The sequence below is a fragment of the Enterobacter sp. 237C8 genome, assembly GCF_034106865.1.
Lineage (GTDB): Bacteria > Pseudomonadota > Gammaproteobacteria > Enterobacterales > Enterobacteriaceae > Enterobacter > Enterobacter asburiae_B.
Window position 1 is genome coordinate 115,344 of sequence record NZ_JAWNDF010000002.1, and the last position, 57,120, is coordinate 172,463.

Annotated in this window: 52 protein-coding genes (2 of these 52 running past the window's edge); 29 read left to right on the forward strand and 23 right to left on the reverse strand. The window is 57.4% G+C overall.

Going from position 1 to position 57,120, the window contains the following annotated elements; translation table 11 throughout:
- A protein-coding gene (gene purN / locus USF70_RS10480; RefSeq protein ID WP_023308771.1) for a phosphoribosylglycinamide formyltransferase crosses the window boundary here: on the reverse strand, window positions 1-599 show its 5' portion. Its footprint begins 43 nt before the window's first position; 599 of the gene's 642 nt are visible here — the first part of the coding sequence; its start codon is at window positions 597-599; the stop codon falls past the left edge of the window.
- Window positions 596-1,633 carry a phosphoribosylformylglycinamidine cyclo-ligase gene (gene purM, locus USF70_RS10485; protein ID WP_033146178.1) on the reverse strand — a complete coding sequence of 346 codons (1,038 nt, stop codon included), beginning with the start codon at window positions 1,631-1,633 and terminating at the stop codon, window positions 596-598. Before purM ends, purN begins: the two co-directional genes overlap by 4 nt.
- 266 nt (window positions 1,634-1,899) lie before the next feature.
- On the opposite strand from purM, the gene USF70_RS10490 reads away from it, so the two are divergent.
- From USF70_RS10490 to USF70_RS10505, 4 genes are all read left to right on the forward strand, one after another.
- Window positions 1,900-3,330: a 6-phospho-beta-glucosidase gene (locus USF70_RS10490; RefSeq protein WP_320735613.1), complete on the forward strand. Its 1,431-nt coding sequence runs from the start codon at window positions 1,900-1,902 to the stop codon at window positions 3,328-3,330.
- A gap of 227 nt (window positions 3,331-3,557) precedes the next feature.
- Window positions 3,558-4,184, forward strand: coding sequence for a uracil phosphoribosyltransferase (upp, locus tag USF70_RS10495; RefSeq protein ID WP_023308769.1), 627 nt, complete (start codon window positions 3,558-3,560; stop codon window positions 4,182-4,184).
- Between the two features lie 83 nt (window positions 4,185-4,267).
- The gene (gene uraA, locus USF70_RS10500; protein WP_320735614.1) at window positions 4,268-5,557 is read left to right on the forward strand and encodes a uracil permease; all 1,290 of its coding nucleotides are present in this window, start codon (window positions 4,268-4,270) and stop codon (window positions 5,555-5,557) included.
- A gap of 96 nt (window positions 5,558-5,653) precedes the next feature.
- Window positions 5,654-6,355, forward strand: a complete 702-nt coding sequence (locus tag USF70_RS10505; RefSeq protein ID WP_211438414.1) for a DnaA inactivator Hda — start codon at window positions 5,654-5,656, stop codon at window positions 6,353-6,355.
- 41 nt (window positions 6,356-6,396) lie between these two features.
- Here the strand turns inward: USF70_RS10505 and USF70_RS10510 are convergent, their stop codons facing one another.
- The 3 genes from USF70_RS10510 to celB are packed head-to-tail and all read right to left on the reverse strand — an operon-like array spanning window position 6,397 to window position 10,097.
- The gene (locus USF70_RS10510; protein ID WP_320735649.1) at window positions 6,397-7,818 is read right to left on the reverse strand and encodes a leucyl aminopeptidase family protein; all 1,422 of its coding nucleotides are present in this window, start codon (window positions 7,816-7,818) and stop codon (window positions 6,397-6,399) included.
- Window positions 7,818-8,774 (reverse strand): N(4)-(beta-N-acetylglucosaminyl)-L-asparaginase, encoded by a 957-nt coding sequence (locus tag USF70_RS10515; protein ID WP_320735615.1) that lies wholly within the window; start codon window positions 8,772-8,774, stop codon window positions 7,818-7,820. Before USF70_RS10515 ends, USF70_RS10510 begins: the two co-directional genes overlap by 1 nt.
- Before the next feature lie 3 nt (window positions 8,775-8,777).
- Window positions 8,778-10,097 carry a PTS cellobiose transporter subunit IIC gene (gene celB / locus USF70_RS10520; protein ID WP_024907562.1) on the reverse strand — a complete coding sequence of 440 codons (1,320 nt, stop codon included), beginning with the start codon at window positions 10,095-10,097 and terminating at the stop codon, window positions 8,778-8,780.
- 146 nt (window positions 10,098-10,243) lie between these two features.
- On the opposite strand from celB, the gene USF70_RS10525 reads away from it, so the two are divergent.
- Window positions 10,244-11,068 carry a helix-turn-helix domain-containing protein gene (locus USF70_RS10525; protein WP_232937463.1) on the forward strand — a complete coding sequence of 275 codons (825 nt, stop codon included), beginning with the start codon at window positions 10,244-10,246 and terminating at the stop codon, window positions 11,066-11,068.
- Here USF70_RS10525 and arsC read toward each other — a convergent pair.
- Both arsC and bepA read right to left on the reverse strand, forming a co-directional pair.
- Entirely contained in the window at window positions 11,065-11,421 is a 357-nt protein-coding gene (gene arsC / locus USF70_RS10530) for an arsenate reductase (glutaredoxin) (protein ID WP_023308762.1), read from the reverse strand. The genes USF70_RS10525 and arsC overlap by 4 nt on opposite strands.
- A gap of 18 nt (window positions 11,422-11,439) precedes the next feature.
- Entirely contained in the window at window positions 11,440-12,903 is a 1,464-nt protein-coding gene (gene bepA, locus USF70_RS10535; protein ID WP_033146173.1) for a beta-barrel assembly-enhancing protease, read from the reverse strand.
- Window positions 12,904-13,124: 221 nt separating this feature from the next.
- On the opposite strand from bepA, the gene USF70_RS10540 reads away from it, so the two are divergent.
- Window positions 13,125-14,189, forward strand: a complete 1,065-nt coding sequence (locus tag USF70_RS10540; protein WP_033146172.1) for an AI-2E family transporter — start codon at window positions 13,125-13,127, stop codon at window positions 14,187-14,189.
- A gap of 96 nt (window positions 14,190-14,285) precedes the next feature.
- Here USF70_RS10540 and bcp read toward each other — a convergent pair whose 3' ends face one another.
- Together bcp and USF70_RS10550 are read right to left on the reverse strand one after the other, a co-directional pair.
- On the reverse strand, window positions 14,286-14,756 hold the full coding sequence (gene bcp / locus USF70_RS10545) for a thioredoxin-dependent thiol peroxidase (RefSeq protein WP_032659360.1): 471 nt from the start codon (window positions 14,754-14,756) through the stop codon (window positions 14,286-14,288).
- The gene (locus tag USF70_RS10550) at window positions 14,756-15,325 is read right to left on the reverse strand and encodes a glycine cleavage system transcriptional repressor (RefSeq protein ID WP_320735616.1); all 570 of its coding nucleotides are present in this window, start codon (window positions 15,323-15,325) and stop codon (window positions 14,756-14,758) included. The genes bcp and USF70_RS10550 overlap by 1 nt, the downstream gene beginning before the upstream one ends.
- Window positions 15,326-15,470: 145 nt before the next feature.
- Between USF70_RS10550 and dapA the strand changes: the two genes are divergently transcribed.
- The 6 genes from dapA to ypfH all read left to right on the forward strand — a co-directional run bounded on the left by dapA (window position 15,471) and on the right by ypfH (window position 21,928).
- Window positions 15,471-16,349, forward strand: coding sequence for a 4-hydroxy-tetrahydrodipicolinate synthase (gene dapA / locus USF70_RS10555; RefSeq protein WP_033146170.1), 879 nt, complete (start codon window positions 15,471-15,473; stop codon window positions 16,347-16,349).
- Window positions 16,350-16,365: 16 nt separating this feature from the next.
- Window positions 16,366-17,400, forward strand: a complete 1,035-nt coding sequence (gene bamC / locus USF70_RS10560) for an outer membrane protein assembly factor BamC (RefSeq protein ID WP_033146169.1) — start codon at window positions 16,366-16,368, stop codon at window positions 17,398-17,400.
- Between the two features lie 109 nt (window positions 17,401-17,509).
- Window positions 17,510-18,223, forward strand: a complete 714-nt coding sequence (gene purC, locus USF70_RS10565) for a phosphoribosylaminoimidazolesuccinocarboxamide synthase (RefSeq protein WP_023332985.1) — start codon at window positions 17,510-17,512, stop codon at window positions 18,221-18,223.
- 120 nt (window positions 18,224-18,343) lie between these two features.
- Window positions 18,344-19,213, forward strand: a complete 870-nt coding sequence (locus USF70_RS10570; RefSeq protein WP_033146168.1) for a neutral zinc metallopeptidase — start codon at window positions 18,344-18,346, stop codon at window positions 19,211-19,213.
- Complete coding sequence (locus tag USF70_RS10575; RefSeq protein WP_033146167.1) at window positions 19,213-21,159, forward strand: tRNA(Met) cytidine acetyltransferase TmcA; 1,947 nt, start codon at window positions 19,213-19,215, stop codon at window positions 21,157-21,159. The genes USF70_RS10570 and USF70_RS10575 overlap by 1 nt, the downstream gene beginning before the upstream one ends.
- Before the next feature lie 73 nt (window positions 21,160-21,232).
- Window positions 21,233-21,928, forward strand: a complete 696-nt coding sequence (gene ypfH, locus USF70_RS10580) for an esterase (RefSeq protein ID WP_033146166.1) — start codon at window positions 21,233-21,235, stop codon at window positions 21,926-21,928.
- A 78-nt stretch (window positions 21,929-22,006) separates the two neighbouring features.
- Here the strand turns inward: ypfH and USF70_RS10585 are convergent, their stop codons facing one another.
- From USF70_RS10585 to USF70_RS10595, 3 genes are read right to left on the reverse strand one after another with little or no spacing between them, the layout of a single operon-like run.
- Complete coding sequence (locus USF70_RS10585; RefSeq protein ID WP_014171111.1) at window positions 22,007-22,204, reverse strand: YpfN family protein; 198 nt, start codon at window positions 22,202-22,204, stop codon at window positions 22,007-22,009.
- A gap of 24 nt (window positions 22,205-22,228) precedes the next feature.
- Window positions 22,229-23,356: a succinyl-diaminopimelate desuccinylase gene (gene dapE, locus USF70_RS10590; protein WP_033146165.1), complete on the reverse strand. Its 1,128-nt coding sequence runs from the start codon at window positions 23,354-23,356 to the stop codon at window positions 22,229-22,231.
- A 10-nt stretch (window positions 23,357-23,366) separates the two neighbouring features.
- Complete coding sequence (locus USF70_RS10595) at window positions 23,367-23,717, reverse strand: ArsC family reductase (protein ID WP_033146164.1); 351 nt, start codon at window positions 23,715-23,717, stop codon at window positions 23,367-23,369.
- Window positions 23,718-24,104: 387 nt separating this feature from the next.
- Here USF70_RS10595 and ypfM point away from each other — a divergent pair, with 387 nt between their 5' ends.
- A complete protein-coding gene (ypfM, locus tag USF70_RS10600) occupies window positions 24,105-24,164 on the forward strand; it encodes a protein YpfM (protein ID WP_015572204.1) in 60 nt (19 codons plus the stop codon).
- 109 nt (window positions 24,165-24,273) lie between these two features.
- Here the strand turns inward: ypfM and acrD are convergent, their stop codons facing one another.
- Complete coding sequence (gene acrD, locus USF70_RS10605; RefSeq protein WP_320735617.1) at window positions 24,274-27,387, reverse strand: multidrug efflux RND transporter permease AcrD; 3,114 nt, start codon at window positions 27,385-27,387, stop codon at window positions 24,274-24,276.
- A 142-nt stretch (window positions 27,388-27,529) separates the two neighbouring features.
- Complete coding sequence (gene narQ / locus USF70_RS10610) at window positions 27,530-29,224, reverse strand: nitrate/nitrite two-component system sensor histidine kinase NarQ (protein WP_320735618.1); 1,695 nt, start codon at window positions 29,222-29,224, stop codon at window positions 27,530-27,532.
- A gap of 152 nt (window positions 29,225-29,376) precedes the next feature.
- Here narQ and aegA point away from each other — a divergent pair, with 152 nt between their 5' ends.
- The 3 genes from aegA to USF70_RS10625 all read left to right on the forward strand — a co-directional run bounded on the left by aegA (window position 29,377) and on the right by USF70_RS10625 (window position 33,158).
- A complete protein-coding gene (gene aegA, locus USF70_RS10615) occupies window positions 29,377-31,353 on the forward strand; it encodes a formate-dependent uric acid utilization protein AegA (protein WP_320735619.1) in 1,977 nt (658 codons plus the stop codon).
- A 66-nt stretch (window positions 31,354-31,419) separates the two neighbouring features.
- The gene (gene nudK, locus USF70_RS10620; protein ID WP_033146160.1) at window positions 31,420-32,013 is read left to right on the forward strand and encodes a GDP-mannose pyrophosphatase NudK; all 594 of its coding nucleotides are present in this window, start codon (window positions 31,420-31,422) and stop codon (window positions 32,011-32,013) included.
- A 101-nt stretch (window positions 32,014-32,114) separates the two neighbouring features.
- Window positions 32,115-33,158, forward strand: a complete 1,044-nt coding sequence (locus USF70_RS10625; protein ID WP_182383857.1) for a DUF1176 domain-containing protein — start codon at window positions 32,115-32,117, stop codon at window positions 33,156-33,158.
- Between the two features lie 97 nt (window positions 33,159-33,255).
- Here USF70_RS10625 and tkt read toward each other — a convergent pair whose 3' ends face one another.
- Both tkt and tal read right to left on the reverse strand, forming a co-directional pair.
- A complete protein-coding gene (gene tkt, locus USF70_RS10630) occupies window positions 33,256-35,244 on the reverse strand; it encodes a transketolase (RefSeq protein WP_029739981.1) in 1,989 nt (662 codons plus the stop codon).
- A 19-nt stretch (window positions 35,245-35,263) separates the two neighbouring features.
- Window positions 35,264-36,214, reverse strand: coding sequence for a transaldolase (gene tal / locus USF70_RS10635; protein WP_033146157.1), 951 nt, complete (start codon window positions 36,212-36,214; stop codon window positions 35,264-35,266).
- A 289-nt stretch (window positions 36,215-36,503) separates the two neighbouring features.
- On the opposite strand from tal, the gene maeB reads away from it, so the two are divergent.
- Window positions 36,504-38,783 (forward strand): NADP-dependent oxaloacetate-decarboxylating malate dehydrogenase, encoded by a 2,280-nt coding sequence (maeB, locus tag USF70_RS10640; RefSeq protein WP_023308741.1) that lies wholly within the window; start codon window positions 36,504-36,506, stop codon window positions 38,781-38,783.
- A gap of 47 nt (window positions 38,784-38,830) precedes the next feature.
- Here maeB and hemF read toward each other — a convergent pair whose 3' ends face one another.
- Together hemF and amiA are read right to left on the reverse strand one after the other, a co-directional pair.
- The gene (hemF, locus tag USF70_RS10645; protein ID WP_320735620.1) at window positions 38,831-39,730 is read right to left on the reverse strand and encodes an oxygen-dependent coproporphyrinogen oxidase; all 900 of its coding nucleotides are present in this window, start codon (window positions 39,728-39,730) and stop codon (window positions 38,831-38,833) included.
- Complete coding sequence (gene amiA / locus USF70_RS10650) at window positions 39,730-40,605, reverse strand: N-acetylmuramoyl-L-alanine amidase AmiA (protein ID WP_023308739.1); 876 nt, start codon at window positions 40,603-40,605, stop codon at window positions 39,730-39,732. Before amiA ends, hemF begins: the two co-directional genes overlap by 1 nt.
- A gap of 212 nt (window positions 40,606-40,817) precedes the next feature.
- On the opposite strand from amiA, the gene USF70_RS10655 reads away from it, so the two are divergent.
- The 10 genes from USF70_RS10655 to pdxK all read left to right on the forward strand — a co-directional run bounded on the left by USF70_RS10655 (window position 40,818) and on the right by pdxK (window position 49,155).
- Complete coding sequence (locus USF70_RS10655) at window positions 40,818-41,243, forward strand: GNAT family acetyltransferase (protein WP_048974882.1); 426 nt, start codon at window positions 40,818-40,820, stop codon at window positions 41,241-41,243.
- A complete protein-coding gene (locus tag USF70_RS10660) occupies window positions 41,230-41,679 on the forward strand; it encodes a DUF2919 domain-containing protein (protein ID WP_232937470.1) in 450 nt (149 codons plus the stop codon). The genes USF70_RS10655 and USF70_RS10660 overlap by 14 nt, the downstream gene beginning before the upstream one ends.
- A 63-nt stretch (window positions 41,680-41,742) precedes the next feature.
- Window positions 41,743-42,318, forward strand: coding sequence for an RpoE-regulated lipoprotein (locus USF70_RS10665; protein ID WP_033146155.1), 576 nt, complete (start codon window positions 41,743-41,745; stop codon window positions 42,316-42,318).
- Window positions 42,319-42,410: 92 nt separating this feature from the next.
- The gene (locus USF70_RS10670; RefSeq protein WP_320735621.1) at window positions 42,411-43,310 is read left to right on the forward strand and encodes a Dyp-type peroxidase; all 900 of its coding nucleotides are present in this window, start codon (window positions 42,411-42,413) and stop codon (window positions 43,308-43,310) included.
- 172 nt (window positions 43,311-43,482) lie between these two features.
- Complete coding sequence (locus USF70_RS10675) at window positions 43,483-44,496, forward strand: sulfate ABC transporter substrate-binding protein (RefSeq protein WP_087823076.1); 1,014 nt, start codon at window positions 43,483-43,485, stop codon at window positions 44,494-44,496.
- A complete protein-coding gene (gene cysT, locus USF70_RS10680; protein ID WP_004123378.1) occupies window positions 44,496-45,329 on the forward strand; it encodes a sulfate/thiosulfate ABC transporter permease CysT in 834 nt (277 codons plus the stop codon). The genes USF70_RS10675 and cysT overlap by 1 nt, the downstream gene beginning before the upstream one ends.
- The gene (cysW, locus tag USF70_RS10685; protein ID WP_023308733.1) at window positions 45,329-46,204 is read left to right on the forward strand and encodes a sulfate/thiosulfate ABC transporter permease CysW; all 876 of its coding nucleotides are present in this window, start codon (window positions 45,329-45,331) and stop codon (window positions 46,202-46,204) included. The genes cysT and cysW overlap by 1 nt, the downstream gene beginning before the upstream one ends.
- A complete protein-coding gene (gene cysA, locus USF70_RS10690; RefSeq protein ID WP_008501607.1) occupies window positions 46,194-47,288 on the forward strand; it encodes a sulfate/thiosulfate ABC transporter ATP-binding protein CysA in 1,095 nt (364 codons plus the stop codon). Before cysW ends, cysA begins: the two co-directional genes overlap by 11 nt.
- 113 nt (window positions 47,289-47,401) lie before the next feature.
- A complete protein-coding gene (cysM, locus tag USF70_RS10695) occupies window positions 47,402-48,313 on the forward strand; it encodes a cysteine synthase CysM (protein WP_210867439.1) in 912 nt (303 codons plus the stop codon).
- A gap of 5 nt (window positions 48,314-48,318) precedes the next feature.
- The gene (gene pdxK / locus USF70_RS10700; protein WP_033146151.1) at window positions 48,319-49,155 is read left to right on the forward strand and encodes a pyridoxine/pyridoxal/pyridoxamine kinase; all 837 of its coding nucleotides are present in this window, start codon (window positions 48,319-48,321) and stop codon (window positions 49,153-49,155) included.
- A gap of 44 nt (window positions 49,156-49,199) precedes the next feature.
- Here the strand turns inward: pdxK and crr are convergent, their stop codons facing one another.
- The 5 genes from crr to cysZ form a co-directional block, all read right to left on the reverse strand.
- Window positions 49,200-49,709 (reverse strand): PTS glucose transporter subunit IIA, encoded by a 510-nt coding sequence (gene crr, locus USF70_RS10705; RefSeq protein WP_003861316.1) that lies wholly within the window; start codon window positions 49,707-49,709, stop codon window positions 49,200-49,202.
- A gap of 40 nt (window positions 49,710-49,749) precedes the next feature.
- Entirely contained in the window at window positions 49,750-51,477 is a 1,728-nt protein-coding gene (ptsI, locus tag USF70_RS10710) for a phosphoenolpyruvate-protein phosphotransferase PtsI (protein WP_023332954.1), read from the reverse strand.
- Between the two features lie 44 nt (window positions 51,478-51,521).
- A complete protein-coding gene (gene ptsH, locus USF70_RS10715) occupies window positions 51,522-51,779 on the reverse strand; it encodes a phosphocarrier protein Hpr (RefSeq protein ID WP_000487600.1) in 258 nt (85 codons plus the stop codon).
- 317 nt (window positions 51,780-52,096) lie between these two features.
- Complete coding sequence (gene cysK, locus USF70_RS10720; protein ID WP_014884739.1) at window positions 52,097-53,068, reverse strand: cysteine synthase A; 972 nt, start codon at window positions 53,066-53,068, stop codon at window positions 52,097-52,099.
- A gap of 163 nt (window positions 53,069-53,231) precedes the next feature.
- Window positions 53,232-53,993 (reverse strand): sulfate transporter CysZ, encoded by a 762-nt coding sequence (gene cysZ / locus USF70_RS10725; RefSeq protein WP_033146150.1) that lies wholly within the window; start codon window positions 53,991-53,993, stop codon window positions 53,232-53,234.
- Window positions 53,994-54,223: 230 nt separating this feature from the next.
- On the opposite strand from cysZ, the gene zipA reads away from it, so the two are divergent.
- Window positions 54,224-55,207 (forward strand): cell division protein ZipA, encoded by a 984-nt coding sequence (gene zipA / locus USF70_RS10730; RefSeq protein WP_167818372.1) that lies wholly within the window; start codon window positions 54,224-54,226, stop codon window positions 55,205-55,207.
- 69 nt (window positions 55,208-55,276) lie between these two features.
- On the forward strand, window positions 55,277-57,120 hold the 5' portion of the coding sequence (gene ligA, locus USF70_RS10735; RefSeq protein WP_320735622.1) for an NAD-dependent DNA ligase LigA. It continues 172 nt past the right edge of the window; 1,844 of the gene's 2,016 nt are visible here — the first part of the coding sequence; its start codon is at window positions 55,277-55,279; its stop codon lies beyond the right edge, outside the window.

A 57,120-nucleotide genomic window follows, 5' to 3' on the forward strand; every position in this document is an offset into this window, starting at 1 on the left:
TCCAGCCAGGCTGCGCCGTCGCGCATCTCGAGACGCCCGTCGACAAACCAGCTTACCACCAGCGGGTAAATGGCGTGTTCCTGGGTCTGCACGCGTTCGGTCACGTCTTCTTCGCTGTCGCCGTCAAAGACCGGAACTTTCGCCTGCAGGATCACCGGGCCGCCGTCCAGCTCGTCGGTAACGAAATGCACGGAGGTGCCGTGCTCCTCATCGCCGTTTTCCAGAACCTGACGATGGGTGTGCAGGCCGGGATATTTCGGCAGCAGGGAAGGGTGGATATTCAGCAGACGACCGGCGAAGTGTTCGACGAAGGCCGGGCTCAGAATACGCATATAGCCCGCCAGCACGACCACGTCCGGCGCGTAGGCATCAATCTCATGCACCAGCTCGCGGTCAAAGGCTTCACGCCCGGCGAACTGGCTGGCTTCCAGCGCGTGCGCGGGAATGTTCGCTTCCCGCGCGCGCTCAAGGCCGAACGCGTCGGCCTTGTTGCTGAAAACTGCCCGAATGGTGCCATTGATTTTCTTCTGTTTGCAGGCGTCTATGATGGCCTGCAAATTGCTTCCGTTGCCGGAAATGAGCACCACGATGTTTTTCATTCAATGACCACACGCTGTTCGGAATCGGAAGCTTTAATCGTACCGATTTTCCACGCGTTTTCACCTTTTTCAGTCAGCAGCTTAACCGCTTTATCCGCTTCGCTTGCCGGCAGGGCGATAACCATGCCCACGCCACAGTTAAAGGTGCGGTACATTTCGTGAGAGCTCACGTTACCCGCGGTCTGCAGCCAGTTAAACACGGCCGGCCACTGCCATGAGGATTCGTCGATCACCGCCTGGGTGTTATCCGGCAGGACGCGCGGGATGTTTTCCCAGAAGCCGCCGCCGGTCAGGTGAGCGATAGCGTGAACGTCGACCTTCTCGATAAGCTCAAGCACGTTTTTCACGTAGATGCGGGTCGGCGCCAGCAGATGGTCAGCCAGCGGTTTACCGTCCAGCTCGGTGGTCAGCGGATCACAGCCGCTCACTTCGAGGATTTTACGCACCAGGGAGTAGCCGTTGGAGTGCGGGCCGCTGGAGGCGAGCGCGATCAGCACATCGCCATCGGCCACTTTGCTGCCGTCGATAATTTCTGATTTTTCTACTACGCCGACGCAGAAGCCCGCGACGTCATAATCTTCGCCGTGATACATGCCCGGCATTTCTGCGGTTTCACCACCGACCAGCGCACAGCCGGACTGCAGGCAGCCTTCGGCGATACCGTTAATCACGCTGGCAGCGGTATCCACGTCCAGTTTGCCGGTTGCGTAGTAATCGAGGAAGAACAGCGGCTCTGCGCCCTGTACCACCAGGTCATTCACGCACATCGCGACCAGATCGATACCGATCGTGTCGTGACGTTTTAAATCCATCGCCAGGCGCAGTTTAGTGCCTACGCCGTCAGTACCCGAGACCAGAACAGGTTCACGATATTTTTGCGGCAGCGCGCACAGTGCGCCGAATCCACCCAGACCACCCATCACTTCCGGGCGGCGGGTTTTTTTCACCACACCTTTGATTCGGTCAACCAGCGCATTACCTGCGTCAATATCAACACCGGCATCTTTGTAGCTGAGAGAAGTTTTGTTGGTCACGGCTTAAATCCCCACGCGATTGCATAGCTAGTAAGAAAAATCGGCGCAATTCTAACAGTCCAGGCAAACGTTTGCGAGCCTATTCTGGACGTGGGGATCTTTTTTTCTGTGTACCTCGTGAATGCAGCCAAACTTGACTCTGTTCACGAAAATGAAACCGGTTTCTGAGAACTGCTTGCAACAGCTACGCCCTTTGCACATCATCGAAATGAAACCGGTTTCTGTAATTGTTTTTGCAGAAAATAACGCAGAATGAGGGAAAGCGAATGTCGGGATTTAAAGCAGATTTTCTGTGGGGCGGGGCCGTTGCGGCGCACCAGCTGGAAGGCGGCTGGAAAGAGGGCGGCAAGGGCGTGAGCGTCGCCGATGTGATGACCGCGGGGGCGCACGGCGTGCCGCGTGAAATCACCAACGGCGTGCTGGAGGGGAAAAATTATCCTAACCATGAAGCCATCGATTTCTACCACCGCTATAAAGAAGACATCAGACTCTTTGCCGGGATGGGGTTCAAATGCTTCCGCACCTCTATTGCCTGGACGCGGATCTTCCCGAAAGGTGACGAGCTTGAGCCTAACGAGGCTGGCCTGAAATTCTATGACGATCTGTTCGACGAATGCCTGAAGTACGGCATCGAACCGGTTATCACCCTGTCTCACTTCGAGATGCCTTTCCATCTGGTTACGGAATACGGCGGCTGGCGCAACCGTAAGCTGATCGACTTCTTCGTTCGTTTTGCAAAAGTGGTGTTCCAGCGCTACCAGCATAAGGTGAAGTACTGGATGACCTTCAACGAGATCAACAACCAGGCTAACTTCCACGAAGACTTTGCGCCGTTCACGAACTCCGGGCTGAAGTACGCGCCGGGTGAAGACCGTGAACCGGTGATGTTCCAGGCGGCGCACTACGAGCTCGTGGCCAGCGCCCTGGCGGTGAAGGCGGGGCGCGAGATTAACCCGTCGCTGCAGATCGGCTGCATGATTGCCATGTGTCCTATCTACCCGCTGACCTGTGCGCCGGACGATATGATGATGGCGATGAACGCCATGCACCGCCGCTACTGGTTCACCGACGTGCACGTTCGCGGGAAGTACCCGCAGCACCTGCTCAACTACTTCGAACGTCGCGGCTTCGCGCTGGATATCACCGAAGAGGATAAAGCCGCGCTGAAGCAGGGCTGCGTCGATTACATCGGCTTCAGCTACTACATGTCCTTCGCCACCAAGGCGACGGCGGACAACCCGCAGCTGGATTACGACGAAAGCAAGAGCCTGGTCTCTAACCCGTACGTGCAGAAATCCGACTGGGGCTGGCAGATTGACCCGGTCGGGCTGCGTTACTCCCTGAACTGGTTCTGGGATCACTACCAGCTGCCGCTGTTTATCGTTGAGAACGGCTTTGGCGCGATCGACGTGCAGGAGAGCGACGGCACGGTGAACGACCAGTACCGTATTGATTATCTGGCCGCCCATATCCGCGAGATGAAAAAAGCGGTGGTGGAAGATGGCGTGGAGCTGATGGGCTACACCCCGTGGGGCTGCATCGACCTGGTGTCTGCCGGTACGGGCGAAATGAAAAAACGCTACGGCTTTATCTTTGTGGATAAAGACAATGAAGGAAACGGCACGCTGAACCGCAGTAAGAAAAAATCGTTCGACTGGTATAAGCAGGTGATTGCGAGCAACGGCGAGAACCTGTAATTGTCGGGTGGCGCTAACGCTTACCCGACCTACACTACACGTAGGCCCGCGTAAGCGCAGCGCCACCGGGCAGAACCCCGCACCCAAGCCGGAGTCTCGCCTCCGGTTTTTTTGTCTCTAAATCACTTTGCTTGATATACGTCAAGCAACATGGGTATGGCCTAATCCGAAAAAAGCGGTATAATCCCGCGATTTTTTTGCGGACGCCACCTCAGAGGAGAAAGAGAATGAAGATTGTGGAAGTGAAACACCCACTCGTTAAACACAAGTTGGGCCTGATGCGTGAGCATGACATCAGCACGAAGCGTTTTCGCGAACTGGCATCTGAAGTCGGCAGCCTGCTGACTTACGAAGCGACCTCTGATCTGGAAACAGAAAAAGTCACCATCGAAGGCTGGAACGGCCCGGTGCAGGTTGAGCAGATCAAAGGTAAGAAAATTACCGTGGTGCCAATCCTGCGTGCCGGTCTCGGCATGATGGAAGGCGTGCTGGAGCACGTGCCAAGCGCGCGTATCAGCGTGGTGGGTATCTACCGTAACGAAGAAACCCTTGAGCCGGTTCCTTACTTCCAGAAGCTGGTCTCTAACATCGACGAGCGCATGGCGCTGGTGGTTGACCCAATGCTCGCGACCGGTGGCTCTATGATCGCCACCATCGACCTGCTGAAAAACGCGGGCTGTAACAGCATTAAGGTGCTGGTACTGGTTGCCGCTCCGGAAGGGATCGCGGCGCTGGAAAAAGCGCACCCGGACGTTGAGCTGTATACCGCCTCTATCGACCAGGGCCTGAACGAGCACGGGTACATCATCCCGGGGCTCGGCGATGCCGGCGATAAGATCTTTGGTACGAAATAATCGAATAACGATAAATAAGCCGACTTTGATAGTCGGCTTTTTTTTGAATAAAACACCAACAATACTACACAGAGGAAAACACTATGACGCGCCGTGCTATCGGGGTGAGTGAAAGACCGCCGCTTTTACAGACTATCCCGCTTAGTTTGCAGCACCTGTTCGCCATGTTTGGCGCAACCGTGCTGGTGCCAATCCTGTTCCACATTAACCCGGCCACCGTGCTGCTGTTCAACGGCATCGGTACGCTGCTGTACCTCTTTATCTGTAAAGGCAAAATCCCGGCGTATCTCGGGTCGAGCTTCGCCTTTATCTCGCCGGTGTTGCTGCTGCTGCCGCTGGGTTATGAAGTCGCGCTGGGCGGCTTTATCATGTGTGGCGTCCTGTTCTGCGTGGTGTCCTTCATTGTGAAGAAAGCCGGTACCGGCTGGCTGGACGTGATGTTCCCCACTGCGGCGATGGGCGCCATCGTTGCCGTCATCGGTCTTGAGCTGGCGGGCGTCGCGGCGAATATGGCCGGTCTGCTGCCTGCTGACGGCCAGTCACCGGATTCCAAAACCATTATCATCTCGCTGGTAACGCTGGGCGTGACGGTGTTTGGCTCCGTGCTGTTCCGCGGCTTCATGGCGATTATCCCGATCCTGATCGGCGTGCTGGCGGGCTATGCGCTCTCCTTCGCGATGGGCGTGGTGGACACCACCCCGATCGCTCAGGCCCACTGGTTTGCGCTGCCAACCTTCTATACGCCACGCTTTGAATGGTTTGCTATTTTCACCATTCTGCCTGCGGCGCTGGTGGTGATTGCGGAGCACGTCGGCCACCTGGTGGTGACGGCGAACATCGTTAAGCGCGATTTAATCCGCGACCCGGGTCTGCACCGCTCCATGTTTGCGAACGGTTTCTCCACCATCATCTCCGGTTTCTTCGGCTCGACGCCAAACACCACCTACGGTGAGAACATCGGCGTGATGGCGATTACCCGCGTCTACAGTACCTGGGTTATCGGCGGCGCGGCGATTATCGCCATTCTGCTCTCCTGCGTCGGTAAACTGGCGGCAGCGATTCAGATCATTCCGGTGCCGGTAATGGGCGGCGTTTCTCTGCTGCTGTACGGCGTGATCGGCGCCTCCGGTATTCGCGTGCTGATTGAATCCAAAGTGGATTACAGCAAGGCGCAAAACCTGATCCTGACCTCGGTTATCCTGATCATCGGCGTGAGCGGCGCGAAGGTGCACATCGGTGCGGCCGAGCTGAAGGGCATGGCGCTGGCGACCATCGTCGGCGTGGGCCTGAGCCTGATCTTCAAGCTGATCTCGGTCATCCGCCCGGAAGAAGAAATTCTGGACGCGGACGACAGCGAAAAAGCGTCACATTGATCGTATTACCGGGCGAGGGATCGCCCGGTTCTCTCCTTGCAGGTTCCGTGTTAAACTCCATTCCGATTTTACGTAGGATCTCTGGTTGAGGTATTTCTGAACGGACCGGCACAGCTCTCTCTGCCACTCTATCTCCCTGACGACGAAACTTTCGCGAGTTTCTGGCCGGGTGATAACCCCTCTTTACTGGCTGCACTGCAAAACGTGCTGCGCCAGGATCACAGCGGATACATCTATATCTGGTCACGTGAAGGCGCGGGGCGCAGCCATCTGCTGCATGCCGCCTGCGCGGAGCTTTCGGCGCGCGGTGATGCGGTAGGCTACGTGCCGCTGGATAAACGTACCTGGTTCGTACCTGAGGTGCTGGAGGGAATGGAACATCTCTCGCTGGTCTGCATCGATAATATCGAATGTGTGGCGGGGGACGAGCCGTGGGAAATGGCGATCTTTAACCTCTACAACCGCATTCTGGAGTCGGGCAAAACCCGGCTGCTGATCACCGGCGATCGTCCGCCGAGACAGCTCAATCTGGGGCTGCCGGATCTGGCATCTCGTCTGGACTGGGGGCAAATCTACAAGCTCCAGCCGCTGTCGGATGAAGATAAGCTTCAGGCGTTACAGCTGCGCGCAAAGCAGCGCGGGTTTGAGCTGCCGGAGGACGTGGGGCGTTTCCTGCTTAAACGACTGGATCGCGAAATGCGCACGCTGTTTGACACGCTCGATCAGCTCGATCGCGCCTCCATTACCGCCCAGCGCAAGCTGACCATTCCGTTTGTGAAAGATATTCTCAAGCTGTAGTTGTGCCGGGTGGCGGCTGCGCCTTACCCGGCCTACGAAAACTAGACATCCCCCAGCAGGTGTTCAACCAAAAGTGGAATTGGTCTTCCCGATGCCACGCTCCTTCCGCTCTCTCGCCACAGCGCCGTACCGCTAATATCCAGATGCGCCCACGGAATGGTCGGCGGGCAAAAGTGGTGCAGCAGCCACGCCGCCGACGCGCTGATTGCCGCATTGTTGGTCGGCGTGTTGCACAGATCGGCGATGGCGCTGTCGGTCTGTTTTTTCAGCCGCGCATCCAGCGGCAGGGACCACACTTCATCGCCACTCTGCTTACCCGCCAGCGTTAGCGCCGCACGCAGCGGTTCATCCTGCGTCATTAATCCGCTCAATTCATACCCAAGCGCTTTGACGACCGCACCGGTTAAGGTCGCCATATCAATAATATAGCGCGCCTGCGGATGGCGCTGGCTGGCCCAGGCGATGGCGTCCGCCAGCACCAGCCGGCCTTCGGCATCGGTGTTGTTGATTTCAACCGTGGTGCCGTTGCAGGCCGTCGCCACCGTTCCGGGCTGCATGGCGTCCGGGCCGATGGCGTTTTCCGCCAGCGCCAGCACGCCCATGATGCGCACGGGCAGCGCCAGCTCTGCCACGGTCAGCATCAGGCCCAGCACGTTAGCCGCACCGCACATGTCGTATTTCATGGTGTACATGCCCGCGCCTTCCTTCAGCCACAGGCCGCCGGTATCAAAGGTTATGCCTTTTCCCACATAGCAGCGCACCGGGCCGTCGTTGACGCCGTCATAATGGATCGCCAGCAGGCGCGGCGGACAGGTCGCCCCTTTGCCAACGGCGTGCAGCAGCCCCAGACCCTGCTCAGCAATAGCCTTTTCGTTCAGCACTTCGCAGCGCAGGGCGGGGAAGGCGGCACAGAGCCTTTGCGCCTCTTCCACTACAAACTGCGGCGTGCAGCGGTCGGACGGGGTATCCGCCAGACGTCGCGCCGCGACCATGCCGCGGGCGATGGCCTGCTGCTGGCGGAAGACACCCTCCAGTTTTGCCTGCTGTTCCGGCAGGCAGAGGGCGGTGATGTGCGTAAGGCGCACCGCCGATTCATCCGTTTTCTTCAGCTTCAGGTCGCTCAGCCTGTGCGCCTGATTAAAGAGAAAGCGCAGTACCTGCGCCAGCACCACATCGTCGATATCGGTAACGTCCAGTATCAGCTCGGGGCTGACGGGCGAGGCCAGCAGCGGGCGCAGCGCCGTCAGTAATCCTTCGGTCAGGCTGTCCTGCCAGAGGGCATCCGGCAGGAGGGTGATCCGGGCAAAAGGCGCGCAGCCAAAGCGGGTGTCAGCGATGCTGGCAGACTCGCGCATTTCCGCGACCAGCGCTGTTTCGGGCAAATGCGTACAGGAGGCGGAGGCAATTAAATGGCTTTGCGGAGCCGCGTCAGAAAGCGCGGTGATAAACTGATACGTAATCATCATGACTCCTCAATCGGCGCGCGGATCCGCGCGGCATAGGCCTGCATCCACTCATCGTCTACGGCGTGATAATGCGTTTTCTCCCGCAGGCGTTCAGTACGAAAAACGGTGAGGGGCTGGCGAGCCGTCGCCACCACAAACGAGAAGGTTTTTATGTTGGTGGCGGCCCCGAATTCGCCCCTGTTGTTCATGCACACCACGGAAAGATCGCCCGCGCGGCCAAAGCGCGACATCAGCTTGTCTTCCAGCTCGAACACCACCGAATCCGCCGCCTGCTGGGGCGTCATACCGTGCGCCATGCGGCGGACAATTTCGTAGCTGGTGCAGCCTTTCATCAGATCTTCACCGACGCCCGTGGCGGTGGCCGCGCCGGTTTCACTGTCGCAGTAAAAGCCGGAACCAATAATGGGCGAATCGCCGAGTCGACCGCGTTTTTTCATGAACAGGCCGCTGGTGGAGGTGGCGACGCTCATTGACCCCTGTTTATCAAGGCCAATAATGCCGACGGTGTCATGCCCGTCGTAAGGGCTTAAGCCCTTATCCAGCGTCTCGCGGCAGCGTTTGCGGTAGTGCTGCATGGCGCGGTCAGTGAGCATGGTTTTGTCGGCGAAGCCCTGGCTCAGCGCCCATTCCCGCGCGCCCTGGCCGACCAGCAGGCTGTTGTAGCGCTGGCGGCTTAAAGCATGCGCCACGCGCACCGGGTTGGCGATATCCACCAGGTTGCCCACGGCACCAAACGCCAGCGTATCGCCGTCCATGTAGGCGGCGTCCAGCTCCACTTCGCCATTTTCGGTGGGCAGCCCGCCGTAGCCGACGGATTTATAAAACGGAAAGTCTTCGACGGCGGCGACGGCATCCACCACCGCTGCAGAGACCGGTTTACCCGCAGCCAGCGCAGACGCAGACTCCGTAACGCCTTCAAGCGCCATTCTCCAGGTCGCGATAATTCCCCACATGCTTTACTCCTGTTTTGCAAGGGTGGTGTCGGTTTGCGTAACGGTGGCCATTTCCGCCGCGCGGTACTGTTTGTCCACGATACGCATAAAAGGCAGGTACAGCATGGCGCCAATCAGCAGGTTGATAAGCTGCATGACGCTGCCGCTCAGGTGTCCGGTAACGATAAAGCCGCTGATAACCGGCGGCAGCGTCCAGGGAATAAACACCCCGGTGGTGACGGCAACCGCGCCAATCTTCATCGCCGCATACTGCACGGTGACCAGCACCAGCGGCACCAGGTTGAACGGGATAAGCATTATCGGGTTCATGATCACCGGCAGGCCAAACAGGATCGGTTCGTTGATGTTAAACACCGATGCCCCGGCGCCGAGGCGCGCCACTTCACGCATGTTTTTGCTGCGGGCGAAAATCAGCATCGCAATCACCAGCGACAGCGTGGCCCCCGCGCCGCCCATCCAGATCATGTCAAAAAACTGTTCGGTGATAATGTGCGGCGGCGTCGTGCCTGCCTGAATCGCGGCGATGTTGTCGGTCTGGTTCTCCATCCACAGCGGGCGAATGATGCCGTTGATCATCGAGCCGGAGTTAATGCCCACTGACCACAGAATGGTGATGCTGAACACCGTCATCAGCGCGCCAAAGTAAGAGGTGCCGTAGTGGCGCACCGGCGTGGCAACCACTTCGTAAATAAACTGGTGGATGGTGTTGTAGTGGGTGTTTTCAAACACGATGCGGATACCCAGCACCAGAATCATCACCAGCAGGGCCGGGATCAGCGCGGCGAACGACTCCTGCACCGCCGGAGGCACGCCGTCCGGCATTTTGATCACCAGTTTTTTGCGCTTGAGCCAGCAGAACAGTTCCGTCCACAGCAGGGAACCGATCATCGCCACGAACAGCCCTTTGCTGCCAATCCACTCCACCGGAATGACGGTAATACCGCCGTTTTCCGCCACTTTGATAAAGGGCGTCAGGATGAGAAAGGCGACCAGCGCCAGGATACCGCAGGAGATGCGGTCTTCACCGTAGTGTTCCGCCAGGCGGAAGGCGACCAGGAAGCTGATGAACAGCGACATGGTGGAGAACACCGCGTTGAACGGGATTTCGATAATGGCGCTCCAGCTCTCACCAAAGGCCTGAGACATAAACTGCTGATAGGCTTGATTCGGGAACGACGAGATCACCAGCAGAATAGAGCCGACGATGATAAACGGCATGAAGGAGACGTAGGCGCCGCGAATGGCCCCGAGATGACGCTGCTGGGCCGTTTTGGCCGCCAGCGGCATCAGTTTTGCTTCGAGAAATCCCAGAACATTGTTCATTGTGAACTCCGTACAAGATTGAGGGGTGTTGTTTGTGTTATGTCTGGGGATTATCAGTGAAGCGCGGCGAGCGAAAGGTGAAATCGGTCACAAAACAATCGCTGGTGTAATATAAATCTCATAATATTGGTTCCGAGGATTCTGCGATGGAAATTAAACTGCATGCTAATGCCACCACGACGCCGCGCATCCGTCGCTATCTACAGCAGTCAGATAAAAGCGACAGGGAGCTGGCTACCGAGCTGGGTATTTCGGTCACTACCGTCAGGCGCTGGCGCAACCGCGAGCAGGTTTCGGATAATCACACGACGCCAAAAGTGATACACAAAGCATTGAGACAGGAGCAGGTTGCGCTGGTCAATGCCCTGCGGGATATCACTGGCGCCCCGCTGGACGAACTGCTGCAGATGGTCAATAGCGAACTCGGGATCGCCGTGTCCCGCGCGACCCTGAACCGCTATCTCAAACCGGCTTCGATAAAGCAGAAGGGCGCGACGTTGCAGGGAAAAAAGGCGCTGAAGGCAGGTATCGTGCCGCAAAAACTCCTGTTACATCATCAGCCTCTGTCGCTGCATATGGACGATGGCGGGGAACAGCATCTGCTGTGGGCGCGTGAACCCGTGAGCGGCTGGTGCTACGCCCGGCTGTACGCGGGCATTTCTCCGCAGCTGCTGGCCCACTGGGCGAACGACGCGCTGGCAGCCTGTCCGGCTGATATTCAATCTGTTGAGACTTTTGGTTTCGAGGTGAAGCTTGAGGAGCGTAATACCACCGTGACAGCGCATCCACAGCAATACCGCGCCGTTCAGGTTGATCTACCGCTATGTGAAATCATCCCACGTCTGAACAGTGAATCGGCAGGCGAGCTGTTGATCCAGCTGTGCGAATTTTACAACCGGGGAAAAGCGCAGAAAAAGCTGGGAGAGAGTACGCCGCAGGCCTTTCTGGAAGCGCTGCGGCATAAGGACTAGAGGATCTCGAGCACGTCTTCCGGCGGGCGTCCAATGCGCGCCTGGCCGTTCGCCACCACTATCGGGCGCTCAATCAGCTTTGGATTTTCAACCATCGCCTGGATCAGCTCAGCCTCGGTGAGACGGCTGTCATCCAGGTTAAGCGACTTATACAGATCTTCTTTCTGACGCATCAGCTCTCTTGCACTGCCCATTCCCAGCATGTGCAGCAGCTGGCGGAGGGTTTGCGCGTCAGGTGGGGTGTCGAGGTACAGCACGACTTCCGGCTCAACGCCGTTAGACTTCAGCAGGCTCAGGGTATCGCGGCTCTTGGAGCAGCGAGGGTTGTGATAAATTTTTACGGCGTCTGTCATGACGTGAATTCTCCTTTATTACATCTTCTCGTACGGCTTAAAGCGCTGCTGCAGGCCGCGCAGCTGATCGATACGCGCGTCGTAACGGGCCTGCTGGAGGCTGCCGAGTTTGACCTGCGCGCTGGCGCTGCTGAGCGTGGAAATCGCCTGATCGAGGCGGCCCACCAGGGCAAAACCTTCGGCACGCGCCGCCAGCTCCTGATCGCGGTTGCCGAGCTGGGCTTCCGCCTGAGCGAGCAGATCCCAGCCGTTTTGATCGTCTTTATTGTTAAAGGTGTAGCGGTTCAGAATGGTCGCCGCTTCGCCAGGCTGACCGCCCTGTAAGTAAGCGTTCGCCAGGTTAAGCTGCAGCACCGGGTTGGTACGGACGTCTTTCGCCCCCTTCAGACGGTTGATTGCATCGGCCGTTTTCTTCTGGCCCAGATCGATATCCGTCGACAGATCGAGGTACCACGGGTTGTTCGGGTCTGCAGCCAGAAGCGGTTGCAGCGCTTTGCGCGCCTCGTCGTATTTGCTGGCTTCCATCGCCTGGAGCGCCTGACCATACTGCGCGGCGTTTTTCTCACGCACGTTGCCTTTCGCCAGGGTATCCAGCAGATCGCTGGTGAGCTGGTTACGCCCGGAGTTGTACATCCCCAGCGTTCTCACCTTCGCCATGTAGAAATCCTGCGAAGACTGGACCACCACCGGACGCATCTGGTTGGCACGGTTACGCGCGTCCGACAGGCGACTTTCCGGCAGCGGGTGGGTCAGCAGAATTTCCGGCGGACGGGAAGAGTAACGCGCCTGATCGAGCAGTTTTTCGAGGAAGCTCGGCATGGCCTGCGGGTCAAAGCCCGAACGCTGCAGCACCTGAATCCCGATGCGGTCCGCTTCCTGTTCGTTTTGCTGGGTAAAGCTGATCATCCCCTGGCGCGTTCCCGCCAGCGTACCGGTCAGGGCCGCCATCCCGGCCTGCGGGCTGGCCATCGCCAGCAGAATAGAGCCCAGCGCGCCCACCCAGGTCAGCGGGGCGTTACGTTTCTGGTCTTCCATGGCGCGCGCCAGGTGGCGCTGGGTGACGTGCGAAATTTCGTGCGCCATCACCGAGGCCAGCTGGCTTTCGTTGTCAGAGTAACGGAATAACGCCGAGTGCAGCACCACGTTTCCGCCAAAGAAGGCGAAGGCGTTGATTTCGTCATTATTGATTAAATAGAAATGGAAGGGCGTTTTTACCGAGTCGGCGTGCGAAACCAGACGCATCCCCAGCCCGTTAATGTACTGTACCAGCAAAGGGTCGTTGATCAGCGGGGCGCTGCCGCGCAGCTGGCGAACATAGTAATCCCCCATTTGCATCTCTTGCCCAATAGAGAGCGTGCTTCCTGCTGTGGTGCCCATGTCCGGCAATGAATCGGACGAGTCAGCAAAAGCGGGCAACACCTGACCGACCGTCACCGCGGCAATCAGTGTTGCAACCAGTGTTTTTCTCAACTGCCTGAACATAACCACTGTCCTGTATGTTGGATGTGCTAATTTGACCGATGAACCGGCATATCGTTTATCTCTGCTGCTCTGCGAGTGTAGCCGTGTTGCAGCATGAAGAAAATCCCATTCATCAGGCTTTTGCGGATTGCGATCGGGATACAAAAAGCGAAAGTCTTTTTTGTGACAGTTAGATACAATTCACCGTCTCACTCCCGCCATTCGATTCAGGGAAGGGTTGTATGCTCGAAATGTTAATGCAGTGGTACCGGCGTCGGTTCAGCGACCCGGAAGCCATTGCTTTGTTGGTTATTCTGGTTGCCGGGTTCGGTATTCTGTTCTTCTTCAGCGGCCTGCTCGCGCCCCTGCTGGTGGCGATTGTGCTGGCGTACCTGCTGGAGTGGCCGACGGCGCGCCTGGAACACATCGGCTGTTCCCGCCGCTGGGCGACCAGCATCGTGCTGGTGCTGTTTGTCGGCATCCTGCTGCTAATGGCCTTTGTGGTAATGCCGGTCGCCTGGCAGCAGGGAATTAACCTGATCCGCGACATGCCCGGCATGTTGAACAAGCTGTCTGATTTTGCCGCCACGCTGCCGCGCCGTTACCCGGCCCTGATGGATGCCGGGATTATCGACGCGATGGCCGAAAATATGCGCGCACGCATCATGACGATGGGCGATTCGGTGGTGAAGTACTCTCTGGCCTCGCTGGTTGGACTGCTGACGCTGGCGGTTTACCTTGTGCTCGTGCCGCTGATGGTTTTCTTCCTGGTGAAAGATAAAGACCAGATGCTCAACGCCGTGCGCCGTATTCTGCCGCGCAACCGCGGGCTGGCAGGGCAGGTCTGGGAAGAGATGAACCAGCAGATCACAAACTACATTCGCGGCAAGGTGCTGGAGATGATTGTCGTGGGGGTCGCCACCTGGATTGGCTTCCTGATTTTCGGCCTGAACTACTCGCTGCTGCTGGCGGTGCTGGTGGGGCTGTCGGTCCTGATTCCGTATATCGGCGCGTTTGTGGTGACCATTCCGGTTGTTGGGGTCGCGCTGTTCCAGTTTGGGCTGGGGACAGAGTTCTGGAGCTGCTTTGCGGTGTACCTGATTATTCAGGGCCTGGACGGTAACCTGCTGGTACCGGTGCTGTTCTCCGAAGCGGTGAACCTGCATCCGCTGGTGATTATCTTATCCGTGGTGATTTTCGGCGGGCTGTGGGGATTCTGGGGCGTGTTCTTTGCGATTCCGCTGGCGACGCTGATTAAGGCCGTGGTCCACGCGTGGCCGGATGTGCCGGCGGTGGAAGAGAAGTAGTCTTTGTGCGGCCTGATGCCCTCACTCCGACCCTCTCCCACGGGGAGAGGGGGTAAACATTAAAAACGGCAACCTGGGTTGCCGTTTTGCTGTTTATCAGGCGCTTGCTTTCAGCCAGTTCAACACCACGTCGTGGTGGTTGCTGGTTTTGAAGTCGTCAAACACATGTTCAACTTTACCGTCAGCGTCAATCAGGAAGCTAATGCGGTGAATGCCGTCGTAGGTTTTACCCATAAACGTCTTCTCGCCCCAGACGCCGAACTGCTCGCACACCTGATGATCTTCATCAGAAAGCAGCGTGAAGTTCAGCAGCTCTTTTTCAGCAAATCGTGACAGCTTTTCTGGTTTATCCGTGCTGATACCCAGCACTTCCACACCGACTTTTTTCAACTCGTCCATGTTGTCGCGTAAGCCGCAGGCCTGTACGGTACAGCCGGGGGTCATGGCTTTCGGGTAGAAATAGACCAGAACACGCTGTCCCTGGAAGTCGGTCAAATTTACTTGCTCGCCGTCTTGATCCGGTAAGCTAAATTTCGGTGCGATGTCACCGGCTTTCAGTGGGTTCATTACTCAACTCCATCCTGTTCGTGCTGCGAATAATTGACGACGCTTATACTGCCCTGCGCGTTTAATTCTGTACAGAGGGCTTTGAACGCTTGCTCGATATTTGACGCATCCTGTGAGGCAGGGCTGTGCGCGGTAACTTGAATAAACAGCACCGGAAGACCCTGGTCATCGCTTGTCTGCGTACGGGAAACCAGTTCGGCAATATTCATCTGATGATTGTCAAAAAGCGCAGTGAAACGCTCAATCAGATGCGGTGAATCAGGCACTTCAACCTGTACCCAGACGGTAGAAGGCAGTGCCGGACGCGGACGCGCAGTGGTGCGCTTCATGACAATCAGCAAATCCAGTTCGGCCCCCTTCAGCGGCAGGGTCGATTCAATCAACGTAATGGCGTTCCATGTCCCGGAAAGCAACATAATAAATGTGAACTCTTCGCCAAGCATCGCCAGACGGCTGTCTTCGATATTACAGCCGCAGCTGCTTACGTGACGGGTGATGGTGTTCACGATACCCGGCCTGTCGGCACCCAGCGCAGTGATAACCAGGTAATGTTGTGATGAGGTTGTCAAACCTGTTCTTCCTTTGCATGGTTAAGTCTTCCTAAGGAAAGCATAAAAAAAACATGCATACAACCGCCTGCGAGCCTCAGGTCGCTTGCTTTTATTACAGTTCCAAACGTAACATTGAGGCTCTTGTTCGCACAGAGGATGGCTCATGTTCACGGGAAGTATTGTCGCGCTTGTTACACCGATGGATGAAAAAGGTAATGTCTGCCGGTCAAGCATGAAGAAGCTCATTGATTACCATGTCGCCAACGGAACCTCGGCGATCGTTTCGGTAGGGACTACCGGTGAATCCGCAACGCTGAGCCACGACGAGCACGGCGATGTGGTGATGCTGACCCTGGAACTGGCGGACGGACGTATTCCGGTCATCGCGGGGACAGGGGCTAATGCAACCGCAGAAGCTATCAGCCTGACCAAGCGTTTTAACGACAGCGGCATCGTGGGCTGTCTGACGGTGACCCCTTATTACAACCGTCCTACTCAGGAAGGTTTGTTCCAGCACTTCAAAGCCATCGCTGAACATACTGACTTGCCACAAATTCTGTATAATGTGCCGTCCCGTACCGGTTGCGATATGCTGCCGGAAACCGTTGGTCGTCTCTCGGAAGTAAAAAATATTATCGGTATTAAAGAGGCGACAGGGAACTTAAGCCGCGTTCATCAGATCAAAGAGCTGGTTTCAGACGACTTTATCCTGTTGAGTGGTGATGATGCGACCGCGCTGGACTTTATGCAGCTTGGTGGTCATGGCGTGATCTCCGTAACGTCAAACGTTGCGGCGCGCGATATGGCTGAAATGTGCAAACTGGCCGCAGCCGGTCACTTTGATGAAGCGCGCGTCATTAATCAGCGTCTGATGCCGCTGCACAATAAATTATTTGTCGAACCCAATCCGATCCCAGTGAAATGGGCATGTAAGGAGTTGGGGCTTGTAGCAACCGATACGCTGCGTCTGCCAATGACACCGATTACCGACCACGGTCGTGACATCGTCAGGGCGGCGCTGAAGCATGCCGGTTTGCTGTAGAGTTTAGGGAGATTTGATGGCTTATTCAGTACAGAAGTCGCGCCTGGCGAAGGTTGCGAGTGTTTCGCTTGTTATGCTGCTCGCTGCCTGTAGTTCAGATTCGCGCTACAAGCGCCAGGTGAGCGGTGATGAATCCTATCTGGATGCGACCCCGCTTGCTGAACTTCACGCACCGGCTGGTATGATCCTGCCGATTCAGAACGGCGATTATAATATTCCCGTGACCAACGGCAGCGGCCTGGTCGGTAAAGCGCTTGATATTCGTCCGCCAGCACAGCCTCTGGCGCTGGTCAGCGGGGCGCGTACCCAGTTCACCGGTGATACGGCGTCTCTGATGGTTGAGAGCGCGCGCGGTAGCACGCTGTGGCCGCAGGTTGTCAGCGTCATTCAGTCGAAGAACTACACCATCGATAAACGCGATGACGCCAGCCAGACGTTAACCACCGACTGGATCGAATGGAACCGCCTGGATGAAGACCAGCAGTACCGCGGTCGTTATCAAGTCTCCGTTAAACCACAGGGTTACCAGCAGGCGGTTAACGTTAAGCTGTTGAACCTGGAGCAGGCGGGTAAACCGGTTGCGGATGCCGCGTCCCTGCAGCGTTACAGTACCGAAATGCTGAACGTGATTGCCGCGGGTCTGGATAAGACCGCTACCGATGCCGCCAACGCCGCGCAGAGCCGCAACGGCGCGACCTTCGATGTGCAAAGCGGTGCGGATGATACCGGCCTGCCAATGCTGGTGGTGCGTGCACCGTTTAACCAGACCTGGCAGCGTCTGCCAGCGACGCTTGAAAAAGTGGGCATGAAAGTGACCGACAGCACGCGTTCAACCGGCAGCATGACGGCAACGTATAAGCCGCTCTCCGACAGCGCATGGCAGGAACTGGGCGCGAAAGATCCTCAGCTTGCCTCCGGTGACTACAAGATTCAGGTAGGCGACCTTGATAACCGCAGCAGTCTGCAGTTTATCGATCCAAAAGGTCATACGCTGACCCAGTCGCAGAACGATGCGCTGGTCGCTGTCTTCCAGGCAGCATTCAGCAAATAAATACGAGGGCTGGTGAATCCAGCCCTTTTTATTTTAGTGCTACGCAAACGTGTGCGTGGCATAATATCCCCAGTTTTGAACACAAATCATCACACCAGGAGTAATGAAGATGCAGAAGCAAGCTGAGTTGTATCGTGGCAAAGCGAAGACCGTATACAGCACGGAAAACCCGGATCTGTTGGTGCTCGAGTTCCGCAATGATACGTCAGCAGGGGATGGCGCACGCATTGAGCAGTTCGATCGTAAAGGCATGGTGAACAACAAGTTCAACCACTTCATTATGACCAAACTGGCCGAAGCGGGCATCCCGACCCAGATGGAAGCGTTGCTGTCCGATACGGAATGTCTGGTGAAAAAACTGGATATGGTTCCGGTTGAGTGCGTTATTCGTAACCGTGCGGCGGGCTCCCTGGTGAAGCGTCTGGGCATTGAAGAAGGTATCGAACTGAATCCACCGCTGTTCGACCTGTTCCTGAAAAACGATGCCATGCACGACCCGATGGTCAACGAATCCTACTGCGAAACCTTCGGCTGGGTGAGCAAAGAGAACCTGGCGCGTATGCAGGAGCTGACCTACAAAGCCAACGACGTGCTGAAAAAACTGTTTGATGACGCGGGCCTGATCCTCGTCGACTTCAAGCTGGAGTTTGGTCTGTTCAAAGGCGAAGTGGTGCTGGGCGATGAGTTCTCACCAGACGGTAGCCGCCTGTGGGATAAAGAAACCCTGGATAAAATGGACAAAGACCGTTTCCGTCAGAGCCTGGGTGGCCTGATTGAAGCGTACGAAGCGGTTGCTCACCGTTTAGGCGTTAAGCTCGACTAACTCCCTCACTTGCCAAAGGATGTTCCCATCCTTTGGCGTCTTACCCTTGTTTCCTATGGTAATCTTGCCGTTAACCGCCTACGATCATAGCTATTATAAATGGAATAGTTCGAGGTGGTTATGCGCTGGCAAGGGCGTCGTGAAAGTGACAATGTAGAAGACAGACGCAGTGATGGCGGCGGCGGTCCTTCAATGGGAGGGCCCGGCTTCCGGTTACCCAGCGGCAAGGGCGGTATCATCCTGCTGATTGTCGTGCTGGTTGCGGGGTATTACGGCGTTGACCTCACCGGGTTGATGACCGGTCAGCCGCTGCAGCAGCAGGAGCATTCTCAGCGCTCCATCAGCCCGAATGAAGATGAAGCGGCCAAATTTACCTCCGTTATTCTCGCCACAACAGAAGACACCTGGGGTCAGCTGTTCGAGAAGATGGGGCGTACCTACCAGCAGCCGAAGCTGGTGATGTACCGGGGGGCAACCCGCACCGGATGCGGTACCGGGCAATCTGTGATGGGGCCGTTCTACTGCCCGGCAGACGGCACCGTCTATATCGATCTCTCTTTTTACGATGACATGAAACGCAAGCTTGGCGCTGACGGTGATTTTGCCCAGGGCTACGTGATCGCGCATGAAGTCGGCCATCACGTTCAAAAATTGCTGGGAATTGAGCCCAAAGTGCGCCAGCTCCAGCAAAATGCGTCTCAGGCTGACGTGAACCGCCTTTCCGTTAAAATGGAGCTGCAGGCGGACTGCTTCGCGGGGGTCTGGGGCCACAGCATGCAGCAGCAGGGCGTGCTGGAATCCGGCGATCTTGAAGAGGCGTTAAATGCCGCTCAGGCTATCGGTGACGACCGCCTTCAGCAGCAGAGCCAGGGGCGCGTTGTGCCGGACAGCTTCACTCACGGTACTTCACAGCAGCGCTATAGCTGGTTCAAACGCGGCTTCGACAGCGGCGATCCGGCGCAGTGTAATACCTTCGGCAAAGCGATGTAATGCTGCAGTTTGAAGAGCTGATAAGCGAGCTTGAGCGCACCGGCCATCGTCGGCTGGTGGTGCTCAGCGGTGAGGCGCAGTGGACGTTAACCCAGGCGCTGACCCTGCGTGACGCCTTGCCCGGAGACTGGGTAAGGCTTGACGAACACCCTTCAAAAGCCATCGGCGGCCTGCTGGGACGCGAGTACCGGCACGCTGTTTTTGACGCCAGCGCCGGGTTTGATGTCGCCGCGTTTGCCGCCCTGAGCGGAACGCTGAGCGCCGGAAGCCTTCTGGTGCTGCGGGTTCCGCCGCTCGACGCGTGGCCCGGGTTGCCAGACAGCGATTCACTGCGCTGGAGCGACAGCGCCGAAGCGATAGCCACTCCGCATTTTGTACGCCATTTCTGCCGGACGATTGCCGCCGACCCCGACGCGATTGTCTGGCATCAGGGCCGTGCGTTATCTCTTCCACCTTTACCCGACGCGCCTGACTGGCAGCCTGCCAGCGGCGCCCCGCAGCGCGAGCAGGCTGAGATCCTGGATGTGCTGCAGGGGATGGCGGAGGGCATCGTGGCCGTCACCGCCGCGCGCGGGCGCGGAAAATCAGCCCTGGCGGGCATGTTGCTAAACCGCATTGCGGGCAGCGCCGTGGTTACCGCGCCGTCGAAGGGGGCGACGGATATCATCGCCCGCTTTGCCGGAGAGCGTTTTCATTTTATGGCCCCGGACGCGCTGCTTGCCTCTTCACACCGGGCTGACTGGCTAATTGTCGATGAAGCCGCTGCGATCCCCGGACCTCTGCTTGAAAAGCTAGTTGCCCGTTTCCCTCGCGTGCTGTTGACCACCACGGTGCAGGGATATGAGGGGACGGGCCGGGGATTCTTGCTTAAATTCTGCGGTCGGTTTGCCGGGCTGCAGCGCTACAGCTTATCTACACCGGTACGCTGGGCGGCGGGCTGCCCGCTTGAGCGGGTTGTTGCCAGCGCGCTGCTGTTTGACGATACGCTGATTGACCGACGCCCGGAAGGGGAGGTGCGTTTAACGTCTCTGACGCCGACGGCATGGGAAAGCCGCCCGGCGCTTGCAGCGAGCGTATACGAGCTTCTCTGCGCGGCGCATTATCGCACCTCGCCGCTCGATTTACGCCGCATGATGGACGCGCCCGGGCAGCAGTTTGCCGTTGCCGAAACGAATCCGGTTATCGCCGGGGCGCTCTGGCTGGTGGAGGAGGGCGGGCTCTCCCCTGAGCTTAGCCGCGCCGTGTGGGCAGGATACCGGCGTCCGCGCGGTAACCTGGTGGCGCAGTCTCTTGCGGCGCACGGCGGCTCTCCGCTGGCGGCGACGCTCAGAGGACGACGGGTGACCCGCATTGCCGTACATCCTCACCGTCAGCGGGAAGGGATTGGCCAGGCGCTTGTTCGCGGCGCCAGCGGCGAAGACTATCTGTCGGTGAGCTTTGGTTATACCGATGAGCTGTGGCGTTTCTGGCAGCAATGTGGGTTTGAGCTGGTGCGGATGGGCAGCCATCGTGAAGCCAGCAGCGGCTGCTTCACCGCGATGGCCTTGCTGCCGCAGAGCGAGGCCGGGCGTCAGCTGTGCGAGCAGGCGCAGCAGCGTCTGAAGCGCGATGCGCGGGTGCTATCGGCCTGGAACGGTGAAAAGATCCCCGTGGAAGACGGCTGGGAAGCTACCCTTAATAATGACGACTGGCTGGAGCTGGCGGGGTTTGCTTTTGCTCATCGGGCGTTTTCAACCTCGGTTGCCGCACTGACGCGGCTGTTGTTAACCGTGGATATGCCGCTTCCGGCCCTGCGCGGGAAAATGGACGGAAAAACGGAAGACGTCGGGCGAAAAGCGTTGCTGGCAACGTTGCGAAATGAAACCGCGCAAGCGATTGAAAGTCTTGATTATCTCCGTAGCCAGCAGTTGAAAGAAGACATTTTGCAATGGCAATTTTTTCAATGACTTCTTCAGTAAAGTGGCATGGTCATTCACGTCGGGAGGCGTAGAATCCAGGTCATCTATTAAGGAGACCACCATGAAACACGACCATTTTGTTGTTCAAAGCCCTGACAAACCGGCTAAACAGTTACTGCTTCTGTTTCATGGCGTTGGCGATAATGCCGTCAATATGGGTCAGATTGGCAGCTGGTTTGCGCCCGTGTTTCCGGAAGCATTGATTGTCAGCATCGGTGGCGTAGAGCCATGTGGTCCGAACGGACGCCAGTGGTTCTCTGTTCAGGGCGTGACGGAAGAGAATCGTCAGGCTCGCATCGACGCCATCATGCCCACCTTTATCGACGTCGTCCGCTACTGGCAGCAGCAGAGCGGCGTGGGTGCTGACGCGACCGCGCTGATTGGCTTCTCGCAGGGGTCAATCATGTCGCTGGAAAGCGTAAAAGCGCAGCCGGGTCTGGCGTCACGCGTCATTGCGTTTAACGGTCGTTTTGCGACGTTACCGACAAGCGCGACCACGCAGACCACGATCCACCTGATCCACGGTGGCGAAGACCGGGTGATTGAGCTCTCGCATGCGGTTGCCGCTCAGGAAGCGCTGATTCGCGAAGGTGGAGACGTGACGCTGGATATCGTTGACGATCTGGGCCACGCGATTGACGACCGTAGCATGCAGTTCGCGCTCGATCGTTTGCGCTATACCGTACCGAAGCACTACTTTGATGAAGCGCTCAGCGGCGGCAAGCCGGATAACGATGATATTGTAGAGTTTATGTGATTATTTCCCCTCACCTCTAAGGGGGAGGGAACATGGCTCCCCTCGCCCCTCTGGGGAGAGGGGCTGGGGGTGAGGGGATTACTTCTTCTGGTCCTTCTTCGGCCAGTCGTCGTCATCGTCCCACTTGTCGTTAAAATCACGGTGCGGGGGAAGATCCGGTTTATTGGCGAGAAATTTTTTATGGTCAACGCGCTTAAGATCTTTAATCACGTTCAGCAGTACGCCAACCAGAAAAACTAACACCAGAATCCACCAGTACTTTGAAAGCCAATCCATTCGCTATTCCTCTCAGAGCGTTCGTCAGGCGACGAGTTGCTCCATAATACGTTGATACATACGGGCCAGCAGTTGCAAATCTGCCGCATTGACACACTCATTGATTTTATGAATGGTTGCGTTCACTGGACCCAGTTCGACAACCTGGGCACCCATACGGGCGATAAAGCGTCCGTCTGAGGTGCCACCCGTTGTCAGCAGCTGTGGCTTAATTTCATTATAGTGCTCGATGGCGTTCACCACCGCATCCACCAGCTTACCGCGATGCGTCAGGAACGGCTGGCCGGAAAGCCACCACTCCACGGTGTAGCGCAGGTGATATTTTTCCAGCAGCGCGATAACGCGCGCCTTGATCATCTCATCGGTCAGTTCGGTGCTGAAGCGGAAGTTAAACTGGACGAAGTAATCACCCGGGATCACGTTGTTGCTGCCGGTCCCGGCCTTGACGTTCGCGATCTGCATGCTGGTTGGCGGGAAGAATTCGTTGCCTTTATCCCACTCGATGCCCACCAGCTCGCTCAGCATCGGCGCAGCGCGATGGACCGGGTTATCGGCCAGATGCGGGTAAGCAACGTGCCCCTGTACGCCGTGAATGGTCAGGTTACAGGTCAGCGAGCCGCGACGCCCGTTTTTGACGACATCGCCCACCACTTCGGTACTCGACGGCTCACCGACCAGACAGTAGTCGAGACGTTCGTTACGCGCCATCAGCGCTTCAACGACCTTCACGGTACCGTTATGGGCGCTGGCTTCTTCGTCGGAGGTGATTAAAAACGCGAGACGGTTTTTGTGGTTTGGATGCTGAGCCACAAAGCGCTCTGCCGCCACGACCATCGCCGCCAGCGAGCCTTTCATGTCTGCCGCGCCGCGACCAAACAGCATGCCGTCGCGGATGGTCGGCTCAAACGGCGGGTTGATCCAGCGATCCGCGTCACCGGCGGGAACGACGTCAGTATGCCCGGCAAAGGCCAGCGTTTCGCCCTGTCCGCGCCACGCCCAGAAGTTCTGGGTATCGCCAAAATCCATGCGTTCAACGGTAAAACCGATGGCACGCAGGCGCTCAATCATAAGTGCCTGACAACCTGCGTCGTCCGGGCTAAGGGAAGGACGGCGAATAAGCTGCTGAGTCAGCTCAATGACCGGGCATGACATAAACTACACCTCAACGAAAAAAGTCGGAATAAAGGGTTTCACTGAAACCCAGCAGCATAGGCTGCCCTGGCGCGCAGAGCAATGGGCGTTTGATAATTGCCGGCATGTCGAGCATCAGTTTTGCCGCGCTGTCGGCGTTGTTGATGCTGGCGCGCAGAGATTCGTCCAGCTTACGCCAGGTGGTGCCGCGGGTGTTCAGCAGGGCTTCCCACCCCAGCTCGCCGATCGCGCTATGCAGAAATTCTGCATCAAGCCCATCGGCTCGGTAATCGTGGAAACGGTACTCCACGCCGTTTGCTTCCAGCCAGCGACGGGCTTTTTTGATGGTGTCGCAATTTTTTATGCCGTACATCACAACCATGGTGAATCCTTTTGACCTAATGATGATTAAATGTTCAGTGAATTCGAAGATATATCCTTAAGTGGAATATAACACATTCAGGAATCGTCTGGATTTACGCTTCTTCTTAATTCAACTCACATCTGTACGCTGAATATTCTTTCACCCTTTAAGCATAGATGTCCATAAAGTTTAAATTTCGAATAAACTCAGCGGGTAAAATAAAACTCACCCGTTCGGAGGGTTATTTCAAAATATTGCTAGCCGTCACAAAAAATTGAGGCTTCTCCGTTCATATTTATCATAAATCCCCGCAGGACGTGGGGTACAATCACAGCAATTGGTTAAATAGTCTTCACAATGATGGTCCGTTTTTGTAGAATGCGCATAATAATAAGAGAGGGTGTTATGATTGAACGTGAACTGGGGAACTGGAAAGATTTTATCGAAGGCATGCTTCGTAAATGACATTCAGTAAGAATTGCAAGAGCACTAAAATAAGTAAAATAACCATAGTGTGAATTAATCACACAATAAAAAGGCGGCCGATAAAGCCGCCTTTTTTTATTTCAATCACTTACTCAGCGCGTTCCTTTAGCGGGAAGCGACGACGCACCAGCACAAAGAACAACGGCACGAAGTAAATGGCCAGAACGGTGGCCGAAATCATGCCGCCCATTACCCCCGTCCCGACGGCATGCTGGCTGCTGGAGCCTGCGCCCGTACTGGTCGCCATCGGCAGTACGCCAAAGACAAACGCCAGCGACGTCATCAGGATCGGGCGTAAGCGCTGACGGCAGGCGTGCAGCGTGGCGGCCATCAGCTCGTGGCCTTTGGCATTCATCTCGTTGGCAAATTCAACGATCAGAATGGCGTTTTTCGCCGATAGCCCAATCACGGTGAGCAGACCCACCTGGAAGTAAACATCGTTCTCGAGGCCGCGCATCCAGGTCGCCAGCAGCGCACCGATGACGCCAAGCGGCACGACCAGCATGACCGAGAACGGTACCGACCAGCTTTCATACAGTGCGGCTAGGCAGAGGAAGACCACCAGCAGAGAGAGCGCGTAAAGTGCGGGAGCCTGTGCCCCGGAGAGACGCTCCTGGTAGGACATGGCCGTCCACTCCAGACCAAAACCGGCGGGCAGCTGCTGGACCAGTTTTTCCATGGTATCCATAGCGGTACCGGTACTGACGCCCGGCGCAGCTTCCCCGACGATTTCAACCGCAGAGTAGCCGTTATAGCGCTCCAGACGCGGCGAACCGCTCTCCCAGCGCGAGGTGGCAAACGCGGAGAACGGCACCATGCCGCCAGCGTTATTCCTGACAAACCAGCGGTTTATATCATCCGGCAGCATGCGGAACGGCGCGGCGGACTGGACATACACTTTTTTCACGCGGCCGCGATCCATAAAGTCATTCACATAGCTCGAGCCCCACGCCGTCTGCAGGGTATCGTTGATATCGTTGATCGACACGCCAAGCGCCTGCGCCTTACGCTGATCGATATCCACCTGGAGCTGCGGGCTGTCGTCAAGACCGTTATGGCGAACGCGGGTCAGGCCAGGATCGTTGCCCGCCAGCGCTAACAGCTTATCGCGTGCCGCCATCAGCGCCGTGTGGCCCGCGCCGGCGTGATCCTGCAGCTCCATATCAAACCCGGCGGAACTGCCCAGACCGCTTATCGCCGGCGGGCTGCTGGCGAAGACGCGCGCCTCTTTAATATGCGCAAAGGCTTTGGTCGCACGTTCAATAATGGCAAATGACGTTCCCGTTCGGGTATCGCGCTCGTCCCAGTCCTTCAGGCGGACGAACATGCGGGCGACGTTCTGCCCGTTTCCGCCCGGGCCAGAGCCCACGGTGGAGAAGACCGACACAACGTTATCTTTCTCTTTGGTGAAGAAGTACTGCTCCACTTTCTGGACCACTTTCAGCGTCTGCTGCTGCGTTGCGCCGCTCGGGAGCTGCACCGAGGTGGTGAACATGCCCCGGTCTTCCATAGGCAGGAACGAGGTGGGGAGATGCATAAACAGCCAGACCATGCCGCCCAGCAGCACAACGTAAATCATCATCCAGCGCAGGCTGCGATGGAGCACGCCACCGACGGCAGATTCATACCGCGCGGCATTGCGGTTGAACATCCGGTTAAACCAGCCGAAGAACCCTTTTTGCCCGTGCTGCTCCCCTTTGTGCAGCGGTTTCAGAATAGTGGCGCACAGCGCAGGGGTAAGGATCAGCGCCACCAGCACGGAGAGAACCATCGCCGAGACGATGGTTATTGAGAACTGACGGTAAATCGCCCCGGTTGTGCCGCCAAAGAAGGCCATCGGGATAAAGACGGCCGACAGCACCATCGCAATACCGACCAGCGCCCCCTGAATTTGCCCCATGGATTTTCGCGTCGCCTGGCGCGGGGAGAGTCCTTCTTCGCTCATGATGCGCTCGACGTTTTCAACCACCACGATGGCATCATCCACCAGAAGGCCAATCGCCAGCACCATCGCAAACATCGTCAGGGTATTAATGCTGTACCCGAAGGCGTAAAGCACCGCAAAGGTCCCCAGCAGCACCACGGGAACGGCAATGGTAGGGATCAGCGTCGCGCGGAAGTTTTGCAGGAACAGGTACATCACCAGGAATACCAGTGCGATGGCTTCCAGCAGGGTCTTCACCACGTCCTCGATCGACGCTTTAACGAAGGAGGTGGTTTCGTAGGCGACTTTGTACTCCAGCCCGTGCGGGAAATACTGTGAAAGCTCGTCCAGACGGTCTAACACCAGTTTTGCCGTGGCCATTTCGTTTGCGCCGGAGGCAAGCTTTATCCCCAGACCGGAGGCCTGGTTGCCGTTAAAGCGGCTCAGGTAGTCATATTTTTCCGCCCCCATTTCCACCGTGGCGACATCGCCCAGACGCACTTCCGACCCATCCTGATTCACGCGCAGGGTGATGTTGCGGAACTGGTCCGGCGTCTGCAGCAGGGATTGAGAATTGATGGTGGCGTTCAGGGCCTGCTTATCGACGGACGGTGTTCCCCCCAGCTGCCCCACCGCAATCTGGGCGTTCTGGGCCTTGATGGCATTCGTCACGTCGGTTGCCGTCATCTGGACGCTGTTCAGCTTGTTGGGGTCGAGCCAGATGCGCATAGAGTACTGTGAGCCGTAGGCGTCGATATCCCCGACGCCGTTGATACGGCTGATGGGATCCTGAATATTACTGGCGACGTAGTCGGCAATGTCCTGTTTATCCATCGAGCCATCTGTCGAGACAAACGCGATGGTCAAAATGTTGGTATCACCGGTTTTACGCACGGTCACGCCCTGATTCTGCACCGCCTGGGGCAGCTTGCGCATGGCCGACTGCAGCTGGTTTTGCACCTGCTGCACCGCTTCGTCCGGGTCGGTGCCCGCCTTAAAGCTCAGGGTAACCGTCGCCTGGCCCGTGGCGCTACTTTGTGAGGACATGTACATCAGGTTATCCAGACCCGTCATGTTCTGCTCGATAACCTGCGTCACGGTGTTTTCCAGCGTTTGTGCGGAAGCGCCGGGGTAGTTTGCGGTGACGCGCACGTTAGGCGGTGCCAGATCGGGGTATTGCTCAACAGGAAGTGAAGTAATCGCCAGGACACCTGTCAGACACAACAGGATGGCAAGCACCCAGGCAAAAATGGGGCGATCGATGAAAAAATTCGCCATGAAAGTGTGACCTCGTTTTGCTGCACGTCATTATTGTTTATTGCCCGCATAACTTTAGCGGTAAGGCCCAGGTCAAACGTGGAGAAATAAAGGAGATAATGTAAATTATCATGCGCTTTTTCCTGCGCGTCCTCCTTTACCGTTATTTACCCGTTAACGGCGCGGGCGCCGGGAACGTCACGCTGACCAGCGTGCCGCCGTTTTGCGGCTGCGAGAAGTGCAGCATTCCGCCGAGCCGTTGCGCGCGTTCGCGCATAATGTTCAGGCCGTAGTGTCCCGGCGGCTCGCTGGCTTCGCCAATCCCGATGCCGTTATCGCGAATGCTGACGCTGTGCGTACCGTCCACGGCGGTCACGCAGCTGACGGTGATCTCGCTGGCCTGCGCGTGCTTAATGGCGTTCAGCACGGCCTCACGCACGATCTGCAGCAAATGCACCTGTTTTTGCGCGTCCAGCGCCAGCGAGGAGAGGCGGCAGTCGAGATGCAGCTTCGCCTGCGTCTGGCTCTGCAGGACGTCGAGGGACTCCTGCAGCGCCGCGGGTAAGTTCGCGTGGTTCAGCGTCAGGCGGAAGGTGGTGAGCAGCTCGCGCAGCTGCTGCCAGGCATTGTTCAGCTCGCGGGAGAAGTCGGTGATGATGGTCTGCGCCCGGGTATTTTCCTCGGGCACGGCGCGTTTGAGTAGCGCAAGCTGAATGCGCAGATACGACAGCACCTGCGCCAGCGAATCGTGCAGCTCGCGTGCAATGGTGGCGCGCTCTTCCATCAGCAGCAGCTGCTGGTAATGTTTTTGCGCCTGGTTAAAGTACAGCCCGCGCCCGAGCATGGTCGCCACGCTTCTCATCAGCGGAAGGGGAACGCTGTCCGTCTCGCTTTGCCAGCGCAGCTCGCCGTAAAGGGTGTCCTGCATCAGTACCGGCAGGTGCTGCAGAGGAATGCCATGTGACTCCGTCCCTTCAGACTGCCGCCAGTCGTCGCTGGTGCGCAGTTCGAGATAATTCATCTGCGTATAGTCATGGACAATCTGCAGGATATGCCGAAAGCAGTGGCTGTCTATCTGGCCGGTATTCAGCGCCTGCGAGCATTTGAACAGCATGTCGAGCTGCTGGTGGGCTTCATGCAGATGCCGAGTCTTTTCCGCGACCGAGGCTTCGAGCGAACGGTAGAGCGTAGCCAGCTCGGCGGACATGTGGTTGAAGGCGCGGGAGAGTTGGCCCAGCTCGTTCGGCAGGGCGGTATCGGGCGCCGGGGTTGCAAATTCCCCTCGCTCAACCCGTTCGCTGGCCGCCACCAGATTGTTAAGCGGCAACACCACCTGGCGACGGATGCCTCGCAGGGTAAATAGCGTCAGCAGCAGGATCCCGAGAGCGCCCGCCAGCGAGAGCAGGGTCACCGTCTGAATTTTATGTTCGGTGTAGTGCTGGAGGACGAGCACAAAGGCATCAATACGGCCGACAAAATCCTCAATGTGGGTTTGATACCACGCGCTGTCGCCGCGGGCGATGCGCGCATCCATCTCCAGCCAGGCCACGTGCAGCTGCTGGTAGCGCGCTTTAACATTGTCCGGGACGTACCAGCGGTTCAGCTTCTGCAGGGCAGGCGCGCTCAGCGTCCGTTGCCAGCTGTCGCGATGCGCGGCAAGGGCAGGGCTGTTGCGCTGCATCTCGTAGCCCAGACGATAGCTCTGCATGCGCAGCGAACCCGCGATATTAATGGCTTCGGCGTCACGCTGGCTGCTGGCTAGCGTCAGCAGCGCGACGGTGCTGGTCAGCACGGATAAGGCAATTATCGAAAAGAAAGCCCAGGCAAGGCTTCCGGAAACGGGTCGTTTAACGGTCACAGAACGGCTCTCTGAATAAAATTGATCTGCTACAGGTTCACTGTAAATAATTCGGCATTCCGGGCATTTGAACATTGCCCGATCGCGCCGTGATGCGTAAATACCATATTCATACAAAGAATAAGGTTATTGAACCAAAAACAGGTGTGGTTATGAATCGTTTTATTATGGCTAACAGCCAGCAGTGCATCGGGTGTCGCGCCTGCGAAGTGGCCTGCGTGATGGCGCACAACGATGAGCAGCACGTCCTGAGCGAGCGCCATTTTCATCCCCGCATTACGGTCCTGAGGTCCGGCGAGAAGAGTAGCCCCGTCACCTGCCATCACTGTGAAAATGCGCCCTGCGCGCAAAGCTGTCCGAACGGCGCCATCAGCAAATGCGATGACAGCGTACAGGTGAATCAACAAAAATGCATCGGCTGTAAGGCCTGCGTGGTGGCCTGCCCGTTTGGCACGATGGAGATTATCGTCACCCCGCTCGACAGCGGCGACGTGAAGGCCTCGGCGAATAAATGCGATCTCTGTCTGACGCGGCTACACGGCCCGGCCTGTATCGAAAATTGCCCGGCAGATGTCCTCTCACTGGCGACGCCTGCTGTCCTTGATAATCTGGCGAAATCGCGCCGCCAGCGCACGGCCTGCCTGGAAGCGCAGCCCTGGCATGCGGAAGCCGTCAGAGAGGACGCTTCGCGCACCAAACTGCATCAGATGCAAACAACCCCGCCATGCGGCGAGCCCGACAAGCTGGCTGCCGCAGAACGCGTGGGCCATTTTAACGAAATTTACCTGCCGTTCCGGGACGAGCAGGCCGCCCGCGAGGCGTCGCGCTGCCTGAAATGCGGCGAGCACAGCATTTGCGAATGGACCTGCCCGCTGCATAACCATATCCCGCAGTGGATCGAGCGTATCAACGCGGGCGATATCGCCGGCGCGGTCGAGCTTTCACATCAGACCAACTGTTTACCTGAAATTACCGGCCGAGTCTGTCCGCAGGACCGATTATGCGAAGGTGCCTGCACAATACGTGAAGAGGCGGGATCCGTGACCATCGGTAACATCGAGCGCTATATCTCCGATCGGGCGCTGGCGATGGGCTGGCGGCCGGATATGTCCGCCGTCACGCCGACAGGTAAACGTGTTGCGATCGTCGGCGCGGGCCCCGCCGGGCTGGCGTGCGCCGACGTGCTGGCGCGCAGCGGCGCGAGTGTGACGGTCTATGACCGGCATCCGGAAATTGGCGGATTGCTGACCTTTGGCATCCCGGCATTCAAGCTGGACAAATCGCTGCTCGCGCGGCGCAGAGAGATATTTACCGCGATGGGGATCCGCTTCGAGCTGAACTGCGAGGTGGGCCAGGACGTGTCGATGTCGCAGTTAAAGAACGAGTATGACGCCCTGTTTATTGGCGTGGGAACCTACCGCTCGATGAAGGCGAGTATCCCGCACGAGGACGCGCCTGGGGTCTATGACGCGCTGCCTTTCCTTGTAGGTAACACGCGGCACGTTATGGGGCTGGAGTCGACGGCCAGCGAACCGTTTATCGACACCCATGGCTTAAACGTGGTGGTGCTTGGCGGGGGCGATACCGCGATGGACTGCGTCCGCACCGCGTTACGCCACGGCGCGGCGAAGGTGACCTGCGCCTATCGTCGGGATGAGGCCAATATGCCGGGCTCGAAGAAAGAGGTGAAGAACGCCCGAGAAGAGGGCGCGGCGTTTGAATTTAACGTCCAGCCGGTTGAGCTGACGCTGGATCCGAACGGTAAGGTCAACGGTATCCGAATGCTGCGTACCGAGCTCGGTGAGCCGGACGCGCAGGGACGGCGTCGACCGGTTCCCGTGGCGGGCAGCGAGTTCGTGATGGCCGCTGATGCGGTCATCATGGCGTTTGGCTTTAACCCGCACGCGATGCCGTGGCTGCAGGCGCAGGGTGTCGAAACGGATGACCGGGGGCGGATCGTTGCTTCGGTCGAGAGCCGCTACCGTTACCAGACGACTAACCCACAGATCTTCGCCGGGGGCGATGCGGTACGCGGCGCGGATCTGGTGGTGACCGCAATGGCGGAAGGGCGACATGCGGCGCAGGGGATACTGGACTGGCTTGGGATTAACGCCCCAAAACATCATTAAACCGGCGGGCGACAAAGCGGGATTCACGGCGTAGTATAGGACGACTCATTGTGTTGTGGAGCCCGTATGACCCTGAAAATTGACGTTATCAAAGACAAAATTCTCTCTGAAAACTACTTTGTCCTGCGTAACATCACCTATGATCTTACGCGTAACAACGGTGAGGTGATCCGCCACAAGCGCGAGGTCTACGACCGCGGCAATGGGGCAACCATTCTGCTCTATAACCGTGAAAAGCAGAGCGTGGTGCTGATCCGTCAGTTCAGGGTGGCGACATGGGTTAATGGCAACCCTGACGGACGTCTGATTGAAACCTGCGCGGGCCTGCTCGATGATGATGAGCCGGAAGTTTGTATCCGCAAAGAGGCCGTGGAAGAGACCGGCTTCGAAGTGGGCGAGGTCAAAAAGGTCTTCGAGCTGTTTATGTCGCCGGGCGGCGTAACGGAAATTGTGCATTTCTTCATTGCGGAATACAGCGACGCGCAGCGCACTCACCGGGGCGGTGGCGTGGAGGATGAAGATATCGAAGTGCTGGAGCTTCCTTTTGCCCGGGCGGTGGAGATGGTGCGTTCAGGCGAAATCAGGGATGGTAAAGCGGTGATATTACTGCAGTATTTACAGACAACCGGGCTGATGAACACCACTTTCGAACGGATATAGCCTGTTTTTCGGGTATATCTGATAAATCCGATTGAGCAACCCCGGCGGGAACACGAAGATACTGCCCAGTTAAGCGTTTTCGTTCCGGGATTGTGTCATTCATGCGCTACAGCGTCTTTTTGTTTTACCTGTTTTGTGTGCTCCTCGCGCCGCAGGTGCGGGCTGCACCTGCCCAGCAAGCCTTCTCCGACTGGCAGGTAACCTGCAATAACCAGAATTTTTGCCTCGCACGCAACACGGGTGAACACCGTGGTCTGGTCATGACGCTCACCCGTAGCGCCGGGGCGAAAACGGACGCCACGCTGCGTATCGATCTCGGCGGCCTTGATACGCCCTCGGTAAAAGAGCCAGAGATTGCCCCCCGGCTGCTGCTGGATAACGTTCCCCTGAAGCTGGACAAACAGCGCTGGCAGCTCACGCCCTGGCATCTTAAAACGGACGATGCGGCCACCATCACCGCCTTTCTGAAAAACATCCAGGAAGGGAAGGCCCTGACCCTGCGCGACGGTAAGCAGGTTATTTCACTGAGCGGTCTGAAAGCCGCGCTGCTGTTCATTGATGCGCAGCAAAAGCGCGTCGGCAGCGAAACCGCGTGGATCAAGAAAGGTGACGATCCGCCGTTAAGCGTTCCGCCTGCTCCTGCCCTTAAAAAGGTGGCGGTCGTCAACCCGACCCCGACGCCGCTCTCTCACGCCGAACTGAACGACCTGCTGGACTATGGTACCGGGCGGATGAACGCAAGCCAGTGCTCGCTGGATCCTAACCGCCGGGAAGTGCGCGTCACCGCGTTAACCGATGACAAAGCGCTGCTGATCGTCAGCTGCGAGGCGGGGGCCTATAACACGGTCGATCTGGCGTGGCTGGTATCACGTAAAAAACCGTTCACCGCACGCAGCGTCAGGCTGCGGCTGCCGTTTACGCCGTCAGGCGACGGGAGCGAAATGGAGTTGATGAACGCCAGCTTCGATGAAAAGACGCGCGAGCTGACAACGCTCGCGCTGGGGCGCGGTTTGGGGGATTGCGGGATCCAGACGCGCTGGCGTTTTGACGGCCAGCGCTTCCGCCTGGTGCGCTACGCCGAGGAGCCCAGCTGCGACAGCTGGAACGGGCCAGATGCCTGGCCCACGCTGTGGATCACGCGGTAGTTTTATGCCGGGTGGCGCTGTTGCTTACCCGGCCTACGGTTTGGCGGTTTTAGTAGGCCGGGTAAGGCGTAGCCGCCACCCGGCAACGCAGACCCCACTAGATCACGCTCAGCGCCTTCTCCACCACGTTCTCAACGGTAAAGCCGAAGTACGGGAACAGCTTGTCGGCAGGGGCGGACTCGCCGTAGCCTCGCATGCCGACAATCGCCCCTTTGAGCCCGACATATTTGTACCAGTAGTCGGCAATACCGGCTTCCACCGCCACGCGAGCCGCGACGCTGGACGGCAGGACCGATTCCCGGTACGCCTCGTCCTGGGCGTCGAAAATGTCCGTTGAGGGCAGGGACACCACGCGCACCGCATGTCCTTCGGCAGTCAGTTTCTCCGCCGCTTTAACCGTGATTTCCACCTCGGAGCCGGTCGCAATCAGGATCACGTCCGGCTTGCCGCCGCTGTCCTTCAGGATGTAGCCGCCGCGGGCGATATTTTTCACCTGCTCCGGGGTTCGCTCAATCTGCGCCAGGTTCTGGCGTGACAGGATCAGTGCCGTTGGGCCGTTGTGGCGTTCCACCGCCAGCTTCCAGCCCACCGCCGCTTCGACCTGATCGCACGGACGCCAGGTGCTGAAGTTCGGCGTCAGGCGCAGGCTTGCCAGCTGTTCAACCGCCTGGTGAGTAGGCCCGTCTTCCCCGAGTCCGATGGAGTCATGGGTGTAGACCATAATCTGCCGCGCCTTCATTAAGGCCGCCATGCGCGCCGCGTTACGGGCATACTCGACGAACATCAGGAAGGTGGCGGTGTACGGCACAAACCCGCCGTGATGGGCGATGCCGTTGGCAATGGCGGTCATCCCAAACTCGCGCACGCCGTAGTGGATGTAGTTCCCGGCGATGTCCTCTTTCAGCGATTTTGAGCCCGACCAGATGGTCAGGTTGCTGGGCGCCAGATCCGCCGAGCCGCCGAGCAGTTCGGGCAGGAGAGGGCCGATTGCGTTCAGGGTATTTTGCGACGCCTTGCGGGTGGCGATTTTCGCCGGGTTGGACTGCAGGTTTTCAATCAGCGCCTGGGTTCTATCGTCCCAGTCCTCCGGCAGGCCACCGCTCATGCGGCGGGAAAACTCGGCGGCGAGATCCGGGTGCGCTTTTTTGTAGGCGGCGAACTTCTCGTTCCAGGACTGCTGGGCCTTTTCACCCGCCTCACGGGCATCCCAGGCTCTGTAGATCTCTTTCGGGATCTCAAACGGCGGATGTTTCCACCCCAGCTTTTGCCGGGTCAGCGCGACTTCCTCCTCGCCCAGCGCCGCGCCGTGCGCCTCCTCTTTGCCCGCCTTGTTCGGCGAGCCGAAGCCGATGACCGTACGGCAGATAATCAGGGACGGTTTATCCTTCACGCTCTGCGCTTCCTGAATCGCTTTTTTCACCGCCTCAGGATCGTGGCCGTCGATCTCGTGCACCACGTGCCAGTGGTAGGCTTCAAAGCGTTTTGCCGTGTCGTCGGTAAACCAGCCTTCGGTCTCCCCGTCGATGGAGATGCCGTTGTGATCGTAGAAGCCAATCAGCTTGCCGAGCCCCAGCGTGCCCGCCAGGGAGCAGACCTCATGTGAAATCCCCTCCATCAGGCAGCCGTCACCCATAAATACGTAGGTATAGTGGTCGACAATCTCGTGGTCCGGCTGGTTAAACTGTGCCGCCAGCGTGCGTTCGGCAATCGCCAGCCCAACCGCATTGGCCAGCCCCTGACCGAGTGGTCCGGTCGTTGTTTCCACCCCCGGCGTATAGCCAATCTCAGGGTGCCCCGGCGTTTTGGAGTGCAGCTGGCGGAAGTTTTTCAGCTCCTCAAGCGGCAGATCGTAGCCGGAAAGGTGCAGCAGGCTGTAGAGCAGCATTGAGGCGTGACCGTTGGAGAGAATAAAGCGATCGCGATCGTACCAGGTCGGGTCATTGGGGTTGTGCTTCAGAAAGTCGTTCCACAGCACTTCGGCAATATCAGCCATGCCCATCGGCGCGCCGGGGTGGCCGGAATTGGCTTTTTGCACGGCATCCATGCTGAGGGCGCGAATGGCATTGGCTAGCTCTTTACGGGACATAGTTCACTCCGTGGCAAGGTTAAAGTTTGGCGGCGAGAAGATCTTCAAGTTTGCGCTGGTCGACGGCGAACTGGCGGATGCCGTCCGCCAGTTTTTCCACGGCCATGGCGTCCTGATTGTGTTCCCAGCGGAATTCCGCTTCGGTCATGGCTTTCGGTTTTGGCAGAACGGTGGAGGTCGGCACCAGCTTGCGGATCACCGTTTCTTCTTTGTCCTGTAGCTCCTGGAGCAGGTTAGGGGAGATGGTCAGACGGTCGCAGCCTGCCAGGGCGAGGATCTGCTCGGTACGGCGGAAGCTGGCCCCCATCACGATAGTTTCGTAGCGGTGCTGTTTGTAGTAGTCGTAGATATTACGGACCGATTTCACGCCCGGATCCTCATCCACCACGTACGGATCCATCGGCTGTTTCGCCTGATACCAGTCGTAGATGCGCCCGACAAACGGCGAGACGAGGAACACGCCCGCTTCAGCGCAGGCGCGCGCCTGAGCAAACGAGAACAGCAGCGTCAGGTTGCAGTGGATGCCTTCTTTTTCCAGCACCTCTGCCGCGCGGATGCCTTCCCAGGTGGAGGCCAGCTTGATCAGAATGCGTGATTTATCGATCCCCTGCTCCTCGTACAGTTCCACCAGGCGACGCGCCTTATTAATGCTCTTTTCTTTATCGAACGAGAGGCGGGCGTCGACTTCGGTCGAGACGCGGCCCGGGATGCTTTTAAGAATTTCCGCACCAAAATTAACCGCCAGCTTATCGCTGGCTTCGGCAACCTGCTGCTCCTGCGTTTTCCCGCGCTGTTTACCGTAGGCAATGGCGTCATCAATCAGATGGCTAAAATGGGCAAGCCCTGCAGCTTTGAGCAGTAGCGAAGGGTTAGTGGTCGCGTCCTCCGGCTGATAGTGGCGAATCGACTCGATATCGCCGCTGTCTGCAACCACGGTGGTGAATTTTTTGATGCCGTCTAGCTGGTTCATAAATAATTACTCCTTGGAAATAAAAGAGTTAGATGAGTGCGTTAGTTCACACTTCTGGAAAAATCATGATGGACTTAACAAAAAAGCATAGCAGACGGGGGAGGCATTGCTTTTGAGACGGGTAACATGGCTGTTATAAATTGATAACAATTTTTAATGTGTGATGGTGAGAGTTTGGCTGCCTTCAAAGTTTAGGAGGCGGCCTGAGGCGATACTAGGCGGCACACCAGGGTGTGCATCAGGATCGCTTACGTCACCCTTTTGACCGATACGTGAAAGGAAAAATAAGATGGATGAGCAGTTGAAACAGAGTGCCCTCGATTTTCACGAGTTCCCTGTCCCGGGCAAAATCCAGGTCTCCCCAACCAAGCCGCTGGCAACCCAGCGCGATCTGGCGCTGGCCTATTCGCCGGGCGTCGCAGCCCCGTGTCTGGAAATCGAAAAAGACCCGCTGGCGGCCTACAAATATACCGCGCGCGGCAACCTTGTCGCCGTGATCTCTAACGGCACGGCGGTGCTGGGGCTGGGCAACATCGGCGCGCTGGCCGGTAAGCCGGTGATGGAAGGGAAGGGGGTGCTGTTCAAGAAATTCGCCGGTATCGACGTGTTCGATATCGAGGTGGATGAACTCGATCCTGACAAATTCATCAACGTGGTGGCCGCGCTGGAGCCGACCTTCGGCGGGATCAACCTGGAAGACATCAAAGCGCCGGAATGTTTCTATATCGAGCAGAAGCTGCGCGAGCGTATGAACATTCCCGTGTTCCATGATGACCAGCACGGAACCGCGATTATCAGCACCGCCGCGATTCTCAACGGCCTGCGCGTGGTAGAGAAAAATCTCTCCGACGTGCGCATGGTGGTCTCTGGCGCAGGCGCCGCGGCCATCGCCTGTATGAACCTGCTGGTGGCGCTGGGTATGCAGAAACACAACATTGTGGTCTGCGACTCCAAAGGCGTTATCTATAAAGACCGCGAGCCGAACATGGCGGAAACCAAAGCGGCGTACGCGGTCGACGACGACGGTAAACGCACCCTGGACGACGTGATTGACGGCGCGGATATCTTCCTCGGCTGCTCCGGTCCGAAAGTGTTGACCCAGGAGATGGTGAAGAAGATGGCGCGTGCGCCAATGATCCTGGCCCTGGCGAACCCGGAACCGGAAATCCTGCCGCCGCTGGCGAAAGCGGTGCGCGAAGACGCCATCATCTGTACCGGCCGTTCGGACTACCCGAACCAGGTCAACAACGTGCTCTGCTTCCCGTTCATCTTCCGCGGTGCGCTGGACGTCGGCGCAACGGCGATCAACGAAGAGATGAAGCTTGCCGCCGTTCACGCCATCGCGGAGCTGGCGCACGCCGAGCAGAGCGAAGTGGTTGCGTCCGCGTACGGCGATCAGGATCTGAGCTTCGGCCCGGACTACATCATTCCAAAACCGTTCGACCCGCGTCTGATTGTTAAGATTGCCCCAGCGGTGGCCAAAGCGGCGATGGACTCCGGCGTGGCGACGCGTCCGATTCATGATTTCGACGCGTACGTCGATAAGCTCACCGAGTTTGTTTATAAAACGAACCTGTTCATGAAGCCGATCTTCTCCCAGGCGCGCGCCGACGCGAAGCGCGTGGTGCTGGCGGAAGGGGAAGAGGCGCGCGTGCTGCACGCCACCCAGGAGCTGATCACCTTAGGCCTGGCGAAGCCGATCCTGATTGGTCGTCCGAGCGTGATTGAAATGCGTATCCAGAAGCTGGGCCTGCAGATTAAGCCGGGCGTCGACTTCGAGATCGTTAACAACGAATCCGATCCGCGCTTCAAAGAGTACTGGAGCGAATACTACGCGATCATGAAGCGCCGGGGGATCACCCAGGAGCAGGCTCAGAAAGCGGTCATCAGCAACACGACGGTGATCGGCGCGATCATGGTGCATCGCGGCGAGGCGGATGCGCTGATTTGCGGCACCATCGGCGATTACCACGAGCACTTTAGCGTGGTGCAGGAGATCTTCGGCTATCGCGACGGCGTCCATACCGCCGGGGCGATGAACGCGCTGCTGCTGCCAAGCGGCAACACCTTTATTGCGGACACCTACGTTAACGACGATCCAACCCCGGACGAGCTGGCGGAAATCACGGTGATGGCCGCCGAGACCGTGCGTCGCTTTGGTATCGAGCCGAAGGTGGCGCTGCTGTCGCACTCTAACTTTGGTTCGTCTAAATCCGCGGCGGCGTGCAAAATGCGTCAGACGCTGGAGCTGGTGCGCGAGCGTGCGCCGGAGCTGATGATTGACGGGGAAATGCACGGCGATGCCGCGCTGGTGGAAAGCATCCGTAACGAACGTATGCCGGACAGCCCGCTGAAGGGATCGGCCAACATACTGATTATGCCGAACGTGGAAGCGGCGCGTATCAGCTATAACCTGCTGCGCGTCTCCAGCTCTGAAGGGGTGACCGTAGGGCCTGTACTGATGGGCGTGGCGAAACCGGTGCACGTGTTAACGCCGATTGCCTCTGTGCGTCGTATCGTGAACATGGTGGCGCTGGCGGTGGTTGAGGCGCAGACGCAGCCGCTGTAATTTTTACCCTCACCCTAACCCTCTCCCAAAGGGAGAGGGGATAAGGGCTACACCCAGTCCCGAACCTGAATAAACTCACGCAAGGCAGCCTCCGGGCTGCCTTCTTTTGGTTCGTAGCAGTACTCCCAGCGCACCAGCGGCGGCATCGACATCAGAATCGACTCCGTGCGCCCGCCGGTCTGCAGGCCGAACAGCGTCCCGCGATCCCACACCAGGTTGAACTCCACGTAGCGCCCGCGGCGGTAAAGCTGGAACTCTCGCTCGCGCACGCCGTAGTCGGTATTTTTACGGCGCTCGACGATGGGCAGATAGGCGTCGGTATAGCCTTCGCCTACCGCGCGCATAAAGCTGAACGCGGTATCAAAATCAGGCGTGTTGAGATCGTCAAAGAACAGCCCGCCGATGCCGCGCTGCTCGTCGCGGTGCTTCAGGTAAAAGTAGTCATCGCACCACTTTTTAAATTTCGGGTAGACGTCTTCGCCAAACGGCAGGCAAAGATCCCGCGCGGTGGTGTGCCAGTGCACGGCATCTTTTTCGAAGCCGTAGTATGGCGTTAAATCGAAACCGCCGCCGAACCACCAGACCGGGTCGGCACCCGGTTTTTCCGCAATGAAAAAGCGCACGTTGGCGTGGCTGGTGGGCACGAACGGGTTGTGCGGGTGCACTACCAGCGAGACGCCCATCGCCTCGAAGCTGCGGCCCGCCAGTTCAGGACGATGCGCCGTCGCAGATGCGGGCATGGCGTCGCCGTGAACGTGGGAAAAATTCACGCCTGCCTGTTCGAAGATGCCGCCGTTTCGCAGCACGCGGCTGCGCCCGCCGCCTCCGGCCTCGCGCTGCCAGTTATCTTCCTGAAATTCACCGCCGTCTGCGGCAGCCAGTTTCTGGCAGATCTCATCCTGCAGCTGCAGCAGGAAGGTTTTGACCAGTTGAGCATCGGGTTTCATCAACGTTTCCTGGAGTGCGCTTTTTGGTTATCGAACCAGTTGAAGTAACTGATAATGCCGGAGGCGATAGCGTTGGCGATCTTCTGACGAAACGCCGTGGTGCCGAGGAGCCGCTCTTCTTCCGGGTTGGTAATAAAGGACGTTTCCACCAGCACGGACGGGATGGACGGCGACTTCAGCACCACGAATGCCGCCTGCTCGGTGCCTTTGCTGTGCAGACGATGCACCGGCTTAATTTTCTTCAGAATATGCGAGCCGAGCGTCAGGCTATTTTTAATCGTATCCGTCTGCACGAGGTCGAACAGCACCTGCTGTAGCAGATGATCTTTGTCGGTGGCTTTTTTCCCGGCGACTTCATCCGCCCGGTTTTCGCGGTCGGAGAGGTATTTTGCCATGGCGCTACTGGCGCCACGGTTAGAGAGTGCAAACACCGAGGCGCCGGCCGCAGAAGGGTTGGTAAAGCCGTCGGCGTGAATCGACATAAACAGATCCGCACCGTGCTGGTGGGCGATCTCAACGCGGTCATACAGTGGAATAAAGGTGTCGCCAGAGCGCGTCAGACGGGCGTCAATGCCGTTGCTGCGTAAAATTGCGCGCACATTTTTTGCAATTGCCAGCACGACGTGTTTTTCTTTTGACCCGTTTTTGCCGATGGCGCCGGTATCAATACCGCCGTGGCCCGGGTCGAGCATTACCAGACGCTTCGCGCCCGGCTTTTTGGTTTTCGGTTTGCTGTGTCCGTTACTGGTTTTGAGCGTGCTCTCGTCTTTTGCCTGAGCCTGCTTTGCGATGCCCGTTAACGTTAAGGCCGCCAGCCCCGCTTTGAGAACCTGACGACGCGATGTGAGTGCTTTTAATGGTTTGAATGTGCTCATGCGGCCTGAATACTAAAAAATGGGGTCCTGGTGTTATATCGTATCGTGTTTCCCGTTACGACAGTCCATGTTGAGAATTGTTTTACTTTTCATTTCAATACGTGACAAAGTGACATTATGCCAAATTTTGGCGAGATTTTCCCCGGTTATTGGCGAAAGGCGAGCTTCGCGCCATAATCACTGTTTTTAAACCCGAAAAGGCGGTTAATACCATGGAGATACGCGTTTTTCGCCAGGAAGATTTCGAAGAGGTGATCACCCTTTGGGAGCGCTGCGATCTGCTGCGTCCGTGGAACGATCCGGAAATGGATATCGAACGTAAGTTGAATCACGACGTCAGTCTGTTTCTGGTCGCGGAAGTCAATGGCGAGGTTGTGGGGACGGTCATGGGCGGTTACGACGGCCACCGCGGCTCGGCCTATTATCTGGGCGTCCACCCGGAATACCGTGGCCGCGGCATTGCCAATGCGCTGCTGAACCGGCTCGAGAAGAAGCTGATCGCCCGCGGCTGCCCGAAAATCCAGATCATGGTGCGGGAAGATAACGACGTGGTGCTGGGCATGTATGAGCGTCTGGGCTACGAGCATTCCGACGTGCTGAGTTTAGGAAAGCGTCTGATCGAAGATGAAGAGTACTGAGATCCACCCGGCAGACTATGACGCGCAGGGCCGCGTCAGGCTGCCCTTTTTATTCTGGTGCGTTTTGCTGCTCCAGGCCCGCACCTGGGTGCTGTTTGTAATGGCCGGAGCGTCGCGCGGGCAGGGCGATACGCTGCTGAATCTCTTCTATCCCGATCACGATGCATTCTGGATCGGATTACTGCCGGGCATTCCGGCCGTACTGGCTTTTTTGGTCAGCGGACGGCGGCATTTGATACCACGTTTTTGGCGCGCGCTTCGCTGGCTGCTGATCCTCGCCCAGGTTGCGCTGCTCTTCTGGCAGCCGGTACTCTGGTGGTACGGTGAACCGCTGACGGGCACCGGCGTTGCGCTGGTGGTTGCCGATATTGTGGCGCTGCTGTGGCTGCTGACCAACCCGCGTCTTCGCGCCTGTTTTGCCGATCAGGATGATTAATCCGGCACTTTTTGCCGATGTCGCACTCCAACAAGCGTTGATTTAACAAGAAAGGACGTTTCAATGAAATCGCTGCGTTTACTTTTATGCGCTCTCCCGCTGGCGTTGACCGGCTGTTCGACGCTCTCCTCCATTAACTGGTCAGCCGCGTATCCGTGGAACTGGTTTGGCTCATCAACGGAAGTGACCGAGCAGGGCGTGGGGAAAATTACCGCCGCGACGTCGCTGGATCATGACGCTATTCAGGATGCGCTCAGCGGCGATTACCGCCTGCGCAGCGGCATGAAAACGGAGAATGGCAATATTGTTCGCTATTACGAAGCGCTGAAGGGCGACAAGCTGGCGCTGGTGATTAACGGTGACAAAGGCACCGTAAACCGTATCGCTGTGATGGATGAGGATATTCCGACGGCGAGCGGTGTGAAGGTGGGGACGGCGTTCAGCGACCTTTATAAGCAGGCCTTTGGCAACTGCACCAGCCTGCCGTCTGACGACAAGGTCGCGGTGGAATGTAAGGCTGAGGGCAGCCAGCACATCAGCTATGTCTTCACCGGAACCTGGAGCGGCCCGGAAGGTCTGATGCCGTCTGACGACACGCTCAGGAGCTGGAAAGTGAGCAAAATACTCTGGAAGCAGTAATTTGCGCCTGAACAAACCGCCTCGCTGAAATCCGGGTATAATAGCCGCCATCAATGCCACGCTGACGTGGCATCTTTATTTCAGGAGGAGCGATGTCTCAGGTTCAGAGTGGCATTTTGCCAGAACATTGCCGCGCGGCGATTTGGATTGAAGCCAATGTTAAAGGGGACGTGGATGCCCTGCGTGCGGCCGGTAAAGCGTTTGTTGATAAGCTGGCCACCTTCCAGGCCAAATTCCCGGAAGCGCACCTCGGCGCCGTTGTTGCCTTTGGCAATAACGTCTGGCGTCAGCTGAGCGGTGGCGAAGGGGCGGAAGAGCTAAAAGACTTCATCCCTTACGGCAAAGGTCTGGCTCCGGCAACCCAGTACGACGTGCTGATCCACATTCTCTCCCTGCGTCACGACGTGAACTTTTCCGTTGCCCAGGCGGCAGTAGCGGTCTTTGGCGACAGCATTGAGGTGCAGGAAGAGGTTCACGGCTTCCGCTGGGTGGAAGAGCGCGATCTGAGCGGCTTCGTCGACGGCACCGAAAACCCGGCGGGTGAAGAGACGCGTCGTGAAGTCGCGGTAATCAAAGACGGCGTGGACGCGGGCGGCAGCTACGTGTTCGTGCAGCGCTGGGAGCACAACCTCAAGCAGCTTAACCGCATGAGCGTGCACGACCAGGAGATGATGATTGGCCGCACTAAAGAAGCCAACGAAGAGATCGACGGCGACAACCGTCCTGTGACCTCTCACCTGACCCGCGTTGACCTCAAAGAAGACGGCAAAGGGCTGAAGATTGTCCGCCAGAGCCTGCCTTACGGCACGGCAAGCGGCACGCACGGCCTCTACTTCTGCGCGTACTGCGCGCGCCTGTATAACATTGAGCAGCAGCTGCTGAGCATGTTCGGTGATACCGACGGCAAGCGCGACGCCATGTTGCGCTTCACCAAACCGGTGACCGGCGGCTACTACTTTGCGCCGTCCGTTGAGCGTCTGCTGGCGCTGTAATGTCCTTTCTCCCTCTCCCTGTGGGAGAGGGCCGGGGTGAGGGCATCAGGCCTCCCCCTTATTCCCTTTTCTGCTTCTAAATCACCAAACGGTATATAAAACCGTTACTCCTTTCATCCCCGTTATAAATATTATGACTATAAGATAGTCATCACATTTATAAGGGTTCGCAATGGCCGTTACTGTACTGAAAAAAGGAACTCTGGCGCTGGCAGGTTTACTGCTGGTGGCACAGGCGCAGGCGACTGAACTGTTGAACAGTTCGTATGACGTCTCCCGCGAGCTGTTTGCCGCCCTTAATCCACCGTTTGAACAGCAGTGGGCGAAAGATAATAACGGCGACAAGCTGACCATCAAGCAGTCCCACGCCGGGTCGTCCAAGCAGGCGCTGGCGATTTTGCAGGGCCTGAAAGCGGATGTGGTGACCTACAACCAGGTGACTGACGTGCAGATCCTGCACGACAAAGGCAAGCTGATCCCGGCAGACTGGCAGAGCCGACTGCCGAACAATAGCTCCCCGTTCTATTCCACCATGGGCTTCCTGGTGCGTAAGGGCAACCCGAAGAATATCCACGACTGGAGCGACCTGGTCCGTTCCGACGTGAAGCTGATTTTCCCGAACCCAAAAACCTCCGGTAACGCGCGTTATACCTATTTAGCCGCGTGGGGCGCGGCGGACAAGGCTGACGGTAACGATAAAGCCAAAACCGAGCAGTTCATGACCCAGTTCCTGAAAAACGTCGAAGTGTTTGATACCGGCGGCCGCGGGGCGACTACGACCTTCGCGGAGCGCGGTCTCGGCGACGTGCTGATCAGCTTTGAATCGGAAGTGAATAACATCCGCAAACAGTACGAAGCGCAGGGCTTCGAGGTCGTTATCCCGAAAACCAACATCCTGGCCGAGTTCCCGGTGGCGTGGGTGGATAAAAACGTGCAGGCAAACGGTACCGAGAAAGCGGCAAAAGCCTATCTCAACTACCTGTACAGCCCGCAGGCGCAGACCATCATTACCGATTACTACTACCGCGTGAACAACCCGGACGTGATGAACAAGCTGAAAGATAAGTTCCCGCAGACCGATTTGTTCCGCGTGGAAGATCGTTTCGGCTCCTGGCCTGATGTGATGAAAACGCATTTTGCCAGCGGCGGTGAGTTAGACAAACTGCTGGCGGCGGGGCATAAGTAATGTTTGCAGTTTCGACAAAACGCGTGCTGCCGGGCTTTACCTTAAGCCTCGGGACCAGCCTGCTGTTCGTCTGCCTGATCCTGCTGTTGCCGCTCAGCGCGCTGGTGATGCAGCTTGCTCAGATGAGCTGGGCGCAGTACTGGGACGTGGTCACCAACCCGCAGGTGGTGGCGGCCTATAAGGTGACGCTGCTGTCGGCGTTTGTCGCCTCCATTTTTAACGGCGTGTTTGGCCTGCTGATGGCGTGGATCTTAACCCGCTATCGCTTCCCGGGCCGCACGCTGCTTGACGCCCTGATGGATCTGCCGTTTGCGCTGCCGACGGCGGTGGCAGGCTTAACCCTCGCGTCGCTCTTCTCCGTGAACGGGCTGTACGGCGAGTGGCTGGCGAAATTCGACATCAAAGTAACCTACACCTGGCTCGGTATCGCGGTGGCGATGGCTTTTACCAGCATCCCGTTTGTGGTCCGTACCGTGCAGCCAGTGCTGGAAGAGTTGGGGCCGGAATACGAAGAAGCGGCGGAAACGCTGGGCGCCACGCGCTGGCAGAGCTTCCGCAAGGTGGTTCTGCCGGAGCTCTCTCCGGCGCTGATGGCGGGCGTCGCGCTGTCGTTTACCCGCAGCCTCGGTGAGTTCGGCGCGGTGATTTTTATCGCCGGGAACATCGCCTGGAAAACAGAAGTCACCTCGCTGATGATTTTCATCCGTTTGCAGGAGTTTGATTATCCGGCGGCGAGCGCGATTGCCTCGGTGATCCTGGCGGCGTCGCTGCTGCTGCTGTACTCAATTAACACTCTGCAAAGTCGCTTTGGTCGACGTGTGGTAGGTCACTGATGGCGGAAGTTACGCAATTGAAGCGATACGATGCACCCCGCATCAACTGGGGTAAATGGTTTCTGATTGGGGCGGGCGTGCTGGTTTCCGCCCTCATTCTCGTCGTGCCGACGGTTTATATCTTCGTTCAGGCGTTCAGCAAGGGCCTGATGCCCGCGCTGGAAAACCTGGCGAACCCGGATATGCTGCATGCCATCTGGCTGACGGTGCTGATTGCGCTGATCACCGTGCCGGTGAACCTCGTGTTCGGGACCCTGCTGGCCTGGCTGGTAACCCGCTTTAACTTCCCGGGACGTCAGCTGCTGCTGACCCTGCTGGACATTCCTTTCGCCGTATCGCCGGTGGTGGCGGGTCTGGTGTACCTGCTCTTTTACGGCTCCAACGGTCCGTTGGGCGGCTGGCTGGACGAGCATAACCTGCAGATCATGTTCGCCTGGCCGGGCATGGTGCTGGTCACCATCTTCGTGACCTGTCCGTTTGTGGTGCGTGAGCTGGTGCCGGTGATGTTAAGCCAGGGGAGCAACGAAGACGAAGCGGCGGTGCTGCTGGGCGCTTCCGGCTGGCAGATGTTCCGTCGCGTGACGCTGCCGAATATCCGCTGGGCGCTGCTTTACGGCGTGGTGCTGACCAACGCCCGCGCGATTGGTGAGTTCGGTGCCGTTTCCGTCGTCTCCGGCTCCATCCGGGGTGAAACCCTGTCGCTGCCGCTCCAGATTGAGCTGCTGCAGCAGGACTACAACACCATCGGCTCGTTTACTGCCGCAGCGTTGCTGACGCTGATGGCCATCTTGACCCTGTTTTTGAAGAGTGTGGTGCAGTGGCGTTTAGAAAATCAGGAAAAACGTCAGCATCAGGAGGGAAATCATGAGCATTGAGATTGCCAATATTAAGAAGTCTTTTGGTCGCACCCAGGTGCTGAATGATATCTCGCTGGATATCCCTTCCGGACAAATGGTGGCGCTGCTGGGGCCGTCCGGCTCGGGCAAAACCACGCTGCTGCGTATTATCGCCGGGCTTGAGCATCAGACCAGCGGGCACATCCGCTTCCACGGCACCGACGTGAGCCGTCTGCACGCCCGCGATCGTAAAGTAGGCTTTGTGTTCCAGCACTACGCGCTGTTCCGCCACATGACCGTGTTCGACAACATCGCGTTTGGCCTGACCGTGCTGCCGCGTCGCGAACGTCCGGATGCGGCAACCATTAAGGCGAAAGTGACCAAACTGCTGGAGATGGTGCAGCTGGCTCACCTGGCGGATCGTTTCCCGGCCCAGCTGTCCGGCGGGCAGAAACAGCGCGTGGCGCTGGCGCGCGCGCTGGCCGTTGAGCCGCAAATTCTGCTGCTGGATGAACCCTTCGGCGCGCTGGATGCGCAGGTGCGTAAAGAGCTGCGCCGCTGGCTGCGCCAGCTGCATGAAGAGCTGAAGTTCACCAGCGTCTTCGTGACCCACGATCAGGAAGAGGCGATGGAAGTTGCGGATCGCGTGGTGGTCATGAGCCAGGGCAACATTGAGCAGGTTGACGAGCCGGAGCAGCTCTGGCGTGAGCCGGCGACCCGCTTCGTGCTGGAGTTTATGGGCGAGGTAAACCGTCTGCAGGGCACTATTCGCGGCGGACAGTTCCACGTTGGCGCGCACCGCTGGCCGCTGGGCTATACCTCCGCGCATCAGGGGCCGGTCGATCTGTTCCTGCGTCCGTGGGAAGTGGACGTGAGCCGCCGAACCAGCCTGGATTCACCGCTGCCGGTGCAGGTGCTGGAAGCTAGCCCTAAAGGTCACTACACCCAATTGGTGGTACAGCCGCTGGGCTGGTATACCGAGCCGCTGACCGTGGTCATGCGCGACGACGTGCCGCCGCACCGGGGTGAGCGCCTGTTTGTTGGGTTGCAGCACGCCCGTATTTATCACGGGAAGGAGCGCATCGAGACGCGCGAGGATATTGCTCTGGCGGAGTCAGCCTGATAGGTTAGGATTACGTAGTTTTGCCGGGTGGCGCTGCGCTTACCCGGCCTACAATATGACGTCTGTAGGCCCGGTAAGCGAAGCGCCACCGGGCTTTTTATTGGACAGCGATCATGAATACATTAGAACACACCATCGGCAACACTCCTTTGGTCAAGCTTCAGCGCATGGGTCCGGACAACGGCAGCGAAATCTGGGTCAAACTCGAAGGCAATAACCCGGCGGGCTCGGTGAAAGACCGCGCGGCGCTGTCGATGATTGTCCAGGCCGAAAGGCGCGGTGAAATCAAGCCAGGCGACGTGCTGATTGAGGCCACCAGCGGCAACACCGGTATCGCCCTGGCGATGATCGCCGCGCTGAAAGGCTACCGCATGAAGCTGCTGATGCCGGACAACATGAGCCAGGAGCGCCGCGCCGCGATGCGTGCCTACGGGGCCGAGCTGATTCTGGTGACCAAAGAGCAGGGAATGGAAGGCGCGCGCGACTTAGCGCTGGAGATGGCCGGGCGCGGTGAAGGTAAACTGCTGGATCAGTTCAACAATCCGGACAACCCGTACGCGCACTACACCACCACCGGCCCGGAAATCTGGCAGCAAACCGACGGGCGTATCACCCATTTTGTCTCCAGCATGGGCACCACCGGCACCATTACCGGGGTATCGCGTTTTCTGCGCGAGCAGGAAAAAGCCGTCACCATCGTTGGCCTCCAGCCGGAAGAGGGGAGCAGCATTCCGGGGATTCGCCGCTGGCCGGCGGAGTATATGCCCGGCATTTTTAATGCGCAGCTGGTGGACCAGGTGCTGGATCTTCACCAGCGCGAGGCGGAAAATACCATGCGTGAGCTGGCCGTGCGCGAAGGTATCTTCTGCGGCGTCAGCTCGGGCGGCGCGGTAGCGGGGGCGATTCGGGTGGCGCAGGCAAACCCGGGGGCGGTAGTAGTGGCGATTATTTGCGATCGCGGCGATCGCTATCTGTCTACCGGCGTCTTTGGTGAAGAGAGTTATTCGCAGGGGGCGGGGATTTAAGCGTCATGGAGATGATTCTATTCCGGGATAACACCCGGGCGCAGCAAACCGACATTGTCGCAGTGCAGTCGCAGGTGGTTTACGGCAGCGTGGGGAACAGCATTGCGGTACCGAATATTCGTACCCACAGGCTGAACGTCACCGCCGTGCCGACGGTTCTGTTTAGCAACACGCCGCATTACGACACGTTTTATGGTGGGGTGATCCCCGACGAGTGGTTCAGCGGCTATCTTAAGGCACTGGAAGAACGCGAGATCCTGCGCGAGCTTAAAGCGGTCACCACCGGCTATATGGGCAGCGCAAGCCAGATCGTCCTGCTGGCTCAATGGCTGAAGGCGGTCAAAGCGCAGCATCCTGACCTGCTGGTGCTGGTCGACCCGGTTATCGGAGATATCGACAGCGGTATGTACGTCAAGCCCGAGATCCCGCAGGCGTATCGGGAGCACCTGCTGCCGCTGGCGCAGGGGATTACGCCAAACGTCTATGAGCTGGAAGTGTTAAGCGGCAAACCGTGCCGTACGCCGGAAAGCGCCATCGCGGCGGCGCAGGGACTGCTCTCTGATAGCCTGAAATGGGTGGCGATCACCAGCGCGCCGGTGACCGATGACCCGGAAAACATCCACGTGGTGCTGGTGACGAATGAAGGCGTGACCGTCAGCGCGCATCCGCGCGTAGAAACCGATCTGAAAGGGACGGGCGACCTGTTCTGTTCAGAGCTGGTGAGCGGAATTGTTGAGGGGAAAACCGTTGCCGACGCCATTCGCATGGCCGGCGATCGGGTGACTGACGTGATGCTCTATACCCAGTCGAAGGGCTACGACGAGCTTATCCTACCGGCATAAACAAAAATGGCGCCCGAAGGCGCCATTTTTCTGTGCGGCAAGAATTACTTCTTGATGCGGATAACCGGAGTTTCACCTACGGTGACGCTGCCAGACAGTTTGATCAGTTCTTTGATTTCGTCCATGTTGGAGATAACAACCGGCGTCAGGGTAGACTTGGCTTTTTCTTCCAGCAGTGGCAGATCGAATTCAATTACCGGGTCGCCAACTTTAACACGCTGGCCTTCTTCCGCGATACGTTTGAAGCCTTCGCCTTTCAGTTCAACGGTGTCGATACCGAAGTGAACGAACAGTTCGATACCGCTATCAGATTCGATAGAGAACGCATGGTTGGTTTCAAAAATTTTACCGATGGTGCCGTCAACTGGAGCAACCATTTTGTTGCCAGTTGGTTTGATAGCAATGCCATCACCAACGATTTTCTCAGCAAACACTACATCCGGCACGTCTTCGATGTTGACGATCTCGCCGGAGAGCGGAGCAACAATCTCAATAGTTCCGGAGTCTTTCTTATCATCAGAAACCAGAGATTTCAGTTTATCGAACAAACCCATGATCTTCTCCTAAGCAGTAATTTGGGCCGCATCTCGTGGATTAGCAGATTGTTTTTTCTTCAATGAACTTGTTAACCAGCGTCATTAACTCGTCCGTTGTCGGTTGAGCAAGAGCCTGCTCTGCTAACACCTTCGCATCTTCGAAGTTCGTGTTACGGATAATCTTCTTAATGCGCGGGATGGAAATGGCGCTCATAGAGAATTCGTCCAGACCCATACCCAGCAACAGAAGTGTAGCACGTTCGTCGCCTGCAAGCTCACCACACATGCCAGTCCATTTACCTTCTGCATGAGAAGCATCAATAACTTGCTTGATCAAGTTCAGTACGGACGGTGACATTGGCTGGTAGAGATGTGAAATCATATCATTACCACGGTCAACTGCCAGGGTGTACTGCGTTAAATCATTGGTGCCGATACTAAAGAAATCAACTTCTTTGGCTAAATGACGCGCAATGGTCGCCGCCGCAGGTGTTTCCACCATCACGCCGATCTCGATTGACTCGTCAAACGCTTTACCTTCGTCGCGCAGTTCCTGTTTGTAGATTTCGATCTCTTTCTTCAGTGCACGCACTTCTTCAACAGAGATGATCATCGGGAACATGATGCGCAGTTTACCGAAAGCAGAGGCACGCAGGATCGCGCGAACCTGGTCACGCAGGATCTCTTTACGATCCATCGCGATACGGATTGCACGCCAGCCCAGGAACGGGTTCTCTTCTTTCGGGAAGTTCATGTACGGCAGCTCTTTGTCGCCGCCGATGTCCATGGTACGGACGATAACCGCCTGAGAACCACACGCTTCAGCCACGGCTTTATAGGCAGCAAACTGCTCTTCTTCCGTTGGCAGCGCGTCGCGGTCCATGAACAGGAATTCTGTACGATAGAGACCTACGCCTTCCGCACCGTTGCGCTCAGCGCCATCAACGTCGCGGACGGTACCGATGTTTGCGCACACTTCTACCTGATGGCCGTCCAGGGTGATGGCTGGCAGGTCTTTCAGCTTAGCGAGTTCCGCTTTTTCAGTCGCAACTTGCTCCTGAACCGCGCGCAGTTTATCGATCTCTTCATTGGTTGGGTTGACGTAAACCAGATTGTTTACGGCATCCAGAATCAGATAGTCGCCGTTTTTCACCTGAGAGGTGACGCTACCGGTACCCACGATGGCAGGCAGTTCCAGAGAGCGCGCCATGATAGAGGTGTGCGAGGTACGGCCACCCGCGTCGGTGATGAAACCGAGGACCTTTTTCAGGTTTAGCTGTGCGGTTTCAGACGGGGTGAGGTCAGCGGCAACCAGGATAACTTCATCCTGAATCGCGCTCAGATCGATGATGGCCAGACCCAGGATGTTGCGCAGCAGGCGCTTACCGATGTCACGTACGTCAGCCGCACGCTCTTTCAGGTATTCATCATCCAGTTCTTCCAGGGCAGTTGCCTGACCTTCGATAACTTCATGCGCAGCCGCGTCGGCCGTCATGCCTTTATCTTTAATCAGGGCTATGATTTCCTGCTCCAGCTCCTCATCTTCGAGCAGCATGATGTGCCCTTCGAAGATGGCTTCTTTTTCTTCACCGAAAGTTTCGCCAGCTTTAGTTTTGATTGCTTCCAGTTGCGCAGATGCCTTGGCACGACCGCTCAGAAAACGTTCAACTTCCTGATCAACCTTGTCGGCAGAAATTTTTTTCCGGTCGATGACGATCTCGTCTTCTTTCAGCAGCAGTGCTTTGCCGAAAGCGATACCCGGGGATGCTAAAATGCCTGAAATCATAACCCTACCTTACTTGTGACTGATATTTAAAAGAACCCGGAAACTTACTCGAGCTCAGCCATCAGTTTTACCAGATGCTCAACTGCTTTCTGCTCGTCTTCACCTTCTGCAGAGATGGTGACAACGGTGCCCTGAGTCAGGCCCAGAGTCTGCAGTTTGAACAGGCTTTTTGCGCTCGCGCTTTTGCCGTTGGAAGTCACAGTGATTTCAGAAGTGAAGCCTTTTGCTTCTTTAACAAACTGAGCAGCAGGGCGGGTGTGCAGACCGTTCGGAGCGGTAATGGTAACTTCTTGCTGGAACATTGTATTTCCCCAACTTATAGGTTTAGTGTTGTGGAACTAAAGTCTAGCCTGGCGACTGAACTTTAGCCTGTATTGTTAGCGCTGACGTTTCGATCGTCATTAAACATTATGCAGCGAAAGCAAGACTTGAACCAAATCATAAAATCGATTCAGCAAGGCTATTTCATTCACCGATTAATTTCACGCATCAAAATAATTGCTGGTTTAAATACCAGACCCAACGGGGTGAAGCAATGCCAGGAGGGGCAAAAGTTTGAAGCAGGCCACAAAAAAGCACCTGAAAAGGTGCTTTTTTACGCGTTATTAACATGCTGGCACTACTGTTGCAGTTCTTTTTCGGTAAACAGATCGGCAAACAGTGCGGTGCTCAAGTAACGCTCGCCCGAAGAAGGAAGGATAACCACAATATTCTTGTTGGTAAAGGCTTCATCTTCCTGAAGCTTGAGCGCTGCCGCAACGGCTGCACCGGAAGAGATACCCGCCAGAATGCCTTCTTCATCCATCAGGCGACGCGCGGTAGAAATGGCTTCTTCGTTAGTGATAGTCACCACTTTATCGATCAGCTTCAGATCCAGGTTGCCCGGAATGAAGCCTGCGCCAATACCCTGAATTTTATGCGGGCCTGGCTTAAGCTCTTCACCCGCCAGTGCCTGGGTGATAACCGGTGAGTCAGTTGGCTCAACGGCAACGGTGATCAGGTCTTTTTTACCCTTTGTGCCTTTAATATAGCGTGACACGCCGGTCAGCGTACCGCCGGTACCTACGCCGGAGATAAAGACGTCAACCTGGCCGTCGGTATCTTCCCAGATTTCCGGACCTGTGGTCTTCTCGTGAATTTCCGGGTTAGCCGGGTTGCTGAACTGCTGAAGCAGCAGATATTTCGCCGGATCGCTGGCCACAATCTCTTCAGCTTTCTGAATGGCGCCCTTCATGCCCTTCGCGCCTTCGGTCAGCACCAGGTTCGCGCCCAGCGCTTTGAGCAGCTTACGACGCTCAATGCTCATGGTTTCTGGCATGGTCAGCGTCAGCTTGTAGCCACGCGCGGCGGCAACATAGGCCAGAGCGATACCGGTATTGCCGCTGGTCGGTTCCACCAGCTCAACGCCAGGCTTCAGTACGCCACGTTTTTCAGCATCCCAAATCATGTTTGCACCGATACGGCATTTTACGCTGAAGCTCGGGTTACGTGATTCGACCTTCGCCAGAATGCGTCCATTACCGATACGGTTCAGTCGAACCAGGGGCGTATGACCGATAGTCAGCGAGTTGTCTTCATAAATCTTACTCATGGCCTGTCCTTAACTGTATGAAATTGGGATACCGACCCAGCATACCTGTTGAGCAAGTAGGGGGAAGTAAGGAATTCGCATATCTATATACTGCAAGGAAATAATGGGGATCAGTATGGAATAAGGGGCGGCATAAGCCACCCCTGCTTTACACATTTTTGCATTATTTCCATAACGCGTGCTTAGCACGGTAGCAGTCGACCCACATCGCCGTCGCGCCGCAGACGGCGACGGGCATGATGAACAGATTCAGGAAGGGAATCATGGTGAACAGGCTGGTTAGCGCGCCAAACTGCATATTGGCGACCTTCTGGCTGCGCAGGGCGGTGCGCATCTCTTTAAACGGCACCTTGTGGTTATCGAACGGATAGTCGCAGTACTGGATGGCCAGCATCCAGGCGCTGAACAGGAACCACAGCACCGGCGCCACCGTCTGGCCAATGCCTGGCACAAAATAGAGGATAAGCAGCACGACCGCGCGGGGCAGGTACCAGGCAAACTTCTGCCACTCGCGCTTCATGATGCGTGGCAGGTCTTTCATGATCCCCAGCACGCCCGTGTCCGGTGGCGTCGCACCAGTAAGCCGCGCTTCCAGCTGTTCCGCCAGCAGACCGTTGAACGGTGCGGCTATCCAGTTGGCAATCGTCGAAAAGAAGTACCCAAACACCAGCAGCACGGAGATCACCGCCACCGGCCAGAGCAGGTAGTTAAGCCACTGCAGCCAGTCCGGCACGTAACTCATCAGCGACGGGATCCAGCTCTCCAGCTTTGCGAATAGCCACCAGAACGCGCCGCCCATCAGAATAATGTTGATCAACAGCGGCAGAATCACGAAGCGTCGAATCCCCGGCAGGGAGACCAGTTTCCAGCCCTGAGAAAAATACCAGACGCCGCTGCGCGGGGGAGAAGAAGATGTTGAAACCATAGCCAGGCTGTACTCCTTTTTACACAACCAGTGGAATTGCCCGCCTATATTATCCACTTACGGAGCAATGACCAGTTCGGAAATGTTCGAAAAACCAGCAAAAAGCACGATTTCCTTCATCTTTATGCTGTGAATGCTCTGCACACACTTGCACTTGACGTAAACGGCAAATACTCTTAGTGAGTAAATGTTTGCCGTGGTGGCAAGGTGTTAGAACAACAGAGAATATAATGATGCAGGATTTGCGTCTGATATTAATCATTGTTGGCGCGATCGCCATAATCGCTTTACTGGTACATGGTTTCTGGACCAGCCGTAAAGAGCGTTCCTCGATGTTTCGCGATCGCCCACTGAAGCGCATGAAGTCCAGTCGTGACGACGATGACAGTGAAGATGACATCGACGGCAGCGATGACGACGGCGTGGGTGAAGTTCGTGTTCATCGGGTCAATACTGCGCCCGGCGCAGGCCATGGGGAGCATGAAGCGCCTCGTCCTTCGCAGCACCAGTATCAACCGCCGTATGCTTCCGCACAGCCGCGCCAGCCAGCGCCGCAGCCTGTGGAAGAACCGGTGCGCCAGCCGCCGCAACAGCCTGTCTATCAGCAGCCTGCTGCGCCACAGCCGGTTCAACAGCAACCGGTGCAGCAGCCCGTGCAGCAACAGCCAGCTCAGCCGGTACAACAACCGCAGCAGCCTGTTCACGTACAGCCTGCGCCTCAGCCTGCTCCGGCTCTACACGTTGAGCCTGAGCCCGTTGTAGAACCAGAGCCGGTTGTTGAAAAACCGCAGCGTAAAGAAGCGGTGATCATCATGAACGTGGCCGCGCATCACGGCAGCCATCTTAACGGTGACGTGCTGCTCAACAGTATTCAACAGGCAGGATTCAAGTTTGGCGATATGAACATTTTCCATCGCCATCTGAGCCCTGACGGTAGCGGTCCGGCGCTGTTCAGCCTGGCCAACATGGTTAACCCTGGCACCTTTGATCCGGAAATGACCGGTGATTTCGTGACCCCGGGCGTCACTATCTTTATGCAGGTGCCTTCTTACGGCGACGAACTGCAAAACTTTAAGCTGATGCTGCAGTCCGCTCAGCACATCGCTGACGAAGTCGGCGGCGTGGTGCTCGACGATCAGCGTCGAATGATGACCCCGCAGAAGCTGCGCGAGTATCAGGACCGCATCCGCGAAGTTAAGGAAGCTAACGCGTAATCGTCGCGTTTACTTCAACTCCTCCTCAACCCCCGCCTGTCGGGGGTTTTTTCTCATTGATGGTGCGATATGGACTCAATCGAACAACAACTCACTGAACTGCGAACCACGCTTCGCCATCATGAATACCTCTATCATGTTATGGACGCGCCGGAAGTCCCGGATGCCGAATATGACCGCCTGATGCGCGAGCTGCGCGAATTAGAGGCGCAGCATCCGGAGCTTATCACGCCGGATTCCCCTACCCAGCGCGTCGGCGCTGAGCCGCTGGGCGCTTTCAGCCAGGTGCGCCATGAGGTGCCGATGCTGTCGCTGGATAACGTATTTGATGAAGAGAGCTTCCTCGCGTTTAACAAGCGCGTGCAGGATCGTCTGAAAAGCAGCGACTCCCTCACCTGGTGCTGCGAGCTCAAGCTGGATGGCCTGGCGGTCAGTCTTCTCTATGAAAACGGTGTGCTGGTGCGTGCCGCAACGCGTGGCGACGGTACGACGGGCGAAGACATCACCACCAACGTGCGTACCATCCGCGCGATCCCGCTGAAGCTGCAGGGTGACAACATTCCCGCGCGTCTGGAAGTGCGCGGCGAGGTGTTCCTGCCCCAGGCGGGCTTCGAGAAAATTAACGATGAGGCGCGTCGCACCGGCGGGAAGGTGTTTGCTAACCCGCGTAATGCGGCGGCAGGCTCTCTGCGCCAGCTTGACCCGCGTATTACCGCGAAGCGACCGCTTACTTTCTTCTGCTACGGCGTCGGTATTCTGGAGGGCGGCGAGCTGCCGGAAACGCACCTCGGACGCCTGCTGCAGTTTAAAGCGTGGGGCCTGCCGGTGAGCAACCGCGTTCAGCTCTGCGACTCGCCGGAAGCGGTGCTGGCGTTCTACCACAAGGTGGAAGAGGACCGTCCGACGCTCGGTTTTGATATTGATGGCGTCGTCATCAAGGTGAATTCACTGGCGCTGCAGGAGCAGCTGGGCTTTGTGGCGCGCGCGCCGCGCTGGGCGGTGGCGTTTAAGTTCCCTGCTCAGGAGCAGATGACCGTCGTTCGCGACGTGGAGTTCCAGGTTGGCCGTACGGGGGCGATTACCCCGGTCGCCCGTCTGGAGCCCGTGCAGGTTGCGGGCGTGCTGGTGAGTAACGCCACGCTGCATAACGCCGATGAAATCGAACGCCTCGGCCTGCGCATTGGTGACAAAGTGGTGATTCGCCGCGCGGGCGACGTTATCCCGCAGGTGGTTAACGTCGTGGAGTCAGAGCGTCCTGCCGATACGCGCGAGATCGTCTTCCCGACCCACTGCCCCGTGTGCGGCTCCGACGTTGAGCGTGTGGAAGGTGAAGCGGTGGCGCGCTGTACGGGTGGCTTAATCTGTGGCGCGCAGCGTAAAGAGTCGCTGAAGCACTTCGTCTCCCGTCGGGCGATGGACGTCGACGGCATGGGCGACAAGATTATCGATCAGCTGGTTGAGAAAGAGTATGTTCATACGCCAGCGGATCTCTTCAGGCTGACGGCAGGTAAACTGACCGGCCTGGATCGCATGGGGCCAAAGTCAGCCCAGAATGTGGTTAACGCGCTGGAAGCCGCCAAAGAGACCACCTTTGCCCGCTTCCTGTACGCGCTGGGCATTCGTGAAGTGGGTGAGGCAACGGCAGCGGGCCTGGCGGCGTACTTTGGTACGCTGGAGGCGCTGGAAAAGGCAAGCATCGACGAGCTGCAGAAAGTCCCTGACGTAGGCATTGTGGTCGCCACGCACGTCTTTAACTTCTTCGCCGAAGAGAGCAACCGTGAAGTTATCGGCAAGCTGCTGGAAGAGGGCATCAGGTGGCCAGCGCCGGTAGTGGTTAACGCCGAAGAGATCGACAGCCCGTTCGCCGGTAAAACGGTCGTCCTGACCGGCAGCCTGAGCCAGCTTTCACGCGA

Bases quoted from the DNA above. Each gene is read 5' to 3' on its own strand.
- USF70_RS10490 (WP_320735613.1), top strand. From the start codon at position 1,900: ATGTCGGGATTTAAAGCAGATTTTCTGTGGGGCGGGGCCGTTGCGGCG.
- upp (WP_023308769.1), top strand. From the start codon at position 3,558: ATGAAGATTGTGGAAGTGAAACACCCACTCGTTAAACACAAGTTGGGC.
- uraA (WP_320735614.1), top strand. From the start codon at position 4,268: ATGACGCGCCGTGCTATCGGGGTGAGTGAAAGACCGCCGCTTTTACAG.
- USF70_RS10510 (WP_320735649.1), bottom strand. From the start codon at position 7,818: ATGATTACGTATCAGTTTATCACCGCGCTTTCTGACGCGGCTCCGCAA.
- USF70_RS10515 (WP_320735615.1), bottom strand. From the start codon at position 8,774: ATGTGGGGAATTATCGCGACCTGGAGAATGGCGCTTGAAGGCGTTACG.
- celB (WP_024907562.1), bottom strand. From the start codon at position 10,097: ATGAACAATGTTCTGGGATTTCTCGAAGCAAAACTGATGCCGCTGGCG.
- USF70_RS10525 (WP_232937463.1), top strand. From the start codon at position 10,244: ATGGAAATTAAACTGCATGCTAATGCCACCACGACGCCGCGCATCCGT.
- arsC (WP_023308762.1), bottom strand. From the start codon at position 11,421: ATGACAGACGCCGTAAAAATTTATCACAACCCTCGCTGCTCCAAGAGC.
- bepA (WP_033146173.1), bottom strand. From the start codon at position 12,903: ATGTTCAGGCAGTTGAGAAAAACACTGGTTGCAACACTGATTGCCGCG.
- USF70_RS10540 (WP_033146172.1), top strand. From the start codon at position 13,125: ATGCTCGAAATGTTAATGCAGTGGTACCGGCGTCGGTTCAGCGACCCG.
- bcp (WP_032659360.1), bottom strand. From the start codon at position 14,756: ATGAACCCACTGAAAGCCGGTGACATCGCACCGAAATTTAGCTTACCG.
- dapA (WP_033146170.1), top strand. From the start codon at position 15,471: ATGTTCACGGGAAGTATTGTCGCGCTTGTTACACCGATGGATGAAAAA.
- bamC (WP_033146169.1), top strand. From the start codon at position 16,366: ATGGCTTATTCAGTACAGAAGTCGCGCCTGGCGAAGGTTGCGAGTGTT.
- purC (WP_023332985.1), top strand. From the start codon at position 17,510: ATGCAGAAGCAAGCTGAGTTGTATCGTGGCAAAGCGAAGACCGTATAC.
- USF70_RS10570 (WP_033146168.1), top strand. From the start codon at position 18,344: ATGCGCTGGCAAGGGCGTCGTGAAAGTGACAATGTAGAAGACAGACGC.
- USF70_RS10575 (WP_033146167.1), top strand. From the start codon at position 19,213: ATGCTGCAGTTTGAAGAGCTGATAAGCGAGCTTGAGCGCACCGGCCAT.
- ypfH (WP_033146166.1), top strand. From the start codon at position 21,233: ATGAAACACGACCATTTTGTTGTTCAAAGCCCTGACAAACCGGCTAAA.
- USF70_RS10585 (WP_014171111.1), bottom strand. From the start codon at position 22,204: ATGGATTGGCTTTCAAAGTACTGGTGGATTCTGGTGTTAGTTTTTCTG.
- dapE (WP_033146165.1), bottom strand. From the start codon at position 23,356: ATGTCATGCCCGGTCATTGAGCTGACTCAGCAGCTTATTCGCCGTCCT.
- USF70_RS10595 (WP_033146164.1), bottom strand. From the start codon at position 23,717: ATGGTTGTGATGTACGGCATAAAAAATTGCGACACCATCAAAAAAGCC.
- acrD (WP_320735617.1), bottom strand. From the start codon at position 27,387: ATGGCGAATTTTTTCATCGATCGCCCCATTTTTGCCTGGGTGCTTGCC.
- aegA (WP_320735619.1), top strand. From the start codon at position 29,377: ATGAATCGTTTTATTATGGCTAACAGCCAGCAGTGCATCGGGTGTCGC.
- nudK (WP_033146160.1), top strand. From the start codon at position 31,420: ATGACCCTGAAAATTGACGTTATCAAAGACAAAATTCTCTCTGAAAAC.
- USF70_RS10625 (WP_182383857.1), top strand. From the start codon at position 32,115: ATGCGCTACAGCGTCTTTTTGTTTTACCTGTTTTGTGTGCTCCTCGCG.
- tkt (WP_029739981.1), bottom strand. From the start codon at position 35,244: ATGTCCCGTAAAGAGCTAGCCAATGCCATTCGCGCCCTCAGCATGGAT.
- tal (WP_033146157.1), bottom strand. From the start codon at position 36,214: ATGAACCAGCTAGACGGCATCAAAAAATTCACCACCGTGGTTGCAGAC.
- maeB (WP_023308741.1), top strand. From the start codon at position 36,504: ATGGATGAGCAGTTGAAACAGAGTGCCCTCGATTTTCACGAGTTCCCT.
- hemF (WP_320735620.1), bottom strand. From the start codon at position 39,730: ATGAAACCCGATGCTCAACTGGTCAAAACCTTCCTGCTGCAGCTGCAG.
- amiA (WP_023308739.1), bottom strand. From the start codon at position 40,605: ATGAGCACATTCAAACCATTAAAAGCACTCACATCGCGTCGTCAGGTT.
- USF70_RS10655 (WP_048974882.1), top strand. From the start codon at position 40,818: ATGGAGATACGCGTTTTTCGCCAGGAAGATTTCGAAGAGGTGATCACC.
- USF70_RS10660 (WP_232937470.1), top strand. From the start codon at position 41,230: ATGAAGAGTACTGAGATCCACCCGGCAGACTATGACGCGCAGGGCCGC.
- USF70_RS10665 (WP_033146155.1), top strand. From the start codon at position 41,743: ATGAAATCGCTGCGTTTACTTTTATGCGCTCTCCCGCTGGCGTTGACC.
- USF70_RS10670 (WP_320735621.1), top strand. From the start codon at position 42,411: ATGTCTCAGGTTCAGAGTGGCATTTTGCCAGAACATTGCCGCGCGGCG.
- USF70_RS10675 (WP_087823076.1), top strand. From the start codon at position 43,483: ATGGCCGTTACTGTACTGAAAAAAGGAACTCTGGCGCTGGCAGGTTTA.
- cysT (WP_004123378.1), top strand. From the start codon at position 44,496: ATGTTTGCAGTTTCGACAAAACGCGTGCTGCCGGGCTTTACCTTAAGC.
- cysW (WP_023308733.1), top strand. From the start codon at position 45,329: ATGGCGGAAGTTACGCAATTGAAGCGATACGATGCACCCCGCATCAAC.
- cysA (WP_008501607.1), top strand. From the start codon at position 46,194: ATGAGCATTGAGATTGCCAATATTAAGAAGTCTTTTGGTCGCACCCAG.
- cysM (WP_210867439.1), top strand. From the start codon at position 47,402: ATGAATACATTAGAACACACCATCGGCAACACTCCTTTGGTCAAGCTT.
- pdxK (WP_033146151.1), top strand. From the start codon at position 48,319: ATGGAGATGATTCTATTCCGGGATAACACCCGGGCGCAGCAAACCGAC.
- crr (WP_003861316.1), bottom strand. From the start codon at position 49,709: ATGGGTTTGTTCGATAAACTGAAATCTCTGGTTTCTGATGATAAGAAA.
- ptsI (WP_023332954.1), bottom strand. From the start codon at position 51,477: ATGATTTCAGGCATTTTAGCATCCCCGGGTATCGCTTTCGGCAAAGCA.
- ptsH (WP_000487600.1), bottom strand. From the start codon at position 51,779: ATGTTCCAGCAAGAAGTTACCATTACCGCTCCGAACGGTCTGCACACC.
- cysK (WP_014884739.1), bottom strand. From the start codon at position 53,068: ATGAGTAAGATTTATGAAGACAACTCGCTGACTATCGGTCATACGCCC.
- cysZ (WP_033146150.1), bottom strand. From the start codon at position 53,993: ATGGTTTCAACATCTTCTTCTCCCCCGCGCAGCGGCGTCTGGTATTTT.
- zipA (WP_167818372.1), top strand. From the start codon at position 54,224: ATGATGCAGGATTTGCGTCTGATATTAATCATTGTTGGCGCGATCGCC.